The sequence below is a fragment of the Zavarzinella sp. genome, assembly GCA_041399155.1.
Taxonomy (GTDB): domain Bacteria; phylum Planctomycetota; class Planctomycetia; order Gemmatales; family Gemmataceae; genus JAWKTI01.
This window is the reverse complement of record JAWKTI010000001.1, coordinates 634,387-692,057: the sequence shown is the minus strand read 5'-3', so window position 1 is coordinate 692,057 and position 57,671 is coordinate 634,387. Positions and strand designations below refer to the sequence as shown.

Sequence of the window (57,671 nt, the reverse complement as noted above, 5' to 3'; positions counted from 1 at the left end):
TGGTGTAACCGATGCTGACACCAGGGTTGTAACCACCAACGATTACTGGTCCGCGTCCATACCCACGATACTGGGCAGAGGCTGTGCTTTCAAAAGCAACTAACATCACGGCGACAGCGGCGAAAGCGACAAGAGCACGTTTCATTGGAAAATCCTCCAGGTTGTTTGCGTTGGCTACTCATTTTCACCAACTTACACAACAAAAACGCCTCAAGTGGGGTGGCTTGCGCAGCCGATAGTCAACTTTTTGGCGAATTTTTTCACCCAGATGGTTAGCACATTTGATCTGTTATTCCATCGTGCCCAAATTTCCCATTTTGACAATTATTGAAGTGATTCTCACACAAACGCGGTTCCATTGTTGACAATGCATAAAAAAATCATTGGTGACCGACATCGCCAAGTTACAATCTGGACGATTTATTGCAAGATTCAGCCCCAATGGAAGTAAAATGAACACGATTTGTGCCATCAAAAAGATAGAAAAATGAAAAAATTACTGGCTGCCGCCCTGACAGGGGGCATTTTTGCATTGATTGTTGTTGCCCAGTTCCCACCTGCCAGAAAGCATACCCCGAACCAGTCGAAAATTGTCACTGCGCTGGTACCGGCGACGGGATCTACTACCACGGCCAGCAAGTTTGAGATGGAAATTAAAGGTTCTGAAAGAATTATTCAGGCGAATGGCATCCCCAACCACAAAGTGGGTGCGTTCCCGAACCGTGGGAACCCTCACCGGATTGCCCCGCAGCGATACTACTACCGGATTCCTGCAAAACCAGAATTAAGCGGGCGAATTACCCCACTGGAACTGGGCAATTTTGGCATTGCAGTGAATGGTGTGCCGTTCGACCCAGGTGCGGCAGAATGGTACTTGGGTGTGCGAAACAGCGAATGGCGTTACGAGGCATTGAGTGACGCGGTGCCGCTGGGAATCGATGCCAATTATGCCCACGTTCAGCCGACGGGTGCCTACCACTATCATGGGGTGCCCACGGGATTGATGACCGTACTGAAGGTGCGTCCCGATCAGCATTCCCCCATTATCGGTTGGGCGGCAGATGGCTTTCCCATTTACGCACTGTATGGGTATTCCAAGTCAGATAGTGCCCAATCGGCGATTGTTACGTTGAAGTCGAGCTACCGTGTCAAACTGGGGACCCGACCCACGGGACGTGGGGCACCTGGGGGCCGATACGATGGCACCTTCACCGCGGATTACGAATACGTCAAAGATCTTGGCGACCTGGATGAGTGCAACGGGCGATTCTGTGTTACCCCCGACTTCCCCGAAGGTACCTATGCCTATTTTCTGACCAAAGACTGGCCCATTATCCCACGGGCATACCACGGCAAACCATCGAACGATTTTCAGCGAAAAAAACTCCCACCGAAAGGGAAGAAGTAGCACTTTGAGTTTTCTGCTGGATTCCCGCCAGCGCGGGAATGACGGTTTACTGGATACTTCGGTTAACTGATTGCACTTCGAGTTTTCTGCTGGATTCCCGCCTGACCAAAGAATAACGGTTTTCGGAAGTTCAGATTGTTTTCCTTGTTTTGACTTGAGACGGTGTAACAACCGTCATTCCCGCGCAGGCGGGAATCCATGTTTTGCAAATATCCGGCTTAGGTTAGCATGCCAGGTGAAGTGTCATCAGTGGACTACAATTCTGTTAAATAGTGCTTACCAATTTGAATGAGAAAATCTCAAGAAATCCCTTCGCGGGCAAAGAAGGCATTGTTAATACAAATCGCAGCGTTTGCCGTAGGCTCATGAGGGAAATTCCGTCGCTAACGCAGGCGGTTCGTTTTACACCGTAGCTCCATTGCGGCTTTGAGGTCGATTTTAAAAACAAAATTCCCTTGCTGGGCGCTGCGGGCTATGAAGACAAAAACGAATGGCAGCGATTGCCGTCGGCTCACATACGAATTCCGTCACTTGCAGTTCGTTTTACACCGTAGGTCCATTGCGGCTTTGCGAATTTGAGGTCAATCTTGAAAAGAAATTTGCTTGCTTAAATTGCGGGCGATGAAGGCAACAACAGTTACTTTTTGAGTGGTGCAAAGCCGATTGATTCAAAGCCGTTCTGTTTACAGACGTCCATAAAGTTCATCAGGTGGGCAACACGCAGAATATCGTCTGCTTCAATCGTGATCGTCACTTTTGCATCTTTACTGGTGGGCTTGGTAATTTTGCTTAACCGGTCATTGAGACCTTTAATCGGATCTGCTCCATCCATTGTCTCTTTGGCCAGCGTCCCACCGGAAAACGAAACAGTCCCGGGGTTCCCATCGCCTGAAGTAATCGATATTGTGTATTCTTCATTCAGGATGTCGCTGGGTGGTTGCACGGAAGTGGAACTCTCGCTAACATCCAGTTTCGGCATCTGAATCGGGATCTGGCCTTCCACCGGACGTGGATTGAATGTCGAAACGAAAAAGAACATCAACTGAAAAGCCATATCCAGAAACGGCGTGATCGGCAGTGTCAATTCAATTGGTTTTTCATGTTTTCGTTTACGAGACATCAGTGCTACCTCAGCTCTTCAGCAGAGCACGAAGTTGTAATTGTCGAAAGCCAGCTTTTTTGCCAGCAGACATAGTTTTGAACAAGTGACGGTATTCCGTATCGCGGTCCGACCGCAAAATCAGAATGACATTTTCTTTCGCCCACTCGGCCCCTTTGGGGTGGGTGGATGCTGCCGTTTTGAAAATCGTTTCAATTTCGACTTCTGTCAATTTTGGTTCATACCCAGAAACAACGACATAACCTTTTTTATCAATGTTCGCGAACATGGTGTTCATCTGCTCGGCAGATAACGGGCGGGCCTGATTCGCAGTAGGCAGAGCAATTTCAGTAGAAAACTGCTCTGAAACGAAGTTGGCAACCATCATGAAGAACATCACCAACTGCAACACCAGATCCAACAAAGGAATCAGTGCTGTTTCAGTACTGGCTTCGCCCTCTCCACCACCGTGGCTCATGTTTGTTACCTCGTGGTTCCTGTGTCCTTAGATCGTATTAGCAACAAGAAAGTTCCCTGAACCGAACAGATTTCCACAGAAAATTATTTCGGGGGAGGTGGGGGTGGGGGAGGAGCACTGGGCGGTGCACTCGTGGTACCGCTGGGTGTCGGCCCACCTTTCTTGGAGTTGTGATACATCTGCGTCAGCAAATCGTCGGCAATGTTCCCCGTATCCATGGAAATGGAAATAATCCGGTTCCGGAAGAAGGCATTGAAGAAAATTGCAGGCAGTGCCAGACCGATCCCAAGGAAGGTAATCGAAAGTGCTTCCGAAATACCTTCCGACAATTTTGCAGCGTTAATTGCACCACCGTCTGCCAGCACAATAAACGCCCGAATCATCCCCAGCACGGTTCCGACCAGACCAATCAGTGGCCCGAGCGAACCAATCACCGCGATGTAGTTGTTGAATTGCTCTTTACCCGATCGGATGCTTTCCAGCATATTGATCGATGCCTCGCGAGCGTCTTCCAGACCATACTGCAAGCGTGACATCCCCGCGGTCAACACGCGACCGAGGAACGATGTATCATTTCGTGCCATATCAAACGCTTCTTTGAAGCGGCGTTTGTTCACAATATCAACAAACTCATCCACAAAGCCTTTTGGAATGGCGTTACTGGTTCGCAGGTCGAGAAAGAGCAGGATAATCAATGCGATCAGGGCCAGCGAAGGAACCGCCAGCACAATCAAGAATGGACCGGCTGATTTTAAGATGTGGACGTAAACGTTCTTATTAGAACCACCTTCTTCACCCTCCTCTGCCATTGCGGGATCCGCAAACAGAAGGAGAACTACCACAGTCAACACACTTATTGAAAGAGTGTACCACCAGCGAGATGAGAGTCGCAATTGCATAGGTGACCTACTACAAGTTAAGGCAATTGGTTACAGAAATCCCAACAACTTTGAAAGCTTTGGGGCAAGTAACAATCGATTGAAGAAAAGGTTATTCAAATTCTACAACTAATGCAAGCAGTGAAAGGAAAATTCAATCATTTTCGTCTGCTTTTGCAAGAAAACGCCTTGTCCCAGCGAACGTCAGTAACAGAAAAGCGATTATTCCAGTGGGGTGAAAGAACTGCCATCGAAGGCATGGGGAAATAATTCCTGCAAGTGGTATTCGGCCATGATTCCGGCCTTATTGCCCAGCATCACCCGCATATCGCCACCGAATTCCCACAAGAGCTGGCGGCATGCACCACACGGAAACGTGGGTGCGGTGGTGTCCGTAACCACACATACCGCCCGAAATCGTTTTGCCCCATGGCTGACGGCTTTCACCAGGGCCACCCGTTCGGCACAGATGGTCAGTCCCAGGGTAGCATTTTCGACGTTGCAGCCGGTAAACAGTTCTCCAGTATCACTTTCCAGGCAAGCACCCACCGCAAATCCAGAATAGGGGCAGTGGGCAAACTCTCGCACGGCGACTGCCTGCAGCCACATCTCATTTTCTGTTGTCTGTGGCATGGTGGTAGCCCAGAAGATTAATTAGTTTGTAATATAACGGAATGATGATATAAATTTATTTACCTGGTTCCGCTTTTGGCTCTTTTTTCGGCGTTGTGGTGCGTTCCCGTGGCAGCAATTCGGGCAAATTTGCCACCCGCATCGCGGTCACGGCCATAATCTGAACACCTTGTATGAGATTTCCTTCATTTGCTTTGTCAAACGTATCCGTCTGAGTGTGGTGGGTCAGGCGATATTCGGACATATCCTGAATACAGGCAAAGCCGGGCACACCCACCTGTTCAAAGGCTGCGTGGTCGGTCGCGTTCATGCTGCGAATGCTGAGATTTTCCAGACCGAGTGGTTTTAACGATACCAGTTCTTTTTCAAAAATCGTTTTCACTGCCGAACGGCCTGAAAGGTAAAAACCCTGCACCCGGCCAGTACCCGTATCGTGCACCAGTGCCATGGAGGTCTTGGGCATTTCATCTTTGTGGCGTTTGCAATATTCTTTCGAACCGTGCAGCCCTTGCTCTTCCCCACTGAATAATACAAAGCGAATCGTGCGTTCGGGAACCACACCCGACTTGGCCAGAATGCGGGCAGCTTCCAGCACAGTGCAGGTGCCTGTTCCATTATCGGTGGTGCCCTGTGCAAGATCCCACGAGTCGATGTGGGCACCAATGACGACAAATCGTCCTTTTTCTTACCAGGAATTTCCCCACGGTGTTGTACACGGTGATCGGGCCTGGGATGAATTGTTCGTCAGTTCCACTTCCACCTGCACCTTGGCATCTTTGCTGGCAGTGCACAATCGGTGCAGCAAGGCATAATGTTCGTGGGCAATAAACAGTGCGGGCAGGCGTTCCTTTTCCCGCGGATCGGTGGGCCACGAACCAGTCATTGTCAGCAGATTATGGGGCTTCCCTGCATCGGAAAGCGACATTGCAATCCCTTCTGTACGGAGAAATTCGCCCAGTTCTCGCCGAAAGGCCAGAAACTCGCGAATATTTTCTTTCGGCTGTTCCGTTTTGGGTGGGGCTTGCTTGGGTTCTTCTTTCGCTTTTTCCTTCGGATCACGTGGGCCACTTTCAGGTGCGGGGTAACTTAAATTGGTGATCGGTGCCACGGTTGCAGGTGGGCCAACCAGCACCACCGCGTTCTTCAGTTTGCCTTTGTATTCCGCAAGTTGAGCCCGCGTGCGGGCGGTAATCGCTACGACATTGCAGGTTTGCTTGCCTTTGATCCCTGGTGTCCAGGCTCGCGATGCCACAAACAGCGTGCGGCCATTGTTCGGCTCCACCAGTTTCATCGTGGCGGTGCCACGCTTCCAGCCAGTGGGGATCTCCCACGGTTCCAGGTGGACATTCTGCAGACCATAACTCTTCATCACATCTGCAGCCCAGTCATTGGCTTTTTTCAGATTCTCCGATCCGGTCATCCGTGGGCCAATCACGTCGGACAAATATTGGAGATTCTTCATTAATTCAGAATCTTTCTTGGCAGCATCAATCAAGCGTTTGTCCAGTTCTTCCGGACCAGGTGCCGCTTGTTGTGCACCGACGTGCTGTACCAAAAACAGGAATCCCAGCGTCGCCAGGATTGTGCGTTGAAACATGGAATTGCTCCAGGTGGTATGAGTTCAATCGGAGAGGCTAAGTAAATTGTGGGAACTTTCCCAGATAATGGGAGAATCAATTCACCAAATTTTCATGATTTTCAAACGCACATCAGCAAATTGGGAAATGGGGGCGTCGGAAGATGGATTTCAAACTTACCAGCGGAACTCGATCCCACCCGTCCAGCCGTGCAGCAGGTAGCTGCTGGTTTGCAGATTAAACGCAGGGAAACGGTTAGGCTGCCCAAACTGTGGGACGTTGTTCCCCGTGACTGCACCAGCACCAGCCAGGAAGTTCGGGTTCACGCGGGTATCAATCTGCTCACCCGCACGGGCCACATTGTTCCAGTACATTATGTTGTACCCACCGAAGAGCCGGATGTTATCCGTCACATGAATACCCAGCGTCAGGCTGCCTTCTGGCAACACGGTGAAGCTGCTGCCAGAGTACTTGCCGATGTTGGTGGGCAGAGCCAGCAGACCGCCTGGATTGACCGCACTGTCACCGGGGGTACCAGCAATGGGATCTGCAGGGATCGTGGCACGGGTGCTGCCATCAATCAGCACGCGGTGCTGCGTCACACCCACCGAGGCACTGGCACGGAAGCCCAGGCTGAAGATCCCACGGCGAAACTCACCTGCCAGACCAAGGGTACCACCATGGAAGCGGTTAATCGTTTCAAACCGGTCAAAAACGGTGAACTGGGAACCGAATGGTACGACGGTACCATCAGGATTTTCCACACCGAGTGGGGCAGAAACGACCAGATCTTCCTGTACGGTCAGGACATCCCGCAGTTGCAGGAAGCGATAGCCCAGCAACAGATCGATTCGGTTGCATTCGTCGCAGTACAGCACTTTCCGCAGATTGCCTTCAAAGCCATAAATATCCGTCATCGCATCCACGGTGACGCGTCCCGCCAGAATCGGGCCGAATTCCGGATCGATCAATGCCACCAATTGTGCGTCTGGTTCGTTGTTCGCCACGTTAAAGAATGGGCGGTATAGGCCAGGATTGCCATTTGATTCTGCCACGAAGCGTTCCTGGGCCTGACCTAACCAGAAATAACCCAGATCCACCCCCCAGCCGTTGGTGGGATCGAACCAGAAGCCAGCACGAGCCCGCACACCGGAACGCATGCCGCCCAGGTAATTATTCCCACCGAACAGGGTGGTCGCTAACGGATCATTCAACGCACCCGACAGCGGATCGGTGGGGCCAGGAATGGTTGTTGCCACCGGAGATTGGGTCACCAAAGGGGGAATTCCGGCACTGGTACCTCGCCAGTAAAGATATTCGGCACTCGCCCACACCCGAGGCAGAGGGCAGCACGGCTGGCAGGGATCCCCACAGCCCGTGTCCATGGTTCCCTGAAGGATACCATCCATTTCCGGACTGACAGAGTAAGGATTTGCCATCATGGTACCCATCGGTACCCCTTCCGCTACCGGTGCCATCGTGGGAGTACCCGGTTGGGCAGGCACGGCTGGCATTGCATCGACGGTAATGGGTGGCAGCATCGTGCTGGATGTCTGGTTGGCCACCACAGGCATCGCCGTGGGCATCATCCCTGGGACCAAGTGACTTCCCTGTGGCAGCATCGGATTGCCCATCATCGGCTGGGCGGTATTCTGATGAGGGCCAGAAAGTGCAGTAACTGGCAAAAACTGCGGTTTTTGCGTACCGGTCTGTTGCAGTGCGGCAAAATTGGTGGGTTGCTGCACGACGATCGGCGGGGTGTATCCTGGTGACACGTAAATCGGATACGCCGGTGCAGGTGACTGCCCACGAATCGTTTCGGTGGGTTTCAACACCGTCACAGGCAGCCCCAGGCTGGCCGAACGTGCGGGCACGGTGTATTCGTGATTGGTTTGAGCGTGTACCCAAGGCACCAGACTCAGGCAACCCCACATGGTTGCCAACATTTTTCGCCGGATCATCTTCGCTATCCTTTGCGTTTTCAGAATCGCTTGCTGATTATTCCCAATATTCCATGCTGCGCAGATTCCGTAGTGGCGCAGGCTTTTCCTGCCAGTGCTATCGACTCCGGTTGTGCGACTGGTAATTAGAAACCGCAGAGTATCGGTAAAATCGATTATCTGGGGCGGTTAAAATTGACATTACTTCGCCAGATTACCTAATTTCACCTACGAAAAGGTAGATTTGTGAAGGAATCTTCATTTTTTACTGACCGCTTTTGCAAACAGTGCCTTCCTACATTTTGGCAGTCGGGCAAAAAAGTGCGACTTTGCCCTTCAGGCACAATTTTTCGACCGAAACTGTAAGAGTTCTCTTGAAAGGTGGTATCAATGCCCCCATCCGTACCTATAACAGAAAGAATAAACGATTTTTTTCCCCCAAGTGAGTTTTCCGATGAGTACCATGGAAATACCGGCTGGCTGGGCTAGCGGATGTGCCAGTGGCACGCTCTGGTGTCAGTTTTATTGATGGCAAACGGGCAATCCTGTCGTATCGCGGCATCCCGGTGGAAACCTTAGCAAAAGAAAGTTGTTTCGAAGAAACCACTTGGTTGCTGATCAAAGGCACTCTGCCCACCCAGGCAGAACTGGCACAGTTTGTGGCCGATCTGAAAGACCGGCGGACCGTGCATTACCGTCTGATTGAGTCAATCAAGAATTATCCCGCAAACGCCCACCCGATGGATGCCTTGCAGGCTTCGGTGGCGTCGCTGGGCATGTTTTATCCATCCCGCACGGTTTCGTGTGCGGATGCCAACTGGGAAGCCACATTGCGACTGATTGCGGCCATGCCCACCGTGGTGGCAGCATTTGCCCGGCTGCGGCAGGGACTGGAACCGATTGCCCCCTGTGCCGACCTGGACCACGCGGGTAACTTCTACTACATGCTGTTCGGCAAAGAACCCACCCCAGCCATCCGCAAAGTGGTGGATGCCTGTCTGATTTTGCACGCTGAACACAATATGAATGCCTCGACCTTCACCGCACGGGTGACGGCATCGTCGCTGGCGAATCCGTTTGCAGTGATCGCAGCAGCCGTGGGATCGCTTTCGGGTGCCCTGCACGGTGGTGCGAACGAAGAGGCACTGGAACAGCTTGTTCAGATTGGCGGGCCGGAAAAAGCAGAAGCCTGGCTGAACCAGAAACGGGCCGAACAGCCTTCCTTCAAGGTGATGGGGATGGGGCACCGCGTGTACAAGGTCAAAGACCCACGTGCCACTGTGCTGCAGGAATTCGCCGAACAGGTATTTGCCGAAACCGCCAAACCGGTGCTGTACCAGACCGCACTGGAACTGGAACGAGTGTGCGAGCCGATTTACGGTGCCAAGGGGGTTTATCCCAACGTCGATTTCTTTTCCGGCGTCATCTACTCGTCGTTAGGTATCCCGCGGGACATTTTCACCCCAATTTTCGCCATTGCCCGCGTTTCGGGCTGGCTGGCACACTGGTTTGAACAGTTGGATGGCAACCGAATCTACCGCCCCGAACAGATCTATGTTGGTGGGCAGGATGTGCCCTACGTGCCACTATCCAAACGACCTTAAACGTGCGTACAAGCCCACTTTAGCTTGCAGCTAAGATTCTTAGCGCAAAGAATCTTGCCGCAAATTAGTTTGCATATCAACTAATTGTCCGCTTCGGATTCTCTATAAATTTTCATATTCGACTGGCCCAATTTGTTGGAAATGCCATTGAATTGATTGTGGGAACGATTAGCTGTTGTCTACGGTTGTGTACACGCTCCAAACCTTTCCAGGATAAAACAATGCAACGTGATTTCCTGTTCGGAATCCTGCTCTGCACCGCCTGCAGCCTGAAACTGACTGCACAAGAAGTACCAACGACACTGATTCCGAGTGATCTGAAAATTGTGCAACGGATTGCAGACCATGAGAAACTGGATTCCCCACCGGCATCTGTGGATAAAGGCTGGCCGCTGAAAAAAGGCGAGAAGGGCATCCGCTTTGCTTCGAATGAGAACCCCAGACACGCACTGACAGTGGTGCCGGATGCCAACGGCAGGGTGACCAAATTACTGGGGAATGGCCCACTCCTGTGTAACGATGCCCTGAAATGGGCTGCTGAATTACAAGAACTGCGAGTCATACGGATCGACCACAATATTCCCCACCCTGGCTCGAAAACGCCCCACATGCAGTACGATGGTTCCGGATTTTCAGCATTCAAAACAGGAAAACTGGAAGAGATCCGAATTGGCCATGCGTTCGATGATCTGGGGATGGCCGCACTGGCACAGGTCAAGTCACTGCGCATGGCGATTATCGTCCACAGCAAAGCAACAGACCTGGGCATCAAACATTTTGAAAACCATCCCAATCTCGAAGAGTTTGAGATCAGTTCTCAGGGACGTGCCAATCGTGTCACGGAAAAAAGCCTGCCCATTTTCGCCACGCTACCCAAACTGAAACGGCTTGCGCTTCATGAGACTTTTCTCACATATGACCAGGGATTGAAACATCTGGCCCCACTGAAAGGCAGGCTGGAGACAGTGTCGCTTAAAGGGTCGCTGGTATTACCGGAAGATATCGACAGGCTGCGTCGCGACCATCCAAACATGACCATTGTGACTTCGACACCCGCTGAGATTCTGGATTCACCCAATAGCCGCGGGGTCCTGAAATGGGCCTCCCCAAAAGCGATTGAATATCTCACTTCAGGGAAACAGAACCCCCCGTCGAAGTAGGCGAACGAACTGGGTTTTGAGCTAAAGAAAATGGAGCCAACTGCCGCGTGAATGCAAAGAGCAGGTCTTTGACAATCTGATGAAGAAGCAGTCTGTGGGAATTTTTTTTAAATTGACTCCCACCACAGACGCTAATGTTACGCGCTGAATAAGCACTTGTACCTTTCAATGATCGGATGCTTCAACCGAGATTTGTTGTAACGTTAGTCTTCAGTAGGGGAAGTTCGTATGGTGGCGTAACTAATCAACTCTCATTGGTGGCAGATTCGCGGCCGTTGTCGGCATCTGTCGTGTGAACGGCGCTGTTGTGCTTAGCGCGGTCAAAATATCGCTGAAACCACAAGACGAATCTATCAATCCGCTCTTTGCCGCCGTATGAATCGTCTTTCTCGAACCTCCGGTATTCAACTTCTCCGACACGGAGTTGCCATCGGCCATCATCTCCATCGCTAAACCACTCTGTCCTCCCCATGAACAGTATGCGATCATTGAAGAGCACACCATGCCAGTGAGGAAGATTATCGTACTCTGCCAACTTCATAAATATGCCAATTTCGCTCATTTTCTGTTTGTGCTTGGCCATGAACACACAAATTTCCTGAATAGAATGTGTGCTAGATCTCTGCCAGTCGTCAAGCTGCAACTCACCAAGTTTGTTCGGCGTGGTAAGTACAATGTCAACCTCAACATCTACTTTCCGATTGTTTTCTAACAGGTCGCTGATCGCTCTTTGGATGAAAGGACCTGAAAACTTCGAAGATACAGCCATGATCTTGATGGTGATCTTGTTGCCTTCTCCAATCAATTTACTCAGAACATTTTGCATATCCTCTTCCATGGCCGGAAAACGCCGGAAAGTTGGAGGGTGCGGCTTATGAAGTCCCTGTTCGACCCGTTTTAGACGATCATCCATCTCCGTTCGCCAATCGTTGAACAGGAATAGCAAGAAAAGGGGGATGGCACTCAGCAGCTTCTCGCGAAGGCCGATGGATGGATAAATGATGTCGATGTATGGTGCAGCGAGGACGATGGCCATCAAGGCATAAGCAATTGTCAAGCGGTAAGCTTTGTAAAATGCGATCAACTTTGCCGACATGTGAACCTCATTGGGCTAGACACCGACCAAACAGAGGCATGAGAGTCCCGAATCGCTCTGCCGCCAAACGGGGCCGCGATTGAGCAGAGTCGCGGAGTGAATACGAAGCGATTCCTGCTCCAATCGCTCACCTAGGCCGCCTGCAGCCGTCAGATTTAATCTATGCTCAATCGCGGACCCCGTTAAGCCGGCCGCAGGCCGGCTTAACTATCATTAGACAGAATTATTTCTATCTATACTGTCGGCGATTCTAGCTATCACTTTTTGTGTGCAATGTACCACTGCGCGTAGAACAATAGATCATGAGGAACGCCCTCATTTGAAACATTTTAATCAGTAGATCCAAGGGATGCAATGATAAAAGGGGAATGTGGTACAGAAATAACTGAACATCAGCCGCAACTAACGTCATCAGTTAACAAGTCGCTGTTCGGATTGCCAATTTAGTAGTTCTGCCCTGGTTTCCCGCCTTCGCGGGAATGACGGTGCTGGGCACAACCGTCTGAAACCCAACCTGGGGTGGGTTTATGTGCCGACGGTGTTAGCCGAAGTTGGATCGAAAAATACCAGAAAAACCTAATTTCAAACTGATGTTGGTTTAGGTAAGAAGCGATTCCTGCTCCAATCGCTCACTTTGGCCACCTGCGGCCATTAATTCTCTTCAACTAACCTATTTCTAACGAAATGGATTGTCCTTGATAAGCCAGTAATTTCCCACCAGTGAAGTTTTGCGAAGAACAAAATTCGGCAAAATTATTCGCCGAACTTCTTGTAATCGGGCGATTTATTTCCCACAATAACTGTTGTTACCTACGAACTACAACCGAAGTCTGCGTCAGACCGCGTTGGGTGCTCGTCGGGGGTGATTCGATCCGGGTGACATCCTGAGGTCAAATTGCTCATCGAAGCAACCGCACGGTCTGATTTTGTTTGTAGGTGGCTGCCATCCGTGAAAAGATGGTGGCATTTGTCTGCACCAGCCCCCACCCGGTGCTGGTTCAACAGCATGGTGACTGTAACTGCGTTGGGCAAGCCCTGTGCAGGCTCAGATGCAAGTTCAGCATGCAGACAGGAAACAGTAATTGCCCCACACGTGATCTGACATCGGGATTGAATCATGGCGCGAGCGAAGTCTTCCGCAAAAGCGAAAAAAGAAGAACTCCAGGATAAAGAAGCCCAGCGACAGCTCCAGCGGCAGGCCATCCTGACGCTGGTCGACAGCATGCACCGCGACAAAGGGATTTCCAAAGAGCTGATTTTCATATCGATTGAAAAGGCAATTCTGAGTTCGATTGAAAAAAATGCGCTGGAACTGCACGATACGCTGGTGCATATTGATCGCGTGACTGGGGATATTATTGCCCAACATGGCGATGACCTGATTGAACCGGAAGAACTAGGCCGAATTGCTGCCCAATCTGCCCGTCAGGCAATGACCCAACGGATTCGCGAAGCGGAATCGGATGGCGTCTATACCGATTTTCAGGCAAAACGTGGTGAGCTGATTGTGGCCACCGTGCAACGGATCGACCGCGGGACCGCCATTGTCTCCATTTCCAAAGATGGCAAAAATTCCGCCAATACAGTGGAAGCGATTTTGCCCCGCAGCGAACAGATTCCTGGGGAAACCCACCAGGTCGAAGACCGTATCAAAGCCGTGGTTCTGGATGTCCGCCGGACTGGTCAACGGGTAAAAATTGTGCTCTCCCGCTGTCACCCGGATTTTGTCCGCTCCTTGTTCGAGCAGGAAATTCCGGAAATTCAGGAACGCACCATTGAAATCAAAGCGGTTTCGCGGGAAGCGGGCTACCGCACCAAGGTGGCAGTTTCTTCAATCGACAGCAAAGTAGACAGCGTCGGTGCGTGCGTCGGTGTACGGGGTAGCCGAATTAAAAATGTGATCGATGAATTGAATAACGAGCGGATCGATATTGTCCGCTGGAACGATTCGATGCAGGTGATGATCCCCAATGCCCTGCAACCCGCCGAAATCAGCGAAGTGATGCTTTACCCACGTCTGGGGCGGGCGATTGTTCTGGTGGCTGAAGACCAGCTCTCGCTGGCGATCGGTAAGCGTGGGCAGAATGTTCGCCTGGCCAGCAAACTGGTGGGCTGGGACATCGACATTATGACGGTTGATGAACTGGAACGCGACCTGCTGAAGGCAGAACGCTGGTTCAGCCAGTTGCCTGGCATTGAAGATCATATGATTGAAGCCCTGATTACCGAAGGCTTCTTAAGTTACACCGATGTGACCTTCCAGGAAAACTACCAGCTAGCCGAATTGCTGGGTGTTTCGGAAGAACAGGCCGAACAGATGATCATGTTCGCCGAAGAAGAAGCCGAACGCATTGAACGGGAAGGTGAGCCGGAAGACGAGTTTGAAATGGAAACCGAAGCCACCGAAACTGTGGCAGGTGAAGAATCTTCCGAATCAGCCGAACCAGAAGCAACAGGCATCGACAGCCTGTTTGCCGATGATGCTACCGACACTAGCGAGCCCGAACTTGCGGAAGAAGCTGCCGCTGTGGAAGTAGAAATCCCTACTGGTGGGCTGGATGCACTGTTTGCCGATGATTCTAACGAAGAGGCGAATGATGATGCTTCACCAGAAGCAGTTACTGAACCTGTAGGTGAACAGCAGGTGGAAGTGCTGCCGGAATCGCTGCCTGATTTTGAAACGATTGGTACAGAACAGGCAGAAGCCACCGATCTGCCCGATCTGGATCAGGTTGATGTTTCAGCATCTGAAGAAACGGCGTCTGAACCTGTGGAAGAAGCCACGGAATTACCCGCCATCGATGAATCGACGGAACTGCCACCGGAAGAAGATCCAAACGCCCCCACTGCGTAAGTGGGTCTTCTTCAGTTCAATCGGTGACCGGTTCACCGTCTGGATCGATGCCTTTTAGTCCGATCAGTCTAAAAAATTGCCCCCTCTTCAGGCTCGTGGGACATTTAGGCTGTCCTCTTTTCCCACCCACGTTCTTTCTCTGTGGGAAGCGAAAAAATCTTCGTTTTCTCCAAATATTTTTTCCTGACACCGTAAGTGCCGACAGAACAGCAATTTAGCTTGTTCCTACCGCAGGGGATTTGGCCATTTTTTGACCAGAAAATCAAAAATCCCAGTTGGATTACCCCCGGTGACAGGGAACAATGTAGTAACCCCCTTCCTTCCCAGAACTAAGAGGTGCACCATCGTGCTGGAACATCCCCCTTCGCCAGACAAACTTTTTCTCGGTTGGGTACACCCAAAACCGAGAGTGTTAGGCTTCGATAAATCCAAACAGATTCTTTCAGAGGAACTGGAACCACTGATGTACACAGGCGACCGCCATTTGTGTACCGTGGCACCCACCCGCTCGGGCAAAGGGCGGGGCGTGCTGATCCCAAATCTGCTTCATTACACAGGACCTGCGGTCGTTTTCGATCCGAAAGGTGAACTGTACGAAATCACCCACAAACAACGCGAACGGCTGGGCCAGAAAGTCTACCGCCTCGACCCGTTTGGCGTGGTGGATGATCATACCGATGCCCTTGATCCGTTCGACATCTTCGCCTTACGCGGTGCGGACGTAGAATCTGATGCCCAGATGTTGGCAGAAATGCTTTCTACTGGCAACAAAGGGATCAAAGACCCTTTTTGGGATCTTAGCGCCTGCGGCATCATCAGTGGGGTGATTGCCTACGTTGCCGCACTGTTGAAGGGCCCGGACCGCACCTTCCCGAAAGTGGCCGAAACGCTGACTTCGGATGATGTGTCTTACAATCTGGCCGTGGTGCTGGACACTGTTGGTGAAGATATCCCCCGCCTGGCCTATCGCGAAATCGCTTCATTTCTGCAATTGCCCGACCGCGAAACCCGCCCATCGGTGCTGGGTACCGCGAATTCCTACCTGAAGGCAATCCTGAGCGAAAAAGTGGCCCGCTCGATGCGCAAATCGACATTTTCGCTGGAAGAAATTGTCAATGGCGACCCCATTACCGTGTATATCATGGTGCCTCCGGATAAACTGGTTAGCCACAAAGCCCTGCTGAAAATTTGGGTGGGTGTGATGCTGAAAGCAATTACATCCCGACGTTCGATTCCAGAAAAGAAAACCGTGTTCTTTCTGGATGAATGTGCCCAGTTGGGGAACTTTCCATTTCTGGAAAACATTATCACTCTTTGTGCAGGTTATGGTGTGCTCTGCTGGATGTTCTGGCAGGATCTGAACCAACTGTCCAATGCCTACCCCACCTCGTGGCAGACGATCCTCAATAACTGTGGGGTGCTGCAGGCGTTTGGCTTTAACAATCGCAATCTCAGTGAGCAATGGAGTGCCTATCTGGATCACCCGCCTTCCGAGTTGCGGCGAATGGATGCCCTGGACCAGATTGTCCAGATTTATGGTGGGAAGGAATACCTCTCCCGCCGTGGGGATTATTTGAAGGATACGCTGTTTGCAGGCAAGTTCGACCGAGCCTCATTAGCACCTAACACCCCACTGGACGCAGAGTCCGACGGCGAAGAACCTGAACGTGGACGATAAGCAAATCCGTTAGATCACTTTCAGATTACCCTTCAGCATCCGCCTTGCCTTTCGATTTCTTCCCCTTACCTGGCGTGGTGCTTTCTTCTTCCGCTGGTGGGGCGGTTTCCGCATTGGCTTCCGTGGCAGTTGCGGGTGCAGGTGGGTCAACCATATAGCCACGCGATGCCTGGGTTATCTGCACCACTTTGGCCCGCACCTGATCAGCAAGTCCCTGATTTTCTGTCAGGTAATTCTTTACATTCTCTTTCCCTTGTCCCAGTCGGGTGCCTTCAAAACTGAAGAACGAGCCCGCCTTGTCCAACGCACCACATTCAGCGGCAATGTTCACTAGATCGCTGTAAACATTAATGCCACGATCGTGCAGCACTTCAAACTCTGCAGTACGGAACGGTGGGGCAATTTTGTTCTTCACTACTTTCACTTTCACTTCCGTTCCGATGACCACGTCGCCATCTTTTACCGCAGGGCCGCGTCGCACTTCCAGGCGGCAGGACGCATAGAACTTCAGTGCGATCCCACCGGAAGTGGTTTCCGGGTTGCCATACATCACACCAATTTTCTGGCGAATCTGATTAATGAAGATCACGCACGTGTTTGTTTTGGAAATCAGCGGATTCAGCACCCGAAGTGCCTGACTCATCAGGCGGGCCTGCTGGCCCACGGAAGGCTCGCCGATATCATTTTCGGCTTCGTTTTTGGGCACCAGTGCAGCAACAGAGTCCACCACAATCAGGTCAACCGCGTTCGACTTCACCAGCATTTCGGCAATCCGCAGTGCCTCTTCGCCGAATGTGGGCTGACTGACCAGTAACGATTCCAGATCAACACCAATCCGTTTTGCCCACCCTGGGTCAAGTGCGTGTTCCGCATCGATGTACGCCACAATCCCACCAGCTTTCTGGGCGTTCGCGGCTGCATGCAGGGCGATCGTGGTTTTGCCACTCGATTCCGCACCGTAGACTTCGACGATTCGGCCTTTGGGTAACCCACGGCCACCCAGGGCAACATCCAGGCTGAGCGAACCAGTGGAAATCCCTTCCACGTCTGCAATTGCCACATTTCCAAGCTGCATAATCGACCCACGGCCGAACTCTTTCTCAATCGCGTTCAGGGTGTGTTGCAGTTCTTTATTTTTATCTGCCATCGGTAATTCATCCCATCTTAAGTGACCTGGCTGACAAGATACCCAGGGCACAATTTAGTGTACAAGCGTACTATATACGAAAATGAACCGGAATGCTATCTTGGTAGTGAAATTTTTGAATATTTTTTGAGAATATCGCATAAGTGCTTCATTGATCGATACTTAGGGAGATTTTTCTGGCCCGAAGTGTTGTTATTTCAGTCTTCGGTTTCTTGATTTGTGTTCCAACGGCATATGCCACGCTTGGTTTTGTCTTCATCGCCCGAACTTGTGGTTGCAATAAAGTGCGATTCGGCGATTACCTGACATATCAGCTATCTGGCCCACTTGGGCTGGAAAATCGGTCTGTCTGAAACTCAACCTCGGTTGGGTTTCAGACGGTTGTGTCTACAACCGTCATTCCCGCGAAGGCGGGAATCCAGTACTAAACACTTGAGTTGGCAACTCACCATGTTTTGTGAGCCGCGGTTCGCATGATAGACGTTAAAACACCGATTTTCACATGAAATTGGGTTTAATTCAATGCACTGAGATGGGACAACTTGAAGAACACCACAACATGCCCAGAACAAGCACGATTTTCAGGAAAATCGCTCACGCAGTTGACCTATTGATAAAACATCATGGTAAAGGGAAAACTCCCACCTGTGGGGGAATGTTCCCAGGAATGGCAAATTAGTCATTGCATGCTGGTAGGATATTGGCGATGCCACGCTTGATTGTCATCGGTGGGCCCGATGAAGGCCGACAGTTCGAACTTCCTGCCAACGCAGAAATCACGTTGGGGCGGGACTGTCGCTGGTGTGAATTCAATTGGATTCCTATCAACTCGCTCAATTTGGCCGCCAATGGTTGTTACGTGCAGGAAACTGTTGGCTGTCGCAGCAACTATATACATTTCTTAACGCCTTCAGAAATAAGGAAGTTCATTGGTGATGCATTGGCGAAATATGATAACACATAATTGCGTTCTCCTGGCTTCAAGCTCTGGGAGCCAACGGCCGACGACCACGAAAGCCAATCTGACTGTCCAGTCTTGAGGTACTCCCTACGAATCTCTTTAAAGCCAAATTCTTGAATGGGAATTTCAAGCACTTTGGCTCTCGCAATCTTTAAGTTTGGAGTAAGTTCATAAAGCCTGAGAAGAATTTCGCCAAAACAACCATGACCAAGAAGGTGGTCTTCGACAATTGCTCCAATCCAGAACAACTGATACTCCAAGAATTCTTCAGATGTTTTAAGATATTTCAAGATAACTTCCGACAATGAAGCTTTTTCCCTGACCTCACCACAGACCGAATGGATGTGTTTGATCAGATTAGGGAATTTCATGAAGAGCATTGGTAGATACGCAAGCAAATTGTCGCTGTGCAATCTAAGAAAACTCAAAATCCGATCAGCGTCCGATTCCTCCAAAGAATCGTTCTGAAGAAGTCCTAGCAATGCCTCGACCTGCTCTGGCCTCAATGAATTTTCTAATTCAACAACTATCTCCGCAAACTCAACACCCGACGCAGTTGGGATTTCCACGTACTCAGTAATTATTTCCTTTAAGGACTCACGAAGCTCAGTCAGTTTTTCGTTGAGATCGAAAGAGGAAACGTCAAATGCCGTTTTTGAAGGATTGATATTCAGAGCATATTGGCCCAAAAGCGTTTGAATTGTCTGAAAATCTTTCTTCAAGACATATGGGTCATTATCAAACAAGGAAAAGTCGTCCATAAATCGAACTATCTTATGCGACTTTAGCGGTCCATAGAGATCAACGCTTTTCAGGAATTCATTCCCAATCATTTTCGCCGGGTAGATGCCGTGTGGCATGAAGTCGATACTTCGACCAGAATTAATTTCACGACAAAACTTAGAAAATGCTGCTGAATCAGTACTGCTAGCATTGGTCTTCTCTTCAAACCAGTGTGCAACATCATGGTGGTACATGCTATTGAAGTAAGAAGCAATATCGAATTGAATGTTATGGCTGTAGTTCGACCAACATGCAGCCAGTTCTTGCTTGTATTGTGCATACGCATGATGTACGGGAATATGTTGGCCGTTTACAAACCTGTATCCGAAACTTCTCCGTAGCTCACTTACTTCTGGCCGAAATACTCCTCGATTCCGATACACAACGTCGTACAAGAAATACTCTGCGACAGGATCCAATTTTGCTGTACGCCGCAGATGATCACGGGGTTTCGTGGCGTAAACACGTTGTTGCGGAAGAAAATTGTCCTCGGGGTGGGAGTTGTTTAAAACGCGTTGATAGATGTAGTCTGATATTTCTGTACTGTGTTTTTGCACAAGTAGTAAGTTTGTTTTGAGCGGAAACAACGTTGCGGCAAAATCACGCTCAAAAAAATTCACGGTTGAAGTCACATTCTCTCCTTCTCAAATTAGTAGTAGCGGGTCCTGTCCAAAGCAAACTGAGCGGGTTGTGGGCTGACAACTTGAAGAACACCACAACATGCCCAGAACAAGCACGATTTTCAGGAAAATCGCTCACCCGGTTGACCTATTGATAAAACATCATGGTAAAGGGAAAACTCCCACCTGTGGGGGAATGTTCCCAGGAATGGCAAATTAGTCATTGCATGCTGGTAGGATATTGGCGATGCCACGCTTGATTGTCATCGGTGGGCCCGATGAAGGCCGACAGTTCGAACTTCCTGCCAACGCAGAAATCACGTTGGGGCGGGAGCGAACCAATTCGATTGTGCTGCACGATACGGAAGTTTCCCGCCACCACGCACTGATCACCTTTGTGGCACCGCACTACCGCGTCAAAGACCTGAAAAGTTCCAATGGCACGCTGTTGAACAATCGCACCGTACAGGATGCACCACTCAGTTCGGGCGATGAACTGACGCTGGGCCAATCGGTGCTGATGTTTACCTACGATCAGCCCGCCGGCAGACAGACGCGGGAAGATTTAACAGAAAAAGTTCGCCTGGTGCCCAAAAAGGAAGGCGACATCCCTTCCGCCATCATTAAAACGGTGGCAGCCGATGAAGGCAGCAGAATTTTAACCCGTCCCGAAGCACAGGCCACTGACTGGTTAAAGACCCGCCTGGCCAATCTGGCGGTGCTGTACGAAACCTCGCAGGCGATCAGCCATATCAGCGACCTTGGCGAAATGATGCAACGCTTGCTCGAATTGCTGCTCGATTCGATCCCCGCCGATCAGGGGTGCATCATGCAGATCGACCTCAAAGACAAATCGTACCAGCCCACTGCGGTGCGGTTTCGCGATCAGAATCAGATGCTGCCCAGCATGAATGTCAGCAAAACGATTGTCGATTGGGTCATTCAGCAGCAGCAGGGGGTGTTGATTTCGAATGCTGCCCGCGATTCGCGCTTTGCTACCGGAAAAAGTATTACACGGTATAACATCAATGAGGTCATCTGCGTGCCGATGCAGGGCCGCCACGAGACCCACGGTGTGCTGTTTCTGGATACCGTGACCGATGTTCGCAAATATGTGCAGCAGAACCAGGCCGAACCCACCGCCAGCTTTAAGGAAGACCACCTCAGCCTGGCGATTGCCATTGCCCACCAGATTGCCTTAGCCATCGAAGGAACGCGGTATTATCAGGCGATGTTGCAGGCAGAACGCCTGGCGGCGGTGGGGCAGGCAATGGCTGCTGTTTCCCACCACGTTAAGAATATTATGCAGGGGATTGTCTTTGGCAGCGACATGGTAAACACCGCACTGCGGGAGCAGGACGGTGAACTGATGGGCAAAGGCTGGAACCTGGTGCAGAAAAACCAGCAACGCATCCAGCAACTGGTGCTCGACATGCTGACTTTTTCCAAAGAACGAGAGCCAAACATCATTCCCGAAGACCTGAACCTGTTGGTGCAGGATGTCATGGAACTGGTGCGTGGGCGAATAGACGATTATGGCATTCGGCTGGAGATGCGGTTATCTGCCACGCTGCCCCACGTGCCGTGCGATGCGGATGGCGTGCACAATGCGATTCTGAACGTGGTCAGCAACGCCATCGACGCTCTGGAGCATTCGGAAGACAAATTTCTGGCGATTCAGACGCTGGTCGATCCCACAGGCGAGTGGGCAAAAGTGATCGTGCTCGACCACGGCCCCGGAATTCCAGAAGCCACCCTGCGGGAGATTTTTCAGCCATTTGTCAGCACCAAGGGTGCAAAAGGCACTGGCCTGGGTCTGGCAGTGTGCCGCAAAATCTTCCGCGAACATGGCGGTGAAGTAGTTGCTGAAAGCATTGTGGGCAAAGGCAGCAAGTTCACAATGCGGCTGCCGTTGAAATCTCCGTTCGGGCCAGATCCCAATCAGGGCACTGCCCACGAACTGCCCCTGTTCCCCACGCAGGTGGAGTGAAAGAAGGTTGGCCGGAATAAAATAAGAAAGTGCTCATGAAGTCTTTTTGATTAATTTTTAGGCAGTTCAGCCAAGGAGCCTGGGCTTCACCTCATGGCAGTAGAAATGAAAGCTGGAATAGTTGGCAATTCACGCCTGATGGAATAGTTCGGGTTTTATTTTCTGGGTGCCTGCGACATTTTCTTGAAGTCCTCGTAGGCTGTTTTCAGATACTCGGCAAGTGGGGGTAGGCCAATCGCTGTTCGGCGTTGATCCACTTGTGACTCATCCTCAATGGGCATGGGTTGAAAATCCGCTCTCAGTTGCGTGCCATAGCGTTGTGGTTTTCCGGCAGCAACTAACACGCGATCTGTCAGATAGGCAATATCTTTCGGATCGACCTCCCCCTTGGGTGCTTTTTGCATCAGCTTCAGGCACTGTTCCTGAAACTTGCTGTCTGAATCAGCGTGCTGAACCAGCAACCAGGCAGCGTGGGCTCCATCGATTCCCACCAGTGCCTTGCCCGGCCAGCCATGTTTCTTCAATATTTCCTTCATCCGCTCGGTGTGGACAGCATCGATTTCCTTTAATTTCTTCGCTTCTTCCAGCACTACCGCCAGCTTTTGGGGCTCGGTCACTGGTTTCCCTGTTTCAAAACGAATCCCGTGCTGCTCAAATGCCTGCAACATTGCGGCGCGGGCGGCCTGATCTTTCCGCTGCATTTCCAGCAATTCTTTCCGAAGCTCCCCATTGGCAGGTGGTGCAAGCAACATCGAAAACGCGATTGCAAAACAGGTAGCCAACATCTTTATCACCATATTCCTGTACGAACCAATATTTTACCACCAGTCGGGTGCAATGGAACCACTGTTGGGTTGCCAGCAAAGGTGGTGCGTCTATCAATCATTTTGGCAGAAACTGCATTTTCATTAATTTTTAAGATTTCTTTCTGCCCATCCGGACGTATGTTTAAATCTTTGACTTCAAGGTTGGTGGGATGACACGGCGATCACGTGCACGGGAAGTTGTTTTACAATTGTTGTTTCAATGGGATCTCAATCGTGCGGTAAGAGAAGAATCGATTCATCAGTTCATCCACGAACGACTGAAAAACGGTGAAGCGGAGCAGTTTTGTCTGGAATTGTACCAGGGGGTCATCGATCATCAGTCGAAAATTGATGCCTTGATCAGCCAGTCTTCCGAAAACTGGAAAATTCAGCGAATGGCACCCACTGATCGCAATGTATTGCGGATGGGCACGTACGAAATGGAATTTGCGCCCACCAAAACGCCCGCACCTGTTGCATTAGATGAGGCAATTGAATTGTCTCGCCGTTATGGGTCCGCAGATTCCTCCTCATTCGTCAATGGGGTGCTGGACAAAATCTACCAGCATCTGACCGGTGAATCACTGGCGAAGGCTGCCCAGGCAGCAGTGCCACCTGCCGACGTGGTACCCGAAACCACAGAACCCGACGCACCTCCTTCCGATGCGGCGGAATAGCTTTACTGCGATTTGTCAGGCGATGGCCCAGGGCGGGACACGCACCCCCCGGATCGATTTACACATGCACAGCACTGCCAGCGATGGTGATTTTTCACCACATGAAGTGCTTCAACGTGCGGAAAAACAAAGACTTTACGCCATTTCGTTGACCGACCACGACACCGTAGCTGGGTGCCGCACCATTCTGGCGTACTTACAGGCAAAATCTTCTCCGGTTCGCTTCATTCCAGGCGTGGAACTGACCTGCCAGTTTCAGGGGATGGAATACCACCTGCTGGGCTATCAGCCCGATCTGGAACACCAACAATTAAACAAGTGTCTGATTGAATTGCAGCATGCACGGCGGGAGCGGGCATTCACCATTGCAGAATTGCTTTCTGAAGAGGCCCCCACCTTGTTGGGTGCGGTGCAGCAACTCCCAGCGGAATGCTCGTTGGGACGTCGCCACCTTGCCAAACTGCTGATTCAGCAAGGCTATTCAAGCTCCATTCACGGTGCTTTTGAGCATTTTTTGAAGCGACCAGCAATTTCCGCCATTCCCAAAGCCCGCCTGGACCTGTGCGAAGCAATCAAATTACTGGCCGATGCCGGTGGAATCAGTTCGCTGGCTCACCCACCAGAAGATATTTCATTAGAATCTCTTCATTATCTGCGTTCGGTGGGCTTGAACGCACTGGAATGTGAATATCCCTGGCCCGGAAAGAAGCGCCGGCAGCACTGTCGGGAACTGGCACGTGCAGCCGGTTTGGCCATTTCCGGTGGCAGCGATTGCCACGGTGCCGCACCCGTGGCACGTTCTATCGGGCATTGTGGCATCAACCTTGTAGAATTTCAACAGTTGTTCTCGACCAATCTGACAATTGTTTAATCATTCGGTTGTGGCACCAGACTCATGCAAAAACGGAAAAGCTACCCATCGCTGGTATACGGCATACCGATCTCCATTCTGCTGGTGCTGGGCCTGCGTATCATCTGGAATCCCTGGGCAGACGAAAAAGAACTGGAATACGGCCAGTTTCTGCACCTGTTAGATACTCCCACGGTGGTGTGGCAGGATGTCGTGGTGCGTGATGCCGAAATTCAGGGGAAGATTCGCTTTCAACAGGCCGATCCCCACGTTCCGACTGGGTTGGAATTGAACAAAACCTACCCGTTTGTGGTCACCCGCCCACCAGGAAATGAGGATTTCTCATTATTTGACCGGTTGAAGAAGTCGTTGCCCACCTTTCAGGTGAAACGTGGGCGATCAACGTTCGGCTGGATCATTTCGATTCTCTATTTTGTGGTTGCCGCCTTGGCGGTGGTGGCACTTTTCCTTTATTTCGGGCTGGGCAATCGCAGTTTGGCGTTCGGCAAAAGCAGACACCGTGTCTTTTCACGTGCCAGCACCATCACCTTCAAAGATGTGGCAGGAATCGACGAAGCGAAGCACGAACTGAGCCAGGTGGTGGACTTTCTGAAAAATCGTGACCGCTACACCCGCCTGGGGGCCCGCATCCCACGTGGGGTGCTGCTGGTTGGCCCACCCGGAACGGGGAAAACCCTGCTGGCGTTATCGGTAGCTGGTGAAGCGGATGTGCCCTTCCTTTCTATCAGTGGCAGTGAATTTGTCGAAATGTATGTGGGCGTGGGTGCCAGCCGCGTGCGGGATCTTTTTCGTGATGCCGGCCGTCAGGCACCCTGTATTGTCTTTATTGACGAACTGGACGCACTGGGCCGCAGTCGAGGTGGGGCTGCACACACTGCCCACCAGGAACGGGAACAGACGCTGAACCAACTTCTGGTGGAAATGGATGGCTTTGATGCCAACCAGGGGATCTTTATTATTGCTGCCACCAACCGGCCGGAGGTATTGGATACTGCCCTGCTGCGACCAGGTAGATTCGACCGCACCGTGGTGGTGGATCGACCAGATGTCGATGGGAGAGAGCAGATTCTGCAGGTACACACGCAAAAGATACAGTTAGATTCATCCGTCAACCTGCGAAAAGTGGCGAATCTAACCCCTGGCCTGGCTGGGGCCGACCTGGCCAATATTGTCAATGAAGCCGCACTGCTGGCCGCAAAGCGAAATGCCAATTCGGTAACCATGACCGACATGAACGAGGCGATTGAACGTGGGGCGATTGGTCTGGAACGCAAAAGCCGCATCATGCTGTTTGAAGAAAAACAACGGATTGCGGTACACGAAGCGGGCCACGCACTGGTGGCCTGTGCCCTACCCGACAGCGACCTGGTTCACAAGGTGTCAATCATCCCACGTGGGCTGGCAGGGGGTTATGTGCTGCAGCGACCTGAGAATGATCGCTTGATTATCAGGCAGAAAGAACTGGAAGCCCGCATTCAGGTGGCGCTTGGGGGAACAATTGCGGAGGAATTAACCTTTCAGGAATTAAGCAGTGGTGCCACTGCCGACTTGCAGCACGCCACGCAGTTAGCGGAGCAGATGGTGCGTGAATATGGCATGAGCAAACTGGGCCGGATCTATTACGCCGCACCTGGTACGCGATTTTTGGAAAGCACGCCAGAAAGTGGCCCGCAGCTCAGTGAAGCGACGTTGCGTGAAATTGACATGGAGATACGGCGAATTTTGCAGGACGCACTGGAACAGGTCCGCACGCTGCTGGAAACGTCCCACGAAACGTTGACATTGGTAACAGAACGGCTGATTACCAAAGAAGTGCTGGAAGACAAGGAGCTGTTCGAACTGCTGTATGGCAGCGGCTTCCCGTTAAGTGATAAAGTCCGCACCCGCATGCAACTTTCGGGAATGCTCAAGCAGGTAGACAACGGGTGAGCTTCGAGGAGTTCGGTTCTAATTTGTCATGCTGATCTGCTGATATCAATTTTGCAAAAATTCACAAAAAAGTGTGATTCGACGCAACTTGTTACTGAATAAGCAGTTGCGACAGAAATTTTTCACCATAAATCGTCCCAGCGAGAAAAAAATTGTCAAAATTGTCAGACTCGTGGATATATTATATGTGCGTGGAAATAATTCCATGCTTTGGATTTGATCTTTGACAACTCGAAGAACGACGCAAGTACTGCCCTGTGGTGTAAAGTGCCACCAATTCATTTGGATTGACTGGATCTTTCACCACGGGCAGGTTTTGCCTGAAAACCGCAGTTTGGCATCCATCATTCCCGCGTAGACGGGTACTACCTGAGGCAGTGAATCCGAAGAACAACCAGTTAACCGCTGCCAATCTGCAAATCGTCATTCCCACGTAGGCGAGTACAACCTCAGGGAGTAGAACAACCAGTTAACTGATGCCCAACTGAAAACCGTCATTCCCGCGTAGGCGGGAATCCAGGGCGAAGTCTTGAACAAGTAATCCGATACCCAACTATGCAAGACGTAGATATAAGAAAGATCTTGCATGCATTTATAAAACGACCTATAAAATGCACAGATTAGGATATGAACCTAAGCAAGTAAAGCAATGGGAAATACAAGCTAAAGCGGATGTGGCAAATCGCTATTTCTACAGACGTCACGCAAAATTGTGGCCATTACCTGAATCACCCATTTAGCTGATTTGTGAGCAATATTATGTCATCAATTATTTTGTCTATTACTGGCGTAATAATAACTTCATGCGATATAGTGCAAAATACTGCATTAGATTTTTCATTGTCATGGTCGGGCTTCTTAGACAATTGCTATTGGATAGATCTTCGAAGATCGTGCACAATCAATGACTTTGAGTTTGAGTTTGATTGGCTAACAAAAATCATACCAATGCATGATTCATTTGAACTATTGCATTCAAGTGATACTGTTGGGGATTATCCATCACCATTGTTGAAAACTGAATGCGTAATTCCTAGATTAGATCGTTCCAGTATAACTGCTCCCAGGTTGTCTTCACATAACTTGCTGGGTCGATTAGAATGCAAATATAATGAATGGCATTATTTTTATGCTGATATGTATTCCGATAGTAGCTTAATAGTGGCTATAATTTGGGAAAATGAAACAGATGCACCAATAATCGCAATCGATGGAGATCATTTGCGGAAAGCAAGGAAAATGCCAAAATTCAAGAAAAATGACGTTTTATCTTTCGAATTTATTCAGCTTTCTTCGAATTCGTTAGTTGCAAGCACATGATTTATCATATAGATTAAATCCGCCTTCAAATCTGTTCTTTGACAACTCGAAACCTAATCACTCAGCTTAATGTTCAGTGCGATACACCTTTGCGGACGCCTACTGGCAGTATGAGAGCTGATGAGATTGCTATCGGCGATCTGTTGCTTTCGCAAGACGAATTCGATCCGAACGGCGGCATTGAAGCAAAAGCGGTTGAAGAAGTATTCATTCACGTTGCACCGATTCTTAATCTGCATGTGGGTGGCAGGATCATCTGCACCACAGCCGAGCATCCGTTTTATGAGAAAGACCAGGTGTGGGTGCCCGCGAAGTTTCTGCAGCCCGGGGATCTGCTACAGTCGGAGGAACAACAGTATCTGCCTGTCGAAGGCGTGGCCGATAGTGGCGAAGTCGAAACGGTTTATAACTTCCGCATCAGCGACTACCACACCTACTTCGTCGGCGACCCCACCCTGGGGCTGGAGCGCCTGGGCCCACAATCAATGCGCTACAGCAAAACTGGGCATACAGGCGAGCGGGCTGCCCGCGCAGTATTGCGGAAAGGTGGACACAAAATACTTGGTTCGTTACAGAACAATAGTGGCCACGGAATCGATTTGGTTACAAAAAAGAATGGCAAATACTACTTTTGGGAAGCAAAAGGCTCAACCGCCAATAATTTTTCACTTAGTCGGCACAAGCAAAAGGTCGACAATATTTTGTAACAAGCAGGTTGAACCGAGCACTGACTGAAACATATGACACCAGGCGAAAAGAAACTGGCTGGTGAGCTGTTAAAGGCAATTGAACTTAATAATGGGCATGTTAGAGGTGGTATCATACACGTAGGGAATATTGGATCAGGAACGGGCTGGCATCCCCCACTTTCAATGCCGAAGAGTACTTACGTAAGTTTTAAGCTTTGGCGACACTAGGACAAATTATACAATGAACAACAAGACCCCGAAGTATCGAAACAAGAACTGGATTAAATCAAAGCTTCCTGATTTATATAGACTTGCCACTGATTCTGAAATGCATGAATACTACTTGGAGAAAATCAAGGAATCATGTACTCTTTCTTTGCAAAATAAGACATACCGTCAGGTCTATGGTGTGATTGAACTGCATGTGAATTGCATTGCAGTAGCATTTCTAAACAAAGGTGCACATGAAGTATTATCTGGAAATCAATCTGGATGGAAATCGTTGCAACAAGGCTTAACGATCCGGGCTTGGGCCGCTAAATTGCATGCAACATACACGATGTTAGACAAGCAATACAAAAACAGGGCAGTCATTTTTGCTGAATTGTATCCTCATGCTCTTTGCCAAGCAGCAGCAATGGGATATGATTCATTTGCAATCCCTTACGCCAAACTAGCAATCGAGAATTTTTATTTAACGAAAGGGGGTGATGAAGTTTGGTTTTATACAATGCCGTTTTTTCCATTCGTCTTAAAACTTTTTGGCAAATGGTTAGGTGTTGAAATTGACTTGCGTTCGGACATCAAAAATCCTCTAGGTGGTTATCAGGTAATCTTTGACCATTGGGATTATCCTGAATTGCTTGCCGAGGATATTTTAAGCATTTGTGATCTCCATTGCAAAGAAAGTGTTGAACGAGGAGCATATCCAGCATTCTTGTTCGCACCTTATACGGTATTCCCTGTCGAAATAATGGCACTGTATCGAATCAGGAAAGAGCTTGGTTTGGAAACCCCAGTTGTTGACCATCAATTACTTCAAAATCAGCTGAACTTTCCACCACCAATTTTTGAAGAGATACCCGAAAATGAAATACCAGATATTCAAGTTGCGATAGAAAGATACAAACATGATTTTCCAGAACCGATTGTTGGTTGGTAATTCGGCTTTTGGGAAAGTCGCTGTTCTTTGACAACTTGAACACCTACAAGTCAAGCACAACTCAGCCAATTGGGTTGCGGGCGATACGCCTTTGTGAACGCCTACTGACAGTATGAGGGCTGATGAGATTGCTCTTGGCGATCTGTTGCTTTCGCAAGACGAATTCGATCCGAACGGCGGCATTGAAGCAAAAGCTGTTGAAGAAGTATTCATTCGCGTTGCCCCAATCCTAATCTACATGTGGGTGGCAGGATCATCCGCACCACGGCCGAGCATCCGTTTTATGTGAAAGATCAGGGCTGGATTCCCTCGAAGTTCCTGCAGCCAGGCGACCTGCTACAGTCTGAGGATCAACAGTATCTGCCTGTCGTACAGTCGGGACTCCCCTTCTGCAACATTCAGATCAAAGATGTACATCTGCAAACCAAATTCCCCACCTGTAACGACACTTTCTGGCAAATCAAGCCAGTGGGGTGATATCAATTTTGCAAAAATTCACAAAAAAGTGTGATTCGACGCAACTTGTTACTGAATAAGCAGTTGCGACAGAAATCTTTCACCAGAAATCGTCCCAGCGAGAGAAAAATGTCAAATTTGTCAGACTCGAGGATATATTATATGTGCGTGGAAATAATTCCATGCTTTGGATTTGATCTATAGCACCGCTACACATGTGTCGCTATGTGGTGAAGTGCCCCAGAAACTGAAAATGTCTTTGTGACCCGCCAGCATTCGCCTCGGTTTGGCTTTTGTCTTCATCGCCCACAATGACCTGACTGGAAGATGAAGATTGCGAAGAAACTGTGTGTTTTTCTTCCCTGGCGGAACGTATCTGGTTTTTGGGTGTTTAAACCATTACTCTTTATTTCCCGAGGAACAGGCTATGCTCCACAGTATCCGTCGCTCACTCATTGCTTTGCTCCTGCTCGCCATATATGGGCACTCTTTTGCCGCAGATAAGCCGAACGTGGTTTACATCCTGTCGGACGATGTGGGCTGGGGAGACCTCAGCGTCCACGGTGGGGGTGTACCGACACCGAATATCGATAAGCTGTTCCGCCGGGGCTTGGAGTTAACCCAATTCATGGGTTGGTGCGTCTGCTCGCCCACTCGTGCGATGTTTCTCACTGGCCGCCACCCGATTCGTGTGGGCACTGGCCCGGAAGTGGGAGGTGAACTTGAACTCGAAGAAACCACCATTGCCGAAGGGTTCAAAGCCAATGGCTACCGCACGGGGGTATTCGGTAAATGGCACAACGGCAACGACCCGGACTCGCCTGAGTATCGTGCTGCGTTTGCCGAGGCTTTCAAGAACATGCCGAACAAGAAGCCCAACTTCGGACACGGTGTGAACGCACACGGTTTCGATGAAGCCTGGGTGTATTACGGTGGTGGTGCGGATTACTTTACCCGCAAGACAGTACAGGGTCGTGGGCCCGTTTCCTGGTGGCACAACCTCGAGTTCCGAGAAAAGGATGAAGGCTACACGGACGACCTGGTGACGAAGTATGCCATCGACTTCATCCGAGATAGCAAGGAGAAGCCCTTCTTCTGCTACATTCCGTTTCATATTGCCCATGCCCCGCTTCAGGCGAAGGAAAACGACCTCGCTGCCATCGATGCAAAGCAGGCTGCTAAACTTCCAGCGGCAAACGCGAAAGCAACCGCTGAGAACAAGCGAATCCACGCCGCCATGCTTCAGTCGATGGACAAAAATGTCGCTGCCATCGTGGCGGAGCTAGAAAAGCTGAAGTTGCTCGACAACACCATCTTGGTATTCACCAGCGACAATGGAGCGATGGCCGAAGGCAGCAGCCTGCCACTGCGTGGGCACAAGCACACCATCTACGATGGCGGGGTGCGACTGCCAACAGTGATTCACTGGCCCAAGGGTGGTCTTGTTGGCGGGACGAAGTGGAACGGCCTGTGTGGTGGTCTAGACATGTTCCCAACGCTGATCTCGATGACTGGTTCCACCATGCCGAAGACCCGACCACTTGACGGGAAGGATGTGTGGCCTGCTCTCCGCGATCGCAAGCCCAGCCCAGTGGAAAACTACTACTTCATCTGGCGGGACGAAGACGCACTTCGCACGGACAAGTGGAAGCTGCACCGTTTTTTTGACCGCTTTGAGTTGTACGATATTACCACCGATGAGGTGGAGGCCAGGAACGTTGCAGATGCCCACCCGGACGTGGTGAAGGAACTTACGGCCAGGATGGATGAATGGGCAGACTCGATGGGTATTGCGGTCAGTCATCGACCGGCCCCAGCCAGGTATCACGCCAAACCGGCCCCATCTGGGGAGGTGCTGGCCGTGACGGTGACCATTACCGACAAAGCCAAGCCGAAAGACCGCCTTGCCGTTACTGTGGCGAACTGGGCTGCATCGCAATTCGCTACCGACTGGGTCGAGTTCGACATCGCTTTTTCACCAGGCACTCCGAAGCGGCACCCGTACTTCTCTACGCTGGAAGGGAATAATTCCAAGCCATTCGGCCCACTGTTCAAGCCTGGGACTGCAGCAGACCAGTTCGGCCGCGACCAGAGCACGGGCCCTGGCATCGCTGATGGCAAAAGCACCTGGGAACACCGGATCATTGGCTTGTCGAGCACGGCACCTGGTCCCTTGGGCAAACACGGTGTGGTATTTCCCGGTGGCACCCCGGGCACGTTCACCGTCTACATCGACAATCTCCGCATCCGCCACCTGGACGGGACAACGACACCGTTATGGACCAGCGGCAAAGATACTCGAACCAGCAAGTTTACTGATAGCGAATTGTTCAAAGATCTGAAGATCCGCACCGTCGATGTGAACGATGTGGGTAAGTGACACCTCACAACCTGCTTCTCCGAAGGAAACATGTGCATACCTTGACATTGCTTTTGGCAATCTCGGTCGGCTGCACTTAGGAGATGGTCGGAAAATGGCACTGGGCAACTGGGGACTGAACCCGAAAACCCGGATCGACAAATAAATCAAGCTCAACGACTGCAACAAAACGAGGAGGATTCTGACAATGACAACATTACGAATAGCACTCTTTTTATTTCTGAATCTGGCGAATCTTGCGTACGCGGCAGAGAAGCCAAACATCGTGATGATTTTTGTCGACGACTGGGCCTGGTACGGTACACCCGTGCGGATGGACGACTCCATGCCGAATTCCCAGATGCCGATCCTAAGCATGCCGAACCTCGAAAAAATGGCCCGTGACGGTATGAAGTTTCGAAACGCTTACGCCGGTGCACCACAGTGCTCGCCTTCTCGAGTCTGTCTGCAAACTGGCCGATCTGCGGCTCGGAACGGATTCACGGTATTTATGACCCCGCCAAAAGGCGATGCGATCTTCGATACCAACAAAACGTATTCACAGTTCCCCGTTATTCCATGCACCTCGGATGCCACGATCGACAAAGATGCAATCACGATCCCGGAGGCACTCAAGCCCCTGGGTTATGTTTCTGCGCATTTCGGCAAATGGCACATGCGTGGAAACCCCGAGGATGAAGGCTATGCTGCGCATGACGGCGATACATCAAATAAGCCTGGAAATGAAAATCTCCCCGGCGACCCCAAATTGATGTTCAGTGTCACAAAGAGATCGCTCGAATTCATCGAATCTCAATCGAAAGTTGGTAAACCTTTTTATCTGCAAATCTCGCACTATGCAATGCACGAAGGCCGAGATTGCCTGCCTGAAACTCGCGAGAAGTACGCCAAACATCCGACTCTCCAGGCTTACTACAAAACCCAAACTAAGAAACTGTCCCTCAAAAACGACCCCGCGACCTGGCTTGGGATGGGAGAAGACCTCGATGGTCGGATCGGTGCAATTCTGGACAAACTCCAACAGCTCGGCATTCGTGACAACACGTATGTGATCGTAACTGCCGACAATGGCTACCGGCACTCGTTCTTTCCCAATTTGGAGCAACCCTTGCATGCGGCGAAATGGTGGACGTGGCAAGGGGGATTACGTGTGCCCATGATCGTCACAGGCCCTGGCATCAAGGGCGGCTCGGTCTGTAGTGATAATGTGGTGAATTACGATTTCCTTCCCACGTTCGTGGAATGGGCCGGAGGTGATCCCAGGAAACTCAAAGACATCGATGGTGTCAGTCTTGCCGGCATCGTGCGTGGAGACAAAACAGAGTCGACGTTCCGCGACCGTTTCCTCTACTTCCACTATCCGCATTATCGCACCAGTATGCCCCATTCGGCTATCGTTTCGGGCAACCGAAAAGTGATGCATTTCTACGAGGCACCTGATGTTCCCATGTTGTTTGATCTGAGCGACGAACGGGAGGTGAAAAATATCGCCGACCAGTTGCCGGAGGTACATCGGAAATTGCACGATGAGATGATGCGTTATTTCAAGGAGGTCGGTGCAAGGATTCCGAAGCCGAATCCGAACTACGACGCGGCGGTATACTCCCAGGCGAAACAATACGAGATCATCAAACTCTGGGGACCGTTCAAAGGCGAACGTCCTCTCGAATCTGACGAGAAGAAGTGATACTCCGAGTCAGCGGTTCAAGGCAAGGTTACTCGAACCAGCAAGTTTAATGATATCGAGTTGTTCAAAGATCTGAAAGTCCGCACGGTTGATATAAAGGATGTGGTTATAATATTGGAAACCTGTTTTGGAGAGTAAAAATGACCGTGTCTGCCTTAAGTTCTGTTTGGTCTGGACGCTGACCCCTGGTTCTGTGCCAACCCGTTGTGAAATTTCTATCTATCGATTTGCTTGTTAATTGCCTTGTTGGGAGTCTCCATGAATTCAGATTCAACAATCGAACTTGATGACCCTGAGCATAAAACGCCTGCGTCTACTCTTACGGATGAAGCCGCCGCCGCCCCAGAATCAGCATGGTTTTTTGCACTCTTTAAAAGCGCAATGCTCTATCTTGGCATTGTAACAGCTTACTTGACTGCTCTGGTTGGTTTGGTGGCCATCTGGAAGGAGTTCATTGCCCAAAAGGATGAACAGGCAAATCTTGCGATCTATACGATTGCAGGCATCCTCCTGCTCCCGCTCCTTCTCGCATTTTTGTTTAACCTTCTTCCTGCTTCGCGGCGTCGCCGCGAACGTAGTCTGCGTCCGACGGGGCTCGGTAAAACCGGCTATTTTACGACGGCTCCACGTGAGGATGATCCGTACAAGTTTTTTGCCAACGGCTACGAACCGTTTCTACAGTGGGCTGCTTCACCAAAGGCCCCGTTGCTCTATCTCACAGGTTTGTCCGGTGCAGGCAAGTCTTCACTGCTGGGCGCTTATCTCAAGCCACAACTCGCAGCGGAGGGCCTCGAACAAAAGACAATTCTCCTCACGATTCGCAGCTACAACGATCCTTTAGCCTCGCTGAAAGAAGCACTGCTTGTGCTCTGGAAGAAAAAACCCGACGACTATGCAGATCTGACGCCGATGGCTGCTCTGCGTCGTGCGGAACGCCAACTCGCTGCCGATTGCCGGCTTTTGATCGCTTTCGATCAATTTGAAGAGTACTTTCTGCTCCGCGGTAGCGCTGCACGGGGGGAAAATCAACCATTGAATTCGACTGAGACAACCATCATCATCGACGAGTCGACACTCACTCCCATTCGTGATTTTCTCAAAGATTTTCTAACTAATCCCCCCGGGCGAACTACTATTCTTCTTTCTTATCGCGATGACCATCATCGCCTTTTGGCCCCGCTGCAATTGCCCGTCCGGGAAGAGGGGAAGAACTGGATGACGATCGAACCACTCGATTTTGCAACAGCCGCAAAATTTCTGCGATCGTGTCCTGGCCTGAATGTGCCAGAAGAACGCATGAAGCATGTTCTTCATGAAGCTGCACGGCAGGAAGGTAGTCGTGTTGTAATGCGACCGATCGTCGCCAACTTTCTGGGCCTCATCCTCCAACGAATGTCGAATCACCCGCTGCTCTGGCGACGAACCGACGACCTTCTCCGAGGTTATGTGCGTGACTGTTTGGGCGATGAAATTAAAGAAGAACGCGGTCGTGTTCTGCGTGCCTTGCTAACGGATTTTCACACGGCCCGACCTCGTTCCGTCTCGGACATTGCCCAGGAAACAGGTCTCGAAACGACTGCTTTGGATGTGCAACTCGAACAATTCGGCCATGCGGGTCTCGTACGCTGTGTCAGTGCAGATGCCGCCGACCATGGACGACGAGTCTTCCAGATCTCGCACGACTTTCTGGCCACGCTGATCGAGCGGGTGCTCGACGGCATGCATCGAACTTTCTGGCGTATTGTGCGACCTTGGCTCGCTCCCACCACTACAGTCCTTGTGATCGGGCTTGTTTTCATCTTTCCCTGGGTGCAGAAGCAGCGGGCGATCGAACATCTCGCAAATGCGGGTTTCACCTGGAATGAATCGACATCGACAATTACCGTCGGTACAGAAGAAGGCAGAAGCATCAAAAAACTGGATCACCTCAAAGCTGCCTTCCGCAGACTGAAACCACGCAACCTTGATCTCAGCGGTTGCAAGGCGTTGCAAAATGTGCACGGCCTCAAAGGACTTACCTCACTCCAAACCCTTGATCTCAGCAGGCGCGATCGCGATCAGTTTCTCAATGGCCCTCCATTCTTTATGTCGTTACAAAACGTGGACGATCTCAAAGGACTTACCTCACTCCAAACCCTTGATCTCAGTGGTTGCGCTTCGCTGCAAAACGTGGACGGCCTCAATGGACTGACTTCGCTCACAACCCTTGATCTCAGTGGTTGCGCTTCGCTGCAAAACGTGGACGGCCTCAATGGACTTACCTCACTCCAAACCCTGGATCTCAGAGATTGCGAATCGTTGCGAAACGTGGACGGCCTCAAAGAACTGACCTCACTCAGAACCCTTGATCTCAGTGATTGCAGGTCGCTGCAAAACGTGGACGGCCTCAAAGAACTGACCTCGCTCAGAACCTTGGATCTCAGTGATTGCAGGTCGCTGCAAAACGTGGACGGCCTCGAAAAATTCACTTCGCTCACACAACTTGAGCTCAGAGGTTGCAGTAAGTTGCAAAACGTGGAAGGCTTTAGGGGTCTGACCTTGCTCCAAACACTAGATCTCAAGCAGTGCCTTTCGCTGGAAAACGTGAACGGCCTCAATGGTCTGAAGTCATTAAGAAATCTTGATCTCAGTGATTGCAGGTCACTGCAAAACGTGGACGGCCTCAATGGACTTACCTCACTCCAAATCCTGGATCTCAGTGGTTGCGATTCACTGCAAAACGTGAACGGTCTCGAGAAATTGACTGCACTCCAAACCCTGGATCTCAGTGGTTGCGATTCACTGCAAAACGTGAACGGTCTCGAGAAATTGACTGCACTCCAAACCCTGGATCTCAACAATTGCTCGTCGCTGCAAAACGTGGACGGTCTCGAGAAATTGACTTCGCTCCAAACCCTGTATCTCAGCAGTTGCGATTCGTTGCAAAACTTGAACGGCATCGAGAAATTGACTGCACTCCAAACCATTTCTCTCGGTGGTTACACGTCGTTGCAAAACGTGAACGGTCTCGAGAAATTGACTTCGCTCCAAACCCTGTATCTCTACTATTGCGATTCGTTGCAAAACTTGAACGGCATCGAGAAATTGACTGCACTCCAAACCCTGTATCTCAGCAGTTGCGATTCGTTGCAAAACTTGAACGGCATCGAGAAATTGACTGCACTCCAAACCCTGTATCTCAGCGATTGCGATTCGTTGCAAAACTTGAACGGCCTCAAAGGACTTACTTCGCTCCAAACCCTGCATCTCAACGATTGCGATTCGTTGCAAAACTTGAACGGCATCGAGAAATTGACCTCGCTCAGAACCCTGGATCTCAACAATTGCTCGTCGCTGCAAAACGTGGACGTCCTCCAGGGCCTGACTTCGCTCACAACCCTTGACCTCGGCAGTTGCAAGGCGCTGAAAAACTTGAACGGCATCGAGAAATTGACTTCGCTCAGAACCCTGGATCTCAGATATTGCAATTCGCTGCCCAGGGAAAGCTGGGCTACGCTCAAAACTTCGCTGCCGAACACCAAGATAATTTTTCCCTGAGAATCTCAATATGCAATAAAAGCAGGTTTTTGATTACCATGAATGTAAAGGACGTAGGTACGTGATACTGAAAACCTGTTTTGGAGTACGGAAATGGCCGTAACACTCTTTCGCTGGATATCCCACGTTGGATTACTGCTCTATCAGGTAGGTCCGGTTGTACTTTACGCCGCCGAAAAACCGAAGCCCAACATCGTCCTCGTGATGGCCGATGATCAAGGGTGGAACCAAGTCGGGTACAACGGCCATCCCCATTTGAAGACGCCGAATCTCGATGCGATGGCGGCGGCGGGGATCCGCTTCAATCGCTTCTATGCTGCCGCGTCGACCTGTTCCCCCACGCGGGCATCCGTCCTGACGGGACGAACTCCCCAGCGAACTGGAGTACCTGCGATTGGCAATCGACTGTGCCTGCAGGAGAAAACCCTGCCACAGGCACTCAAGAAAGCAGGCTATGTCACCGCTCACTTTGGCAAGTGGCACCTGAATGGCGTCGAAGGCAACGGAATGCCTGTTCTGGGCGACGACCCGAACCACCCAGGGCACTACGGTTTCGATGAGTGGCTCTCTACCACCAACTATTTCGATATGGATCCGTTGATGGGGCGAAATGGAAAATTTGTCGCCCTCAAGGGGGACTCTTCCACGGTGATTGTGAACGAAGCCCTCGATTTCATGAAGAAGCAAACCGAGAAGCCGTTCCTCGCGGTAATCTGGTACGGGTCGCCTCACTTCCCCTGGTCCGCCGCCGCTGACGACACCCGTGGGTTGCCCCAGGGAACGAAAGGGAGGCTCGCCAACCACCTTGGAGAGATTGTGGCCCTCGACCGCAGCATCGGGACGTTGCGGAAGGGCCTGCGGGACATGGGCGTTGAGAAAGATACGCTGATCTGGTATTGCAGCGACAATGGCGGACTGCCGGAAGACCCCGATTCGGTGGGCAAACTGCGGGGTCACAAAGGCAGCCTTTACGAAGGCGGGATTCGGGTTCCTGGCATTGTCGAGTGGCCTGGCCGAATCGAGCCAGTTGTCACAGATTTCGCCGCCTCCACGATGGACATTTTCCCCACAGTCGTTGATCTGCTCGGCCTGCCCAAAGACTCGATGCTTGAGGTCCATGATGGTGAGAGTATCCTGCCACTCTTTGACGGTAAAATCCCGAAGAGGACGCACGCCATCCCGTTCACCGCGAAAGGGACCGCCCTGATCGATGGGGATTTCAAACTGGTCAGCATCGGACGAGGGAAGAACCGGCCATGGGAACTATTCGACATTAAGAATGATCCTGGCGAAACCCGAGACTTAGCCACCACGCACCCCGGGCGATACCAAACGATGAAGGTGGAAGCACAGAAGTTAACCCTTTCGGTGGAAGCCAGTGCGGCTGGCAAAGATTACCCAGAAGGACGGGTAATCCAGCCCCAGCGCAGCGAAAGGTGGGTCGAAATGGAAGCGTACAAGAAGCATTTTGAGACGTTCAAAAAACTCAAGCCTGGATTCCGAGTGAAGGAATAGTGGCACAACTTGGATTGGGGGAACTTCGTTGCCATGGTGAAAATCGAAGGAATAACCAATTGGGAAAAATCATGAAAATATCCGCTAGCATTTGGGCACTGCCATTGGTCGTACTCTTCATTTGTTCGGAAGCAGCCGCGGCCGAGAAGCCACCGAACGTGCTGCTGTTGATTGCCGACGACTTAAACACGTGGCTGCTCGGCGACCCCGACCGCTATGCGGGCAAGGTAGTCGCGCCGAACATCAAGAAGCTGGCCGATAGCGGGATTACCTTTTGGAAGGCATACACTGCCAGCCCGGTTTGCTGCCCTTCACGCACGGCGTTCCTGTCTGGTGTTCGGCCGTGGCAGTCCGGGTTATACATGAACGGCCTCAACTCTTCAGGAAGTGCCGCGCTGAACAAGGCCACATCGCTTCCGGGATTGTTTAAGAACGCCGGCTATTTCACGGCATCGTATGGGAAAATCGGCCACGGCTGGAGACTCGGCAATGTGTGGGACGACGATCTCCCCCACAAGCGCGATCCCGCACCGCCCAAGGCACCCTTGCTGCCCTTCACACGCGGAGAACAGGACTGGGGGCCGACGCACTTGACGGAAGAGCAGATGAACGACACCAAAATGGCGGATGCCACCATCGCCCAGTTGCAGAAGAAGCACGACAAACCGTTCCTCGTCGCATGTGGACTGTTCCACCCGCATATGCCGTGGTATGTGCCGCAAAAATACTTCGACATGTTCCCTTTGGAGGATGTGAAGCTCCCACCGATCCTCAAAAACGATCTCGACGACCTTCCGGCAATTGGCCGGGACGTCACGAGTTCGAAAGGTAAGTTCGTGGATCAAGTGATCGCGAACGGCGTTCACAAGCAGGGCGTGCAGGCGTACCTCGCCGCCACTGCCTATGTGGATGCCCAGATGGGTCGCGTTCTGGATGCTCTCGACAAAAGCGACTATCGGGACAATACAATTGTGATCTTCATGAGCGATCACGGCTTCCATCTTGGCGAGAAGCATCACTGGCAGAAAAACACCCTTTGGGAAGAGGCAACCCATTGTAACCTGATGTTCCGTGTGCCAGGCACTACATCATCCAAAACTGTGTGTCAGCGTTTCGTGTCTCTGCAGGACGTCTATCCCACCCTTGCAGAGTTGTGTAACCTGAAGGCCCCTACGTACGTCGAAGGGCGGTCACTGGTGCCACTGCTCAAGAACCCTGAAGCTCCGTGGGAAAGTACAGCCATCACCTCGTGGGGCGATCGGTACGTTTCCATCCGTACAGAGAAGTTCCGTTATATCCGCTACCGCGATGATGAGGAAGAATTGTACGACCACTCGAAAGACCCCCACGAGTGGACGAACCAGATTAAGAACAAGGAATACGCCGCCGAGTTGATACGTCTGCGGTCGATGGTGCCCACATTAAAGGATATGGCACCGAAGCTCAAATCTGGCCGGGCAAAAGGTGACGAATAGCGACCGGAGGGGGCATCGTGGCAACGTTACCCTGGAACCACCAACATCTTGTCCGCATTGCTTTCCTACAAAAATCATATAGTCAACTGGATAACTCTCTCTCCCGAGTCAACCATGAAAACGTTAGTTTTGGAAGAACCGAAAAAGTTTCGAATTCAGCAGACGACGCAGCCTGTCCACCCGGGGCCTGGTGATGCCCTGGTCCGCGTGCACCGCGTGGGCATTTGTGGCACCGATGTCAGTGGGTATCTGGGCAAGATGCCATTCATGACCTACCCGCGAATTATGGGGCATGAACTCGGTGTGGAAGTAATGCAACTGGGCGATGGCGTCTCCCACATTCAGGTGGGGGATCGTTGTTCCGTTGAGCCCTATATCAACTGCGGGCATTGTATGCAGTGCCGCACCGGTAAACCCAATTGCTGCAAGAACCTGCAGGTGCTTGGCGTGCATACCGATGGCGGGATGCGACCATTTGTGATTGTTCCCGCACGAAAGCTGCACCCATCCAGCAAGCTCAGCCTGGCCCAACTGGCACTGGTGGAAACATTGGCGATTGGCTGCCACGCCGTTGATCGTGGGGAATTGCAGCCAAAACAGCAAATCCTGATTGTCGGTGCGGGCCCAATTGGCCTGTCCGTATTGGAATTTGCCCGCGTGGCTGGGGCAGAAATTACCGTGCTGGATATGAACCCGGCCCGGCTGGAATTTTGCCGCACAGTGATGAAGGCCGACCACGTGGTAGAACTGCGGGATCTGCCCACGACGCTGAAAGAGCTGGAATCGATTACTGGTGGGGAGCTGTTTTCGTGCGTCTTTGATGCCACTGGTAACGCGGGGGCGATGGCTACATCATTCCAATACGTAAGTTTCGGTGGCAGAATGATTTACGTCGGAATTGTCTCCACCGACGTGGCCTTGCCCGACCCATTGTTTCACCGACGGGAAATGACCCTGATGGGCACCCGCAACGCACTGCCGGGTGATTTTCCCAGAATCATTCAACTGATTGAAGCGGGCAGAATTGATACCCAGCCCTGGATCAGCCATGAAGTGATTTTTGAGGATGTCCCCAACCGCTTCCCGGACTTAATGAAACCCGACGCCCAGGTTATTAAAGCCATGATCACCGTGGGGGATTAAGGCTTTCTTATTTCAATGGCGATTCGGGTCGGTTTCACTCATTTTTTCTGCGAAATGCACCACAGAAACTGGCTGGTGCGAAGAAAAATCTCCCCATCACTGACTGCCAGCGAGGAATTGCTCCGTTCGCCTTTTCCCATCTTGTTGTGGGCCAGCAGTTCAAACTTGGGGGCTGCTTTGAAGACTACCGTAGAAGCATCCTGACAGACCACGTACAATCGATCACCCGAGACAACTATCGAACTCCAGGTTTTTCCTGCTGGTCGCTGATCTACCTGCCAGACCTCTTTGCCAGTTTTCAATTCGTAACAGTGGGGGACGCCGCTTTCTTCCAGCATGTAAACATAGTCGCCAACGATGGCTCCCGATCCCACCCGCTGTGTGTTGCGTGGGTGGTGCCACAGCCGATTCGCGGTAATATCGCCTGTGCCACCCAGTTTCACCGCCAGTGCGTCTTTGTTGTAGCCAGACATCGCAACGGCGATGCCATGTTTTTCAGAAAACAGTGCGGAGGTATAACAGAGTTCATTCAGGCCATCGCACCGCCAGAGTTCTTTACCGGTTTTCGGATCGTATCCTTTGAAAAACCGCGACATCCCCAGCAATAACTGATCCTTTCCATCCACTTTCGCCACCACCGGGGTGCTCCAGGAACCGGATTGTTCGCCGGTTTCCCAGACTGTTTCGCCAGTGGCCAGTTTCACCGCCAGCAACTTGTTGATTTTGCTATCCGGCCCCAGCCACAAAATTGCGGTGTCGCCATAGATAATGGGAGAGGCGGAATTGCCAAACTGGTGCGTCCACAACCCCAGGTCGGTCCGTTTCCATAACTCCTTGCCGCTGAAATCGTAACAGTACATCCCCGCTGAACCATAACTGACCACCACGTGGCGGCCATCGGTCACTGCCGAAGCAGAGGCATAGAACGTTGGGTTCCAGGCTTTTTCTGTTTCCGCAAATTCAATATCCCGCCGCCAGCGTTCCCTGCCAGTGGTGCGATCGATGCAGATCAGGCCACGCTTACTGCCACCACGGTTGGCTTCAGTCAAAAAAATACTGTTTTCCCAGATAATCGGCGTGGAATTACCAAACTCTTTCAGTGGCATTTTCCAGCGAATATTCTTGTTTGGCCCCCACTCCAATGGCAGGTCGGTTTCCGTTGTATGCCCCTGCCCACCGGGCCCACGCCAGGCAGGCCAGGGACCTGCCATCGCACAAGTGGTGCACAACGTTCCGACGATCAACGCGTAGCAGAGGCGGTTCATGCAAGTCTCCTCATCAATTTTTCATCACTATGTCACGCCGCACGCCACTTTGCAATTAGATTTTTGGTAACATGTGCCATCTACCTGATCTGTTGGAATATACCGCCCTGCGTAACATGGGCGCTTCGCCCATGAGTTTTATCCACGGGCGGGACGCCCGTGCTGCGTCTAACCAAACAAGTCTCTACTGCATGCGTAACATGGGCGTCTCGCCCATGAGTTTTATCCACGGGCGGGACGCCCGTGCTGCGTCTAACCAAACAAGTCTCTACTGCATGCGTAACATGGGCGTCTCGCCCATGAGTTTTATCCACGGGCGGGACGCCCGTGCTGCGTCTAACCAATCAAGTCTCTACTTCACTGCGTAACATGGGCGTCTCGCCCATGAGTTTTTCCCACGGGCGGGACGCACGTGCTACGTTTAACCAATCAAATAAAAACTGAGAAGTCACCAACAGTGTCCGGATTCTAAAATGATCGCAACGAGTACCAGAACGAGCGAGTGAACAAACGTCGCTGGCCAATTTTCATGATGAACATTACCGTTGAATTATTTGGGCCTGCTGAACGCCTGGTGGGGCAACCTGAACTGACGATTGAAGTGGCAGGTAACCCCACTGTGGGGGATATTGTGCAAGAAACCGTGAGAATCTACCCACAATTAGGTTCATTGCTGATTTCCGAAGGTGCTGTCGCAAAATCGGTGCTGCTATGTGTCAATAATATCCAGGTTGATGCCAAAGAATTCTGGCCTGCAACACCTGGCACAAAGTTGCAAATCATTCCACCTGTCTCTGGTGGCTGCTAAGTCTTTGCACTCGCTAACTGGTGGGATATTTCCAGTTTCTGTTCAGAGGGAGTGTTGACGAAGTGAATGTAAAGTTTCGCTGGTGAATTACTGTTTTCCGGATTGTCAATTGTGATTTCCCCTTCTCCACCATAAGGCGATACGTAATTGGGGCCATGCTCATTGCAGGAACTAAATCTTTGATAACTAATTGATCATCTTCAATGTCGAATGTAAGATTTGTCAAAGAATTACTAAATCCTTGAATTTTCTGGTTGTTCTGCAGTGAAGGCGCCAGAAATCGCAGCCCCAGTTGGGCACAGACCATCGACATCGCAATGCTGGTGGAGCCACTACTGGCTTCCACAACCACCGAATCGGTGCGTAAAATCCCTTTGCGATACGCTTTCCCCAGGATGAAACGTGCAATCCGATCCTTGGTGGACCCACTTGTATTAAGAAATTCTAATTTGCACCACACGGGAAAGTCGTCTGGGGGCAAAACAATCCCCACCAGTGGCGTGGGGGGAATACAAACCAGCGTACGCTGTGCTACCTTGATCACCAGCAGATTCTCACAATCAATTAATGTTTACTGATTTAGTAGACATTGTAGGGATTTGCTGTTTTCTGTCGAAGGGTGGGTGAAATCTGTTCCCACGATTCAGTTGCTTTTCCCCACTTGATGAACAGAATAACTTCCTACGCTGGGTACCATCCATGAACGACATGTTACTGGCTCAGGCCGATCAGATTCTCGACAAAGCACGTGGGATCGAACAATACTGGCTACCGATCGCTATTGGCGTGGGGCTGTTGGTGGTGCTGATCGTGCTTCGCGGCATCGCACGTAAGAACAAGAAAATTCCAGACTTACAGCGAAATCTACACGAAGATCTCTCGAGCTTTCCACCCCCACCTGCCGGAGAGGTTTCCGAACTGTTTGCCGATGGGGTGCCAGTACGAATTCGACTGATTATCATCGCACCGGTAGGGCAACGTCCCAAGCCAATCCGGGCGGATCAGGCAGAAGACCTCTTAGACGATGTGCTGCGTGGGATTTCGCGGCAGATTGCTGCCGACAATCCGCGTATTGTCATCTGGCCCCCACAAATGAGCCTGCAGGGCTTCGCAGCCACTTTTCATCGGTTGGTGCCCAATCCTGATGGTGCCCAGAAAAAATCCCGCTGGCTGAAAATGGCAGGCCCCGCCAAGACGCACAGTCAGCCGATCCTGCTGGGGCTGGCACTGCTGGCACCTGAAGAAGTGAAAAAGCTGGAACTGCACCTCGACACGCCCGACTGGGCCCAGGTGCTGCAAATCCGCCGCACCTGAACCTGGTTTCTTTGGAACTTCTCTCGCCAGGCTGTACAATTTACTCATGTTTGATGTGCAGCATTTATTAGAAACCGTTTATCCGAAAATTCAGCCACCCATCATTATTGTGGGTGGTTCTCCGCGTGTGGCTGCGGAATGTGCGCTTGTTGTTGCAGACTTCCCCACGGTCTGTTTTCAGATGGATGTGCACCAGGCAGAACGGCTGGAACGGGAACTGGCCGAAGTGGGGCTAAGCACCGAAGTGCGGGTCACGGCAGACATCTGGGATTTGCCCAACCACTTCCAGACCGCCATTGTGCCAATTCAATCCCACGGCGAGCGGGAATTGAAACTGGATCTGATGGAACAGACTTACCACGTGCTGCAGCCGAAAGGGCTATGTATTACCGTTTCGGAATATACCAAGGATTCTTTGCTGCCGAAAGTACACAAAAAACTGTATGGCAAATGCAGCGAAGCCCCCGCCAACAAGAAAGGCAGCATCTTCTGGAGTGTCCGCACAGATGACCGCCCACGTCGGCGGCACGAAATGACCTTTCGGGCACGCATTGGTGATATACCCTCACGGGAATTTGTGTCCCGCCCGGGGGTGTTCTGCTACGGCAGTTTCGATGATGGTGCCCGTGCCCTGCTGGAATGTGCCGATATCCGCCCCAACGAAACCATTCTCGATCTGGGCTGTGGAGTGGGTGCGGTGGGCATTCTGGCAGCAGAACGCACCGGTTTGGACGCACCGATTACGTTTGTGGATAGTAACGCCCGTGCCATTGCCCTGACCGAACTGAATGCCAAAGCGAATGGCCTGACCAACTACACCACGATCCTTTCTGCCCGCATGGCCGATCTGGAAGAAGGTCATTTCGATGTGATTCTGGCCAACCCACCTTATTATGCGGCCAGCAGCATCGCCGAACTGTTCGTCCGGAAATCAAAAGCCCTCTTGAAATCAGGTGGGCGATTTTATCTGGTGACCAAGCAGGTGAATACGTTGGCCCCACTGGTGATGGAAGCGTTCGGCGACGCCATTGTGATGGAGACCCGTGGCTACCACGTGATCCAGGGCGACCGCATAATGGAATCAGAAAGATGAGAAGCCACTCATTAACTTCGATCTGACCAAGAAGTCATCGGCAAACTGGCAGGAGCAAATTATGAAAAGAAAATTTTGCATCACTGCCGCGGGTGTATTGGGTTTTATGCTTGGCTTTGCCCTTGGCCCCACAATTTTTCTCATTCTCGCTCTCAGTGATTATTTGTTTCGTGGCTGGAATTGGCAGGATTTCAGTGATATTCCATGGCATGAACAGGTGCTGATCTCGGGCATCGTTGCAATTAATTGTTCTCTGGGTGCAATGCTTGTCGCGTGGAAAAATTACAGACGCAGACTGCCAATAACGATCCTGCCAGCAATAATCCTGCTGCTGTTTTGTGCCGTTGGAATCATCGATCGATATACGCGATTCCTTAACTACTTCAGTATCGGGCTGACTTTAGCTGTTGTCATCTTGACCGCAGGACGACTCGGCCAATACATCGGCAGGCTCTTTTACCGTGAAAAAATAATTCTTAAAACGGAATGTAACAATTCTGAAGACAACAATTTGGTTCTCGTGTCCGAAGAATGAGAAAATTCTCATTTCAATGTCTTGCTCCGCTGTATTTGGTATTTCAGCCACCCAGGTGCGAAGCACCAACGTCAGCAAACCGCGCTGTGCAACTGGGCACTTTCACCTATTGTCAGGTGCGACAAAGCCAGGAAAATGAATGAGTTTTCATTAATCAATTCTTTTCCTGAACTGGTTCATGCTTTCTTTTCCATCAATTTGGTAACGTGGCATATTGCCCACCTGGGCCGTAGAATAGCCACGTGGTGCAGAGCAGAAGACGCACCGCACCGAACGCCAGCCAAGGATCGATGCGACAATGAAAGCCGGGATTGTGGGATTGCCCAACGTAGGGAAAAGTACACTGTTTAATGCATTAACCAGCTCGAAAGCGGCACAAAGTGCCAACTATCCTTTTTGCACCATCGAACCAAACGAAGGGATTGTCAGCGTTCCAGACGACCGGCTGAAACGGATCTGCCAGTACATTGTGCCGCAAAAAATCATCCCCACCGCACTGACATTGGTTGATATCGCCGGAATTGTGAAAGGTGCCAGTGAAGGGCAGGGCCTGGGGAACAAATTCCTCAGCCATATTCGCGAAGTGGATGCCATCCTGCAGGTGGTACGCTGCTTCGAAGATCCCAACGTGGTGCATGTGGCGGGTGAGGTTAACCCGCTGTCGGATATTGAGACAATTGAAATCGAACTGATGCTGGCCGACATCCAGACTCTGGAAAACGCCCTCCCACGTGCCGAACGTGCGGCAAAGGGTGGCGACAAAGAAGCCAAAATGCGGGTCGATGTGATCAAGGTATGTCAGGCACAACTGGCCAAGGAAGAGCCACTGCGAAAGCTGACGTTTGATGAAGCGGAACGCAAAGCCGTTTCCAGCTATGGTCTGATGACCGCCAAGCCGATTCTGTATGTTGCCAACGTCGATGAAAATGATCTGCAAGGCACCGGCCCACTGGTGCAGCAGTTGCGGCAATTTGCAGAAAAGGTGGGGGCATCGGTCGTCCCTGTTTGTGCCAAACTGGAAGCAGAACTGGCAGAACTGGATGAAGCAGACCGTGCGGAAATGCTTGCGTCTGTGGGACTTAGCGAACCGGTGCTGCCGAAACTGGCACGCGAGGCATACCGAGTGCTTGGCCTGCAAAGCTACTTCACAGCGGGTGAAAAAGAAGTGCGTGCCTGGACCATTCCGGTGGGAGCCACCGCACCCCAGGCAGCTGGCGTGATCCACACCGACTTTGAAAAAGGCTTCATCCGAGCGGAAATTTATTCGCTGGAAGACCTGGAAACATACAAAAGCGAACGTGAAATCCGCCAGGCTGGGAAACTTCGCACGGAAGGAAAAGGATACATCATGCAGGACGGCGACATCTGTCACTTCCTGTTTAACCGGTGATCTGAGTACATAACGGTACTGGAAACCAATCATCCGGTCCGCGCAAGGTGGCAGCGACATCCTGTCGCTGAATTAACATGAACACCAGCTAGAAGCAGGTGCCACTTTGCGCAGTTACTGATTCGAAGCCTGAGTGTCAGATTCTGGAATCGTCGACCAAGTGCTTGCTGGTTTCAGTCGATCTGCTTCGGTTGGCATCTTTCCGGTGGGAATTGCTATCCTGAATAGAGAACTTGAGTTGATAGTGGATTTATGCAGCAATTACCCCACCGCAGTGCCTTTGCTCTCCTGATTCTTCGCTTCGCAGGCATTTTTGCCCTTTGCTATGCTGGTTGGATCAGCGTGGAGGACATGTTTAATGAACGGGCACGCCTGACCACGAAAAAAATCTTTTCCAAGCCGGCTGCGTTTACCAACGATCACTTTTCTGCCACCTGGATTCTGACTGGGCCGAATGGTGAACGTCCGTTTCGCTGGTTGGTGCTGTTGAGCAGCGGCCTGCTGGCATGGCGAACCACTCACCGCTTTGGGACGGACAGCCCACGTACGCGGATGCAAAGCATTGCAGTGTGCCTCCTATTCAGTGGGTTATACCTGTTCAGTGCGGTGCAACATTACCACCGGCTGGAGTATTCCCCCGCAGTGGTGTGGGCAACGCTGGCACTAGTGGGGTTTGTATATCCCTGTATTATGTTATTGCGCGATCGTAATACATGGCCCCCACAACCAGCTGTTGAAAAAGTGAATCTGGGAAAACCACAGAAGTTGGGTGGTATTGGCTGGATGATTTACGGTGCCGTCATGCTGGTGGTGGCCATCAATTTGTTAGCACAAAGTATTACCTACAGCCCCAAGCAGCAGACCTGGCTGATCCACCGCACCATGCACCTGGAAACCAAAATTGAAACCCTGCAGATTTCACTGCGGGAATCACTGGAAGTTTCTGACCAGCTTCACCTGACAGCGGGGGTGGCACTGAAGCCACTGCTCCTGACAGGGGTGCTGGGGTTGATTTTGCTGTTCTGGGGATGGCAGATGGTGCGTGGCACCGTCCAGAACCCACGATTGCGGGCGTTGGGTGTCATCATTCTGACTTTCGCGTTGTGCATTGGTCATGTCGCACTGATTCCGTTTGCCATGCCCTATTTTGCCGCCATTCCATCGGTCATCTTCCCATGGATGGCCCTGTTATTGCTGCCCAGTTTTCTGTTATTTACCGGCAAAAAGTAAAGGGGATGCCATGATTCGCATCGGCATATTAACCATTTCTGATCGTGCCAGTGCCGGCATTTATGAAGACAAAAGTGGCCCCGCCATCATTACTTGCCTGCAGGAATACCTGCTTTCCACGTGGGAACCGGTGCACCGCATTATTCCGGATGAACAACCACTCATCGAACAGCATCTGCAGGAACTCTGCGATCTGGAACACTGCTGTCTGGTCGTAACTACCGGCGGAACAGGTCCGGCGAAACGCGATGTCACCCCGGAAGCCACAGAAGCAGTATGCAATCGCATGATGCCAGGTTTTGGCGAATTGATGCGGGCTGAATCGCTGAAGGTAGTACCCACCGCAATTCTGTCACGCCAGACGGCAGGAATCCGGGGGAATAGTTTAATTGTGAATCTGCCAGGTAAACCTGCCGCCATCCGCGATTGTCTGCAGGCAATTTTTCCCGCCGTGCCATACTGTATCGACCTGATCGAAGGGCCATTTCTGGAAGTAAACCCCCAGGTAATCCAGGCCTTCCGACCCAAAAGCAGCTAAGGCATCATCAAAGGTCCAATTTCAGTTCGCGATTATTGCATGAAATCGATGGCAGTACATCCCGGCATGGAAGATCATTGCAAACTGCAGGACAATTACCTTGCTCCTCTCATGCGGAGAGGTGTAGCGAAGCCGGGATGAGGGCAATATGTGAAGGCATAGATTCCCGCCTTCGCGGGAATGACGATTCTGGTGAGCATCAGCTTATTGGTTGTACTTCGATGATTTTTGTGCATTGCCCCGCGTGCGCAAAGCCATGCTTCCACGTTTTAGAGCAGGTTTTGAGTAATTGTGATCATGGCTGTTTAAGGCTTATTGCCTTTTGGCCCAGAAGGGGCCATTCTGTCAGCCCAGGGTGAGCGAAGCGAGCCCTGGGAAAAGAATTTACCATAGCCGCGGCACTGTAAGGGCCGTTCAAAATGGGTCTGTGTTCTGATTAAATCTGTTAGGTTCATCGCTTCGGATTTGAACGGCCCCTACAGGGCCGAAGATTTTTTGTACCAGTTACCCAGGGCTCGCTTCGCTCACCCTGGGCTGACAGAATGGCCCCTTCTGGGCCAAAGAGTGTTTCTTATCCAGCCAGCTCAATTCATGGAATTCAAGTAGTGAACAACAGCATGTAATATTTGTCGCCAATAGAAGATCAGTCAAATTGAACCCCGACTTCGCTTTTCCTCGCAGGAGAGGTTTAAAAGCAGGCAGACAAGATTCGATTGATTTTTTATCCCACTCGGACCGTCCGTACTTTGGACTGATATAAAAACGACCTATCAATGAGAGGACACTCCATGAAATCACTTTTTGTCGCACCCTGCCTGCTCGCCATTTGTTTCTTTGGTAACACCGTGCCTTGCTTTAGCCAGACCGAATTGAAGGCCCACGCAGCCATTGTCCATTCGCTGGCACTTTCGAAAGATGGTAAATTGCTCGCTTCGGCTGGCTTTGATAAAGAGGTCAAGCTCTTTGACGTGGGGGAAGGCAAAATCACTGATAAGAAGATCTTGACCGGCCACACCGCACCTGTTTATTCGGTTGCCTTCACCAATGACGGGACATTGCTGGCTAGTTCCAGCCTCGATAAAACTGTGCGACTGTGGGAAGTTGCCACTGGAATGTTGAAACTCGAACTGAAAGGCTTCACCGATGCCGTGGATGTGGTCTGTTTTTCGCCAGACCAGAAAATTATTGCGACTGGGGCAGGAAATGTCGAAAAATCGGTGCGGCTCTGGAACGTTGCTGATGGCAAAGAAATCAAAAATCTGGGTGCCCACGGTGGCTCGGTTTATGCGTTAGCCTTTACCAGCGATGGTAAAATCCTGGCTTCCAGCGGTGCAGACAACCTGATTAAACTGTGGGATGTTCCTGGCCAGAAACTGCTGAAAGACTTGAAAGGCCATGAACTGGGTGTGACCGGAATCGCCTGGTTGACTGATACCACATTAATTTCGGCCAGTCAGGACCGCACAATCCGGCAGTGGGATACCACGATGGGCAAAGAAATCAAAAAAAGTGGCCCCACTCCTGATGATCTGTTTGGAATTTCGCTGGATTCTTCCCGCAAAACAGTTGCGACAATTGGCTATTCCGGGCTGGTTTCCCAGTGGGATCTTGCAGGCGCGATGCCAATCATGTCCCACCGCATCAAATCACCTGGTTATGCCGTGGTCATCAGCCCGGACGGCCAATGGATTTACAGTGGGCACGATAATGGCACCATCCATGCCACTAAACGGAAGTAAAATTCAACAAATAGCAACAATATTGCTCGTTTGTCTGCCAATTCAATTCAACGACTTTCTCAGGCCGCTTGTTCATTTTCGTTTCTATAATGAATGATAATTCTGAAATGGATGGGGACCCACAATGCCAGATGATCTGTTGCCCGATGATGAGCAAGATACCAAGCCGAAACGCCCGGATCCCGATGAGCCTGTATACGGCTTCGACGATGATGAACCACCCGAGCCAGAGAAAAAACCATCTGGGCCACCGGAACTGCCGAAAAAAGATCGAAAAGATTCGGAATCTCCATCCTATGGTCGTGATAAACCACGTGGTTATGGCGAACAGAAAGAACGCAGGTACACTAACGACGATGATGAGGAATCTTCCCGACCGAAAAAAAAGGCCGATGAGGGCGATGAAAAGCCCAAAAAAGAGAAATCTTCTTCATCGTTGTTTGATCGGCTGGAAGAAAAGCAGTCTTCGCGAAAATCGCGTCGGGATGATGAAGACAATGATGAGCCGGAGCCACCCCGAAGACGTTCTCGTCGAGATGATGATGACGAGGATGAAGACGATGCACCACGTGGGAAACGATCGATCCCAGCCGCACGTGGGAAAGACCGCGAGGATGATGCAGCCCCACGCAGCCGACGAAGGCGGGATGAAGAGGATGACGAGGACGATGACCGTCCACGCCGAAGAAGGCGGGATGAAGTAGACGCCCCACCAAAACGTCAGGTGGGGTTGGGAATCTTCCTCGGTTTGCTGTTAGGTTTGCTGCTTTTCTGCCCTTTGGGTGGCATGTTGTGGGTTTATTTTCTGGCGGATGATGTAAAAACAGAAATCCAGAAACCCGAATAGAGTATGCTTCTCAGCTTATTGCAATATTACAAAATTATCATTTAGTAGCACTTTTTCGCCACCCCACCGGTAGGAACAGGCAAAGCCACCTTTTGCCACACTGTAATCCAGACAGGCCACGTTGGGTGCCAGCACACTGGGGGTGGGGGCAAACTGCCAGTAGTGCCCCACAAATACGGGTGGGGCATCTTCCGGATAAGGTTGGGCGATCGTAACCAGTTCTGCTGGAAGAAGTTCCGTGCAATCCGCCCGATCCCACAAATACTGCTGATAAGTCAACCCATGCGGGGAGAGATACCACCGTGTGCGTGTGCGTTTCCGGCGGATGCCATCTTTATCAATAATGTGGTACTCGCCCGGAAGCCGCACTTCTTTGCCCTTCAGCAGCACTTCAATGGCTGCAAAAATGGGATCCTGTTGGTCGCTGCCACGCACCAGTAATTCGTGGTGAATCACCCGCTGTGGGGACCAAAGTGCCTCAATCTTGCTCCGCTCATCGTTATCCCAACAGGCATGAATTGCCCGCAGTTCTGGCAGGTCCAACCACAAAGGCACGGTACGGAACCAATCGAGATAGAGGTTCAGCTCTGTGGGCGACAATTGTTCCAGGGTGCCGGAATGTTGCCGCACATTTTTTTCGTGGTGCGGGCGAAGAAATTCCCCCGCCTGATGGGGGTGTTCCGTGTGAAAGGCGAGTGCGTTCCATTCGTGGTTGCCCAGAATCGCCAACGCACGGTTTTCCAGCACCATTGGGCGGACAATTTCTAATACTTTTTTAATTTTTGGCCCACGGTCAATCCAATCACCCAGAAAAATTACTTTTCGTTCCGGGTGCTGGTACACCCCACGCACCTGGGAGTAGCCAAGCAGGTGCAACAACCTTTCCAGTTCGTCGCCATGACCATGCAAATCCCCAATAATGTCATACATTGTAATACCTGTTGCAGATTAATTCTGGGAATAAATATCTATTGGATGAAATTTCATTCTTACGTGGTGTCATGAAGCCCGCAAGGCAGGTTCGTATTGTAATGTGAGAGGGATGCACCCCAGCCCCAGTCAGCCAACCGTGGGGCTTTGATGAATTTGCTCGCTTTTCCTTGTGGGCAGGCACCCTCACCGTTGCACCCGTGGGAGTTCTTCGGTATGATCGTGGTAGGAGTGGTTGTACATGTTAACCAAGCGGATTATCCCTTGCCTGGATGTTGATCGCGGTCGCGTGGTCAAAGGCACCAATTTTGTGGGGCTGCGGGATGCCGGCGACCCCGTGGAAGTGGCACGTCGCTACGAACGCGAAGGTGCCGATGAACTGGTGTTTCTGGATATCACGGCGACGCACGAAAATCGCCCGCACCTGATTCAGATGATCCGTCGCGTGGCAGACGAAATCTTCATGCCCTTTACCGTGGGTGGGGGCATTCGCACGCTGGCTGATGCCACAGAAATCATTAACGCCGGTGCAGAGAAAGTCAGCATCAATTCGTCTGCGGTCACCAACCCCAACCTGGTGCGGGAAGTTTCCCGCAAGTTCGGCAAATGTGCCACAGTGGTGAATATCGACCCCAAGCGGGTGCTGAAAGACGGCAAAGAGTTCTGGGAAGTCCACATCAATGGTGGGCGAAAGCCCACAGGACTGGAAGCAGTGGCCTGGGCCAGACAAGTGGAAGAACTGGGTGCAGGCGAGATTGTGCTGACTTCCATGGATGCTGATGGCACCAAAAACGGTTACGACCTGCCCATTCTGGAAGCGATCGTGCACGCCGTGGGCATTCCCGTGGTGGCCAGTGGTGGTGCCGGCAACCCCGAACATTTACGCCAGGCTCTGGCGATCGGTGCAGATGCCGCACTTGCTGCCAGCATCTTCCACTATAATGAGTATTCGATACCCGAAACGAAAGCTTATCTTCGGGATCATGGCATCGCCGTGCGGATTCCAACCCTTTAGGTGGTGCCTCGGATGACATTTCTTTCAGTCGTTGGTTATTAGGACAGGATTAGCATTATGGCAGTTGCAATTCCAGATGATATCTCTGCACCAGTAAAGGTGCCACCGCTCGATAAACTTCCAGAAGGTGTGAAAGAGCCCGAAGTGAACAAACTCTTTCGCATGGTCATGAAGATGGAGGCCAGCGACTTGCACTTGAAGGCGGGCCAACCACCCATGATGCGGTTGCGTGGGGACATTCGCAAAACAGACATGCGACCACTGAGCCAGGAAGACCTGGAGCGGTTACTGTTGCCGATTTTGAAGCCACAGCACCGCGAGATCCTGGATAACGAAGGTGGGGTCGACTTTTCGTGGGTGATCGGCAAAGACGAATGCCGCTTCCGCGTGAGCTTGTTCAAACAACGTGGCAAGCTTTCGCTGGTTTCGCGACGTGTGAATAACTTTATCCCCAGCTTCAAAGACCTGGGCCTGCCGGAAAGTATCGAAAAACTATGCCACTTCTCGGAAGGGATGGTGATTCTGGCGGGGGTGACAGGTTCCGGTAAAAGTACCACGATTGCGTCGATGCTCGATTACGTGGCGTCCCGCGAACCGTTGCACATTTTAACGGTGGAAGACCCCATCGAGTTTACCTTTACCGATAAGCTGTCTTACATTAACCAGCGGGAAATTGGCCTGGATGTGAAGGACTGGCACAAAGCCCTCAAAGATGCGGTGCGGCAAGACCCGGACGTCATCCTCGTGGGTGAGTTGCGGGATATCGAAACCTTCGAAGCCGCCGTGCACTCTGCGGAAACTGGTCACTTGGTGTTCGGAACCATCCACGCATCCAGTTCGGCCACCACGATTAACCGTATTCTCGACTTGTTCACGCCGGATAAGCACCATGCGATTCGTCAGGCACTGGCAAACAACTTGAAGGCCGTGGTGGCACAAAAGCTGATCAAAGGGTTGCGGAAGCCACGCTGCCCAACGAATGAAGTGATGATTGTGAACCCCACCATTCGGAAGTTGATTGCGGAAGGCCGCGACAGCTCGCTGCCCGACGCCATCCGGATTGGCTACCTGGAAGGGATGGTGGACTTCACAGAAAACCTGCGTCAATTGGTGGAACGTGGCGACGTGGACAAAGCCACCGCACTGGAGTTCGCCCCAGACCCCGAGAAACTGAAAATGGCCTTCAAGGGGATCAAAGTCGCCGCCCCCGGGATTCTGTCGTAAAGGGGGGCTTTTTGTGCTTCGCTTTGTGTGCCGACGGCGTTAGCCACTGTTTGTATTTTGTTGTTGTGAACCTACAGCCCACACATGCATAACGTCAAACATTTTTGACCACGCTGGCAGTAGCTAAATCGTAGTGATACTTTTCAATCGTGCCGCTGCGGATTTTCTCAATGGCATCATCGATTGCTGTCAGTGGTACCAGATACCATTCTTTGGGCTCCACATCGGCACCAAAACGGTCTTTGATGGCAATATCCAGGCGGGCATTTGCAAAGAAACGGTGCAACAAATCTTCTAAACCTTCCGGTTCCATGTTTGCCAGCCGATATTCCGCAACGCATTCCACATCCGCTAATAAATACGTGGTATTCTTTTTGGCGTTGCTAATTCGGGTGCGGACGTTTCTTCGCGTAACACCAATTTTGTGGATAGATTCGCGGTTCTGTTGAATTACCGGATCAACAGAATTGCTTCGCAGCACATAGATGGAACCGGTTTCTTCATCGTCCGATTCACTTTCACTTGAAAAAAGTGGCCCACCATGATCTGTTTCCCGAATTCGGCGGCTGGTATTGTCTTTGTTCAGGGCCCGTTGCAAAGATCGCAACAACATGTCGCTTTCAGTACCATTAGAAAAAATCACCCGCAGCCTTGCGTCCCGATGGCCGTGTTCGTTGGTAAAAAGTTCTCCTTTTTCGGCCACGTAGACAATCAGCCCATCCAAAATGAACATATCACCCACGTTCACCCTGGCGTTATCGCGAAAAGGAATTGTCTCACGTTGTCCGCTGGCAAGCTGTTCTTGAACAAACTTAAACAGTGGCTTGAATATGTCAAAATCCTTGCATGGATTTCTCTGGGCGATATTTTCAGCAGCGTTAATTTCTTCCCGCGACCGAACATGAACCAGTTTTTCCAGCTCGTTTTCACTTTCATCTACACCTAAATCTGCCAGCAAGTCTTCATCTGGTGTCGGTGGGGAAATTTCCGCAGCTTCATATCCGGTCAATAAGCCCAGGCGATCCTGTCCCTGCAATACCTTCAGGCAATCGGGGGTATTGCGAATTTTCTCCAGTCGCACCGCATAAAGCTTTTCAAAAATATCCCGTCCATCGGCATATTCAGGCAATCGTCCCTGTTCTTCAACGAACCGTTCAATTTCCTGAAAGCCAGCAATGATGCGTTGTTCCACTGCGGTCAGGCTGTCGGTTTCCTCCAGATCGGTTTCAACACCCAGGTCGCCCAGCAGTTCCAAATCCTCGTCGGTAACCTGTTCCTTCCTTTTAGCCATTCTTGCTTTCCTTTACCATCCGTTGAAGATACGCTACGCCCTCTGCCATTCGTTTTTCCCACGGATCGTGGGCCGTAATCGATGGCAGCCGTCCTTTTTCCTGCTTAAAGCGTTTCGCACGCATGGCCAATTCGCGGGCTTCTTCCAGAGTCATGTTCACTTTCTTCGCAGAAATCACTTCCGCTATTTGCTTCAAGCGTTCGGAAGTAAGTGTTTTAGCTAAAATCGCAATTGCTTCTTTGAATGGGTTAATGTGGTCGATCAGGTCGATATCCAGTTCCCGCACAGAGAGGATAAATTTTCGCACCCCATCCAGCAAAGAAGTATTGCTGACAGGTCCGCCACCGCTGGATTGTACTGCTTTCACCTGTTGAATCAGGGTAAACGATGCAACCGCACGCTGGCGAATTGCCTCGCGGTCGTCATCGCTTAACGTGGGGAACTTGTCTCGGATAATTTTCCCCATGCAAACCTGCGTCAGGTCTTCCGGAACGGTCTCTTCATCAAACAACCCACGTTCCAAAACCTGTTTTTCCTGCAAAAAGGCAGTAACAAGCTCTGTCAGGTCTTCGCGGCAAATCCGCTGGGCTTCTTCACTTACTGGTTCTACCAGTCCTTTAATCTCCACATGCACTTGTCCAGTAGCAGGATCGACACCCACATTCGTTTTGTTTTCCTGGTAGCCATCCGGGCCATAGTCCAGGCCGGCTTCCGGGCCACTCTGGATGTTTTTGGGCCGAAAATCGAAGCGTGGAGCCAATACCTGTTCCATCAGCAGGCTGGCTGCGATTGCTTTCAGCGTATCATTCACGGCTTCAGCAATGTTTTCCGCGGAAGCATCCGGTTCTGCGATTAAATTGGTGAACTTCGCACGTGTTTTGCCTTTGGCATCACGGGTG

46 protein-coding genes (2 of these 46 only partly in view) are annotated in these 57,671 nt (G+C 51.1%); 28 read left to right on the top strand and 18 right to left on the bottom strand.

Going from position 1 to position 57,671, the window contains the following annotated elements:
• A protein-coding gene (locus tag R3B84_02905) for a hypothetical protein (GenBank protein ID MEZ6139499.1) crosses the window boundary here: on the bottom strand, positions 1–145 show its 5' end (the start). Its footprint begins 176 nt before the window's first position; the window shows 145 of its 321 coding nt (coding positions 1–145); it begins with the start codon at positions 143–145; its stop codon lies off the left edge, out of view.
• Between the two features lie 342 nt (positions 146–487).
• Between R3B84_02905 and R3B84_02900 the strand changes: the two genes are divergently transcribed.
• Positions 488–1,408, top strand: a complete 921-nt coding sequence (locus R3B84_02900; protein ID MEZ6139498.1) for a YHYH protein — start codon at positions 488–490, stop codon at positions 1,406–1,408.
• A gap of 637 nt (positions 1,409–2,045) precedes the next feature.
• On the opposite strand, the gene R3B84_02895 is transcribed toward R3B84_02900, so the two are convergent.
• The 7 genes from R3B84_02895 to R3B84_02865 form a co-directional block, all read right to left on the bottom strand.
• Complete coding sequence (locus tag R3B84_02895; GenBank protein ID MEZ6139497.1) at positions 2,046–2,528, bottom strand: biopolymer transporter ExbD; 483 nt, start codon at positions 2,526–2,528, stop codon at positions 2,046–2,048.
• A 10-nt stretch (positions 2,529–2,538) separates the two neighbouring features.
• Positions 2,539–2,985 (bottom strand): biopolymer transporter ExbD, encoded by a 447-nt coding sequence (locus tag R3B84_02890; protein MEZ6139496.1) that lies wholly within the window; start codon positions 2,983–2,985, stop codon positions 2,539–2,541.
• Positions 2,986–3,068: 83 nt separating this feature from the next.
• On the bottom strand, positions 3,069–3,794 hold the full coding sequence (locus R3B84_02885; GenBank protein MEZ6139495.1) for a MotA/TolQ/ExbB proton channel family protein: 726 nt from the start codon (positions 3,792–3,794) through the stop codon (positions 3,069–3,071).
• 291 nt (positions 3,795–4,085) lie between these two features.
• Positions 4,086–4,496, bottom strand: coding sequence for a cytidine deaminase (cdd, locus tag R3B84_02880; protein ID MEZ6139494.1), 411 nt, complete (start codon positions 4,494–4,496; stop codon positions 4,086–4,088).
• A 55-nt stretch (positions 4,497–4,551) separates the two neighbouring features.
• A complete protein-coding gene (locus R3B84_02875) occupies positions 4,552–5,160 on the bottom strand; it encodes a M20/M25/M40 family metallo-hydrolase (GenBank protein ID MEZ6139493.1) in 609 nt (202 codons plus the stop codon).
• Between the two features lie 21 nt (positions 5,161–5,181).
• Complete coding sequence (locus R3B84_02870) at positions 5,182–6,093, bottom strand: hypothetical protein (protein MEZ6139492.1); 912 nt, start codon at positions 6,091–6,093, stop codon at positions 5,182–5,184.
• 156 nt (positions 6,094–6,249) lie between these two features.
• Entirely contained in the window at positions 6,250–8,034 is a 1,785-nt protein-coding gene (locus tag R3B84_02865; GenBank protein MEZ6139491.1) for a BBP7 family outer membrane beta-barrel protein, read from the bottom strand.
• A gap of 455 nt (positions 8,035–8,489) precedes the next feature.
• Between R3B84_02865 and R3B84_02860 the strand changes: the two genes are divergently transcribed.
• Both R3B84_02860 and R3B84_02855 read left to right on the top strand, forming a co-directional pair.
• On the top strand, positions 8,490–9,617 hold the full coding sequence (locus tag R3B84_02860) for a citrate synthase (GenBank protein ID MEZ6139490.1): 1,128 nt from the start codon (positions 8,490–8,492) through the stop codon (positions 9,615–9,617).
• Between the two features lie 221 nt (positions 9,618–9,838).
• Positions 9,839–10,777: a hypothetical protein gene (locus R3B84_02855; protein ID MEZ6139489.1), complete on the top strand. Its 939-nt coding sequence runs from the start codon at positions 9,839–9,841 to the stop codon at positions 10,775–10,777.
• A gap of 244 nt (positions 10,778–11,021) precedes the next feature.
• On the opposite strand, the gene R3B84_02850 is transcribed toward R3B84_02855, so the two are convergent.
• On the bottom strand, positions 11,022–11,873 hold the full coding sequence (locus tag R3B84_02850) for a hypothetical protein (GenBank protein MEZ6139488.1): 852 nt from the start codon (positions 11,871–11,873) through the stop codon (positions 11,022–11,024).
• Between the two features lie 810 nt (positions 11,874–12,683).
• Positions 12,684–12,992 carry a hypothetical protein gene (locus R3B84_02845; protein MEZ6139487.1) on the bottom strand — a complete coding sequence of 103 codons (309 nt, stop codon included), beginning with the start codon at positions 12,990–12,992 and terminating at the stop codon, positions 12,684–12,686.
• On the opposite strand from R3B84_02845, the gene nusA reads away from it, so the two are divergent.
• Both nusA and R3B84_02835 read left to right on the top strand, forming a co-directional pair.
• Positions 12,991–14,727 (top strand): transcription termination factor NusA, encoded by a 1,737-nt coding sequence (nusA, locus tag R3B84_02840; protein ID MEZ6139486.1) that lies wholly within the window; start codon positions 12,991–12,993, stop codon positions 14,725–14,727. The genes R3B84_02845 and nusA overlap by 2 nt on opposite strands.
• Positions 14,728–15,073: 346 nt before the next feature.
• Positions 15,074–16,405 carry a type IV secretory system conjugative DNA transfer family protein gene (locus tag R3B84_02835; GenBank protein MEZ6139485.1) on the top strand — a complete coding sequence of 444 codons (1,332 nt, stop codon included), beginning with the start codon at positions 15,074–15,076 and terminating at the stop codon, positions 16,403–16,405.
• Between the two features lie 25 nt (positions 16,406–16,430).
• Here the strand turns inward: R3B84_02835 and recA are convergent, their stop codons facing one another.
• Together recA and drt5 are read right to left on the bottom strand one after the other, a co-directional pair.
• Entirely contained in the window at positions 16,431–17,552 is a 1,122-nt protein-coding gene (recA, locus tag R3B84_02830; protein MEZ6139484.1) for a recombinase RecA, read from the bottom strand.
• Positions 17,553–18,440: 888 nt separating this feature from the next.
• The gene (drt5, locus tag R3B84_02825; GenBank protein ID MEZ6139483.1) at positions 18,441–19,928 is read right to left on the bottom strand and encodes an antiviral reverse transcriptase Drt5; all 1,488 of its coding nucleotides are present in this window, start codon (positions 19,926–19,928) and stop codon (positions 18,441–18,443) included.
• A 235-nt stretch (positions 19,929–20,163) separates the two neighbouring features.
• Between drt5 and R3B84_02820 the strand changes: the two genes are divergently transcribed.
• Entirely contained in the window at positions 20,164–21,906 is a 1,743-nt protein-coding gene (locus tag R3B84_02820) for an ATP-binding protein (protein MEZ6139482.1), read from the top strand.
• A gap of 155 nt (positions 21,907–22,061) precedes the next feature.
• On the opposite strand, the gene R3B84_02815 is transcribed toward R3B84_02820, so the two are convergent.
• Positions 22,062–22,691, bottom strand: a complete 630-nt coding sequence (locus R3B84_02815) for a DUF6624 domain-containing protein (GenBank protein ID MEZ6139481.1) — start codon at positions 22,689–22,691, stop codon at positions 22,062–22,064.
• Positions 22,692–22,882: 191 nt separating this feature from the next.
• On the opposite strand from R3B84_02815, the gene nusB reads away from it, so the two are divergent.
• The 11 genes from nusB (at position 22,883) to R3B84_02760 (ending at position 41,553) form a co-directional block, all read left to right on the top strand.
• A complete protein-coding gene (gene nusB / locus R3B84_02810; GenBank protein ID MEZ6139480.1) occupies positions 22,883–23,389 on the top strand; it encodes a transcription antitermination factor NusB in 507 nt (168 codons plus the stop codon).
• A complete protein-coding gene (locus R3B84_02805; protein MEZ6139479.1) occupies positions 23,376–24,260 on the top strand; it encodes a PHP domain-containing protein in 885 nt (294 codons plus the stop codon). The genes nusB and R3B84_02805 overlap by 14 nt, the downstream gene beginning before the upstream one ends.
• 24 nt (positions 24,261–24,284) lie before the next feature.
• A complete protein-coding gene (ftsH, locus tag R3B84_02800) occupies positions 24,285–26,189 on the top strand; it encodes an ATP-dependent zinc metalloprotease FtsH (protein MEZ6139478.1) in 1,905 nt (634 codons plus the stop codon).
• Positions 26,190–27,547: 1,358 nt separating this feature from the next.
• Positions 27,548–28,216, top strand: coding sequence for a polymorphic toxin-type HINT domain-containing protein (locus tag R3B84_02795; protein ID MEZ6139477.1), 669 nt, complete (start codon positions 27,548–27,550; stop codon positions 28,214–28,216).
• A gap of 223 nt (positions 28,217–28,439) precedes the next feature.
• Positions 28,440–29,360 carry a hypothetical protein gene (locus tag R3B84_02790; protein ID MEZ6139476.1) on the top strand — a complete coding sequence of 307 codons (921 nt, stop codon included), beginning with the start codon at positions 28,440–28,442 and terminating at the stop codon, positions 29,358–29,360.
• An 883-nt stretch (positions 29,361–30,243) separates the two neighbouring features.
• On the top strand, positions 30,244–32,196 hold the full coding sequence (locus R3B84_02785) for a sulfatase-like hydrolase/transferase (protein ID MEZ6139475.1): 1,953 nt from the start codon (positions 30,244–30,246) through the stop codon (positions 32,194–32,196).
• Positions 32,197–32,383: 187 nt separating this feature from the next.
• Positions 32,384–33,883 (top strand): sulfatase, encoded by a 1,500-nt coding sequence (locus tag R3B84_02780; protein MEZ6139474.1) that lies wholly within the window; start codon positions 32,384–32,386, stop codon positions 33,881–33,883.
• Positions 33,884–34,141: 258 nt separating this feature from the next.
• The gene (locus tag R3B84_02775; GenBank protein MEZ6139473.1) at positions 34,142–37,420 is read left to right on the top strand and encodes a leucine-rich repeat domain-containing protein; all 3,279 of its coding nucleotides are present in this window, start codon (positions 34,142–34,144) and stop codon (positions 37,418–37,420) included.
• A gap of 93 nt (positions 37,421–37,513) precedes the next feature.
• Positions 37,514–38,935, top strand: coding sequence for a sulfatase-like hydrolase/transferase (locus tag R3B84_02770; protein ID MEZ6139472.1), 1,422 nt, complete (start codon positions 37,514–37,516; stop codon positions 38,933–38,935).
• 71 nt (positions 38,936–39,006) lie between these two features.
• Entirely contained in the window at positions 39,007–40,410 is a 1,404-nt protein-coding gene (locus R3B84_02765) for a sulfatase (GenBank protein ID MEZ6139471.1), read from the top strand.
• Positions 40,411–40,524: 114 nt separating this feature from the next.
• Complete coding sequence (locus R3B84_02760) at positions 40,525–41,553, top strand: zinc-binding alcohol dehydrogenase family protein (GenBank protein MEZ6139470.1); 1,029 nt, start codon at positions 40,525–40,527, stop codon at positions 41,551–41,553.
• A 38-nt stretch (positions 41,554–41,591) separates the two neighbouring features.
• Here R3B84_02760 and R3B84_02755 read toward each other — a convergent pair whose 3' ends face one another.
• A complete protein-coding gene (locus R3B84_02755) occupies positions 41,592–42,818 on the bottom strand; it encodes a PQQ-binding-like beta-propeller repeat protein (GenBank protein ID MEZ6139469.1) in 1,227 nt (408 codons plus the stop codon).
• Between the two features lie 529 nt (positions 42,819–43,347).
• On the opposite strand from R3B84_02755, the gene R3B84_02750 reads away from it, so the two are divergent.
• Entirely contained in the window at positions 43,348–43,626 is a 279-nt protein-coding gene (locus tag R3B84_02750; GenBank protein MEZ6139468.1) for a MoaD/ThiS family protein, read from the top strand.
• Positions 43,627–43,639: 13 nt separating this feature from the next.
• Here R3B84_02750 and R3B84_02745 read toward each other — a convergent pair whose 3' ends face one another.
• Complete coding sequence (locus R3B84_02745) at positions 43,640–44,170, bottom strand: pyridoxal-phosphate dependent enzyme (GenBank protein ID MEZ6139467.1); 531 nt, start codon at positions 44,168–44,170, stop codon at positions 43,640–43,642.
• A 155-nt stretch (positions 44,171–44,325) separates the two neighbouring features.
• Here R3B84_02745 and R3B84_02740 point away from each other — a divergent pair, with 155 nt between their 5' ends.
• The 8 genes from R3B84_02740 (at position 44,326) to R3B84_02705 (ending at position 52,312) form a co-directional block, all read left to right on the top strand.
• Positions 44,326–44,940, top strand: coding sequence for a hypothetical protein (locus R3B84_02740; protein ID MEZ6139466.1), 615 nt, complete (start codon positions 44,326–44,328; stop codon positions 44,938–44,940).
• Positions 44,941–44,986: 46 nt separating this feature from the next.
• Positions 44,987–46,033, top strand: a complete 1,047-nt coding sequence (locus R3B84_02735) for a methyltransferase (GenBank protein MEZ6139465.1) — start codon at positions 44,987–44,989, stop codon at positions 46,031–46,033.
• A 61-nt stretch (positions 46,034–46,094) separates the two neighbouring features.
• Complete coding sequence (locus tag R3B84_02730) at positions 46,095–46,568, top strand: hypothetical protein (protein ID MEZ6139464.1); 474 nt, start codon at positions 46,095–46,097, stop codon at positions 46,566–46,568.
• A 298-nt stretch (positions 46,569–46,866) separates the two neighbouring features.
• Positions 46,867–47,958, top strand: a complete 1,092-nt coding sequence (gene ychF / locus R3B84_02725; protein ID MEZ6139463.1) for a redox-regulated ATPase YchF — start codon at positions 46,867–46,869, stop codon at positions 47,956–47,958.
• Between the two features lie 252 nt (positions 47,959–48,210).
• Complete coding sequence (locus R3B84_02720; GenBank protein ID MEZ6139462.1) at positions 48,211–49,188, top strand: hypothetical protein; 978 nt, start codon at positions 48,211–48,213, stop codon at positions 49,186–49,188.
• A 10-nt stretch (positions 49,189–49,198) separates the two neighbouring features.
• On the top strand, positions 49,199–49,726 hold the full coding sequence (gene mog, locus R3B84_02715) for a molybdopterin adenylyltransferase (protein MEZ6139461.1): 528 nt from the start codon (positions 49,199–49,201) through the stop codon (positions 49,724–49,726).
• A 788-nt stretch (positions 49,727–50,514) separates the two neighbouring features.
• Positions 50,515–51,465 (top strand): WD40 repeat domain-containing protein, encoded by a 951-nt coding sequence (locus R3B84_02710; GenBank protein ID MEZ6139460.1) that lies wholly within the window; start codon positions 50,515–50,517, stop codon positions 51,463–51,465.
• A gap of 124 nt (positions 51,466–51,589) precedes the next feature.
• Entirely contained in the window at positions 51,590–52,312 is a 723-nt protein-coding gene (locus R3B84_02705) for a hypothetical protein (protein MEZ6139459.1), read from the top strand.
• Between the two features lie 15 nt (positions 52,313–52,327).
• Here the strand turns inward: R3B84_02705 and R3B84_02700 are convergent, their stop codons facing one another.
• The gene (locus R3B84_02700; protein MEZ6139458.1) at positions 52,328–53,242 is read right to left on the bottom strand and encodes a metallophosphoesterase; all 915 of its coding nucleotides are present in this window, start codon (positions 53,240–53,242) and stop codon (positions 52,328–52,330) included.
• A gap of 241 nt (positions 53,243–53,483) precedes the next feature.
• Here R3B84_02700 and hisF point away from each other — a divergent pair, with 241 nt between their 5' ends.
• Positions 53,484–54,257: an imidazole glycerol phosphate synthase subunit HisF gene (hisF, locus tag R3B84_02695; GenBank protein MEZ6139457.1), complete on the top strand. Its 774-nt coding sequence runs from the start codon at positions 53,484–53,486 to the stop codon at positions 54,255–54,257.
• A 57-nt stretch (positions 54,258–54,314) separates the two neighbouring features.
• Positions 54,315–55,481, top strand: coding sequence for a PilT/PilU family type 4a pilus ATPase (locus R3B84_02690; protein ID MEZ6139456.1), 1,167 nt, complete (start codon positions 54,315–54,317; stop codon positions 55,479–55,481).
• A 94-nt stretch (positions 55,482–55,575) separates the two neighbouring features.
• Here the strand turns inward: R3B84_02690 and R3B84_02685 are convergent, their stop codons facing one another.
• Both R3B84_02685 and R3B84_02680 read right to left on the bottom strand, forming a co-directional pair.
• Positions 55,576–56,772 (bottom strand): GIY-YIG nuclease family protein, encoded by a 1,197-nt coding sequence (locus R3B84_02685; GenBank protein ID MEZ6139455.1) that lies wholly within the window; start codon positions 56,770–56,772, stop codon positions 55,576–55,578.
• Positions 56,765–57,671, bottom strand: the final stretch of a protein-coding gene (locus R3B84_02680; GenBank protein MEZ6139454.1) for a hypothetical protein. It continues 1,241 nt past the right edge of the window; the window shows 907 of its 2,148 coding nt (coding positions 1,242–2,148); its start codon lies off the right edge, out of view; it ends in the stop codon at positions 56,765–56,767. The genes R3B84_02685 and R3B84_02680 overlap by 8 nt, the downstream gene beginning before the upstream one ends.

Excerpts from the sequence above, each read along its gene's own strand:
- R3B84_02705 (MEZ6139459.1), top strand. The coding sequence starts at position 51,590 with ATGCCAGATGATCTGTTGCCCGATGATGAGCAAGATACCAAGCCGAAA.
- cdd (MEZ6139494.1), bottom strand. The coding sequence starts at position 4,496 with ATGCCACAGACAACAGAAAATGAGATGTGGCTGCAGGCAGTCGCCGTG.
- R3B84_02815 (MEZ6139481.1), bottom strand. The coding sequence starts at position 22,691 with ATGTTGGCTACCTGTTTTGCAATCGCGTTTTCGATGTTGCTTGCACCA.
- R3B84_02710 (MEZ6139460.1), top strand. The coding sequence starts at position 50,515 with ATGAAATCACTTTTTGTCGCACCCTGCCTGCTCGCCATTTGTTTCTTT.
- R3B84_02845 (MEZ6139487.1), bottom strand. The coding sequence starts at position 12,992 with ATGATTCAATCCCGATGTCAGATCACGTGTGGGGCAATTACTGTTTCC.
- R3B84_02740 (MEZ6139466.1), top strand. The coding sequence starts at position 44,326 with ATGAACGACATGTTACTGGCTCAGGCCGATCAGATTCTCGACAAAGCA.
- R3B84_02850 (MEZ6139488.1), bottom strand. The coding sequence starts at position 11,873 with ATGTCGGCAAAGTTGATCGCATTTTACAAAGCTTACCGCTTGACAATT.
- R3B84_02805 (MEZ6139479.1), top strand. The coding sequence starts at position 23,376 with ATGCGGCGGAATAGCTTTACTGCGATTTGTCAGGCGATGGCCCAGGGC.
- R3B84_02775 (MEZ6139473.1), top strand. The coding sequence starts at position 34,142 with ATGAATTCAGATTCAACAATCGAACTTGATGACCCTGAGCATAAAACG.
- ftsH (MEZ6139478.1), top strand. The coding sequence starts at position 24,285 with ATGCAAAAACGGAAAAGCTACCCATCGCTGGTATACGGCATACCGATC.
- R3B84_02755 (MEZ6139469.1), bottom strand. The coding sequence starts at position 42,818 with ATGAACCGCCTCTGCTACGCGTTGATCGTCGGAACGTTGTGCACCACT.
- R3B84_02750 (MEZ6139468.1), top strand. The coding sequence starts at position 43,348 with ATGATGAACATTACCGTTGAATTATTTGGGCCTGCTGAACGCCTGGTG.
- R3B84_02870 (MEZ6139492.1), bottom strand. The coding sequence starts at position 6,093 with ATGTTTCAACGCACAATCCTGGCGACGCTGGGATTCCTGTTTTTGGTA.
- hisF (MEZ6139457.1), top strand. The coding sequence starts at position 53,484 with ATGTTAACCAAGCGGATTATCCCTTGCCTGGATGTTGATCGCGGTCGC.
- R3B84_02735 (MEZ6139465.1), top strand. The coding sequence starts at position 44,987 with ATGTTTGATGTGCAGCATTTATTAGAAACCGTTTATCCGAAAATTCAG.
- nusA (MEZ6139486.1), top strand. The coding sequence starts at position 12,991 with ATGGCGCGAGCGAAGTCTTCCGCAAAAGCGAAAAAAGAAGAACTCCAG.
- R3B84_02790 (MEZ6139476.1), top strand. The coding sequence starts at position 28,440 with ATGAACAACAAGACCCCGAAGTATCGAAACAAGAACTGGATTAAATCA.
- R3B84_02760 (MEZ6139470.1), top strand. The coding sequence starts at position 40,525 with ATGAAAACGTTAGTTTTGGAAGAACCGAAAAAGTTTCGAATTCAGCAG.
- R3B84_02780 (MEZ6139474.1), top strand. The coding sequence starts at position 32,384 with ATGACAACATTACGAATAGCACTCTTTTTATTTCTGAATCTGGCGAAT.
- R3B84_02685 (MEZ6139455.1), bottom strand. The coding sequence starts at position 56,772 with ATGGCTAAAAGGAAGGAACAGGTTACCGACGAGGATTTGGAACTGCTG.
- R3B84_02720 (MEZ6139462.1), top strand. The coding sequence starts at position 48,211 with ATGCAGCAATTACCCCACCGCAGTGCCTTTGCTCTCCTGATTCTTCGC.
- R3B84_02785 (MEZ6139475.1), top strand. The coding sequence starts at position 30,244 with ATGCTCCACAGTATCCGTCGCTCACTCATTGCTTTGCTCCTGCTCGCC.
- R3B84_02865 (MEZ6139491.1), bottom strand. The coding sequence starts at position 8,034 with ATGATCCGGCGAAAAATGTTGGCAACCATGTGGGGTTGCCTGAGTCTG.
- R3B84_02765 (MEZ6139471.1), top strand. The coding sequence starts at position 39,007 with ATGAAAATATCCGCTAGCATTTGGGCACTGCCATTGGTCGTACTCTTC.
- R3B84_02885 (MEZ6139495.1), bottom strand. The coding sequence starts at position 3,794 with ATGGCAGAGGAGGGTGAAGAAGGTGGTTCTAATAAGAACGTTTACGTC.
- R3B84_02900 (MEZ6139498.1), top strand. The coding sequence starts at position 488 with ATGAAAAAATTACTGGCTGCCGCCCTGACAGGGGGCATTTTTGCATTG.
- R3B84_02700 (MEZ6139458.1), bottom strand. The coding sequence starts at position 53,242 with ATGTATGACATTATTGGGGATTTGCATGGTCATGGCGACGAACTGGAA.
- R3B84_02770 (MEZ6139472.1), top strand. The coding sequence starts at position 37,514 with ATGGCCGTAACACTCTTTCGCTGGATATCCCACGTTGGATTACTGCTC.
- R3B84_02690 (MEZ6139456.1), top strand. The coding sequence starts at position 54,315 with ATGGCAGTTGCAATTCCAGATGATATCTCTGCACCAGTAAAGGTGCCA.
- ychF (MEZ6139463.1), top strand. The coding sequence starts at position 46,867 with ATGAAAGCCGGGATTGTGGGATTGCCCAACGTAGGGAAAAGTACACTG.
- recA (MEZ6139484.1), bottom strand. The coding sequence starts at position 17,552 with ATGGCAGATAAAAATAAAGAACTGCAACACACCCTGAACGCGATTGAG.
- nusB (MEZ6139480.1), top strand. The coding sequence starts at position 22,883 with ATGACACGGCGATCACGTGCACGGGAAGTTGTTTTACAATTGTTGTTT.
- R3B84_02855 (MEZ6139489.1), top strand. The coding sequence starts at position 9,839 with ATGCAACGTGATTTCCTGTTCGGAATCCTGCTCTGCACCGCCTGCAGC.
- R3B84_02890 (MEZ6139496.1), bottom strand. The coding sequence starts at position 2,985 with ATGAGCCACGGTGGTGGAGAGGGCGAAGCCAGTACTGAAACAGCACTG.
- R3B84_02730 (MEZ6139464.1), top strand. The coding sequence starts at position 46,095 with ATGAAAAGAAAATTTTGCATCACTGCCGCGGGTGTATTGGGTTTTATG.
- R3B84_02895 (MEZ6139497.1), bottom strand. The coding sequence starts at position 2,528 with ATGTCTCGTAAACGAAAACATGAAAAACCAATTGAATTGACACTGCCG.
- R3B84_02820 (MEZ6139482.1), top strand. The coding sequence starts at position 20,164 with ATGCCACGCTTGATTGTCATCGGTGGGCCCGATGAAGGCCGACAGTTC.
- mog (MEZ6139461.1), top strand. The coding sequence starts at position 49,199 with ATGATTCGCATCGGCATATTAACCATTTCTGATCGTGCCAGTGCCGGC.